Here is a 56,693-nt window from a genome sequence, read left to right as displayed (position 1 = left end):
GTCCAGTGTCACCAGTAGGTCCAGTATCGCCAGTAGGTCCGGTATCACCAATAGGTCCGGTATCGCCAGTAGGCCCAGTAGGCCCGGTATCGCCAGTAGGTCCGGTATCACCAATAGGTCCGGTATCGCCAGTAGGCCCGGTATCACCAATAGGTCCGGTATCACCAGTAGACCCGGTGTCGCCAGTAGGCCCGGTGTCGCCGGTAGGCCCAGTAGGTCCGGTATCGCCAGTAGGTCCGGTGTCACCGGTAGGTCCAGTATCGCCGGTAAGGCCAGTGTCGCCAGTAGGTCCAGTGTCACCAGTAGGTCCAGTATCGCCAGTAGGTCCGGTATCACCAGTAGGGCCAGTAGGGCCGGTGTCACCAGTAGGTCCGGTGTCGCCAGTAGGTCCGGTGTTACCGGTAGGTCCGATATCACCAGTATCGCCAGTAGGTCCGGTGTCACCGGTAGGCCCGGTGTCACCAGTAGGGCCAGTGTCGCCAGTAGGTCCGATATCACCAGTAGGGCCAGTAGGCCCGGTATCGCCAATAGGTCCGGTATCACCAGTAGGTCCGGTATCACCAGTAGGTCCGGTGTCACCGGTAGGTCCAGTATCACCGGTAGGCCCAGTAGGTCCGGTATCGCCGGTAGGCCCGGTATCGCCGGTAGGCCCGGTATCGCCGGTAGGCCCGGTATCACCAGTAGGTCCGGTATCACCAGTAGGTCCAGTATCACCGGTAGGCCCAATAGGCCCAACATCAACAATATCATCTTCAATGATTACAAGAGTTGCTTTTACTGGTACGACAGGCGAATAGAAAACGGTATTTGTACTGGCATTTACAAGTGCCAGTGTTACAGGAGCCGCTGTAACATCAATAATTCCAATTCCGACAACTTCTGTGGTTTTAATCGGTGAATTGCCTTCCAGAAAATCGCCTTGAGAAGAAGATAGGGCAAAAACTATGCCGTTAGTAGAAGCGGAAGATTGAGTCGCAACCCACCAATCGATGTAAAACCGGCCGGGCTCGTTAACGGTTATGATGCCGGTTAAGGCATCGTAGGTAACATTTCCGGCAGAAAATACGGTAGTGTCAAAAAGAACATTGGAGTTAATTGAAACATTTCCAGCCGCAATGCGTTCTATTTGGAGTGCAATATTACTCATTGAAGGAATCATCTCCTTTTCATTACTTTAAAGTATTAATAACAAAATTTTTGTAAAATACCTTTTATAATATAAGTATGCAAAAGTCTAATTCAGTTTCCTGATTCGGGAGTTGGGAAGAAGGGTGACAGATGATTCTGAGACAGGAAATAAAAAGAGGCACAGCGTAGGCTGCACCTTTAAAATGTTTGGTAATGGATAACTTTATGACGATAAATCGGAAAGGGCTTGAGGAACGTGGACCCTGGCAAGGAATACCCGTTCCTTCTGGTCGGCATCGAGAACCATGAATCCGCCTGCAGATTCCACAATTTCTTTTACGGTCATAAGCCCAATACCATGGTTTATGTTTTCTTTTTTTGTTGTTGCCGGCAAGCCATGATGAAAGGTAAGAGTTCCATCAAAGGAGTTTACAATCTGAAGTGTAGACCAACCTTCTTTATTTTCGCATGTGATGTGAATAAAACGTTTGCTTTCGGAAGTATTTAAGCAGGCTTCCACAGCATTGGTGGACAGATTAGAAAAGATCCTTACGGCATCAATCATGGACAAGGCTGTTTTTTGGGGGACCAGGGCTTTGAACGAATAACTAATATGATTTTCTTCACATATGTTTGCCAGATCGTGCAGCATAGCATCCAGAATAACATTATTGGAATATTTTTTATGTACTTTCAATTTTTCCTGCGTATCATTGTACATTCCGTCAAGAAAGTGCAGAGCTTCTTTGTACTCTCCCTTACTTATTAAAGTCCTTAAGGTTGACAGCATGAATTTGTAGTCATGCCGGAAGCTGCGCAGGCTTTCCGTATACTGTTCGTAAGATTTATAGTGCCGTAGTTGCAGTGCATATTGCTTTTCCATCATTTTGCAATGCCATTTATATTCTGAATAGTCATTTACAAGTATGGAGAGATAGATACAATAAATAAGGATTCCAATAGAAAGGAGGCATGCGAGTAAGAAGACAGAATTAAACCATGCGATGTGAGGGAAGAGAAAACGTCCCTCACTGATAATAAGTAAAAGAATCATTGAGAATAATTCATAAGAAACAATCATTTTCAGCTGTTTCTGATTGTTTAAAAAGTTTTTCAGCTTCCGGTCTGGCAGAATGGTTTTTCTAATGATGTGCAAAAAGAGCAGGGAAGCGGGAAAACCTAACACGGAGATCCCATAGTAAGTATTTCCTGAATGAAGAAAAAGTATCTCATTGCTCTCTTGCACCATACAAATAATCGTAGTAATAACACCCCGGAAAGAATAAGCATTTACAGTACAGGTAATGCTTCCGTATAGTGACTGCAGCCAGTTCATACCTGTGTTGAATTTAAAAACTATCATTATGAAAATAAGAACAAAGGGAACAACCGGCCAGCGAATTTCTGCCGTATAATAAAGCAGGTAAATAAATAAAATAAATAAAAGCATGATAAATGTAACGATTTTGGCATTTTTTTTCGCTGGAATAAGTTTTTTATAATAACATAGAAAAACAAAGTAGTATAGTGCGGTTATTGCTATTATGATAAAAATCATAGTCGTTCCTCACAAAAGCCTTCGGTATCATAAAAAGAATGAATGTGGCAGCGGGAGATGTAATCAGAAAAGTTCCGCTTTAAATCCTGCTGATAGGTAATTCCTATGGGTATGACAGACCCTGTTTTTAAAATGAGTTTTTGGCGCTCAAATTTGTAAATATAAGATAGCTGAACCATGTAGGAGCGGTGTACCCGGATAAATCCTTTTTGCCGGAATTGCATATCCAATTGTTCCATGCTGGAATAAAACCTGGCTATCTGATTGATTCCATAATGAACGGTTACAATCCTTTTCCATATTTCAAAGTGTGAGATCTGGCGGATGGGTACCACATATTTCTCGGTGTCAAATTTACATACAAAGACCTCCTCTTCTTTGTGTGACGCAGCCTGAGCTGCCCGCAGAAAAATCCGTTCAAATTTTTCTGCGGTAATCTCATCTTTCAGCATATATTGTATGGCATTTACATCAAAAGCGTCATATACATAGTCTTCACAGCTGGTCAGAAATATGATCTGTGCATTGCAGTTATTCTCCCGCAGCTTTCTTGCAGTTTCCATTCCATCGGTTTTACCCATCAGAATATCCAGATAAATAATATCCATCTCCTCTGGCGCCTCCATTAGATGGAAGAGCAGGGATTCCCCGCTGTAAAAGCAGGATAATTCAATGTCCAACTGGTTTGTTTTGGCGCATTGGGAAATGAGTTTTGAATATGTTTCAACCGTTTTATGAGAATCATCACATATTGCGATTTTTAACATGATCACGACCAACCTTCTAAAATATAATCAAAGTATCAGGAACCCTTTCATATCATGTGTTCCTTTCCGGTAATCAGGAATGTACCTTTGGTATACATAATTATACCGTAGAATTCATCTGGTTTCAATAAAAAGAGATTTGCCGGTTCCCAATTAAATCTGTCGGGCAGCAGCATGTATCGGCAGAAAAAGTTCAATATAATAGACTGGTACTTCAATTGGTTCGTTGGTTTGACCGTTTGCCATTTTTTGAAATGTATAGCCTGGAAGATAACCGCTGTAAGCGGTTCCAATGAGAGCGTATCCTTGTGTTTTTGCCCAGTTTGCAGCATTTTTAATTGCCTGGGTATCCGGGGAAGGCTGATTGGAGGCTATGATAGTGTAAACGCATTGATTATATTGGAAAATTGGGAAATTTTTTATTTCTTCGTAAAATTTTGTGACTGCGGCAGTATGTCCGGCAAGCACAAAGTATTCGTTTATTTTTAAAGGTTCATCACGTTCAATGCTGTATTCCTCATACAAGTAGCAAAGGTCTGAAATCCCTTTTTGGTTCATAAAGGTGTGATCGGGTATTTTATAATGCCGGCGCAAAGGCCGGATGTCATACCGGTTTAAACACAGTTCCACATTTTTAGACAGCTGTTTTAAATGGGTTAAATGGATCAGGGACTGCTGATGCTTTTCAACTTCCAGCTTTTCCTGAATGATTTTTTCCTGGATCATGGTGCTGTAGGCCGGAAGAGAGCTGTGATAAAGAATCCGGTTTATGTCTTCGAGGCTGAAATTCAGTCTGCGGTAAAAGATAATGGTTGAAAGCTTGTGGATATCATCATAGGAATAGGTTCTATATCCGTTTTTTTCTTTTTTTGGCTGGATGATTCCCTTTCTCTCATAAAACCGAAGTGCATCACGGCTTATGCCCAAACGGTCTGAAACTTCTCCAATGCTATAGTATTCCATAATAAAACTCCTTAGTTTCAGTCTCATGCTGCCAAACATAGTTTACCATAAAAGGAGAATTTTCGGTCTTACGGTTTTCTTTCTATACTTACGAAATACTGACAATCTTCCCGGAAAATTGTAAAATACAGGATAAAAAAGAGAAGTGCAAAGCCGTCGGTGAGGGCATATGCACTTCCTCTTTTTACTCCACTGAAATGTGGTAAACCTCCATCCAATGGTTGATTTGGAGGATATAGGCAAGCATCTGAGGACCAGCCATCAGCTGTCCATACCATGGTTTTCCGTAATCGGAAGGACTTGTTAAGAATTGTTCCAGTTTTTTCCTGTCCAGGAACTGTAAAACCGGTGCAGAACCGGCTGCCATTTCCCTTACCCGTTTTATGAGCAGTGCTTCATAATTGGTATCATAGGTCTTGGGATAAGGGGATTTTCTGCGGAACAGGACTTCATCGGGAAGAAGACCTTTTCCGGATTGTCTGAGAAGATTTTTCACAACTCCGTCTCTGGTCTTCATATCCCAGGGAACGTTCCAGACGTATTCAATGATCCGGTGGTCCGCAAAGGGAACTCTGGCCTCCAGACCGGAATACATACTGGTCCGGTCCATGCGGTTTAATAAGGTCTGCATAAACCAGCGGAGATTTAAGTAGGAGATTTCTCTTCTCCTTGCCTCTGTAGGACTGTCTTCCGCAAGCGTAGGAGTTTCTGCAATGGATTTTTCATAGGTTTCTTTCACATATTCATCCATTTGTAAATGGTTCAGAAAATCATCCCTTAAAATTGCTTTGCGGGCATTTAAATCCATGGTCCAGGGGAAGGTATGGGCTTTAAAGCATTCTTCCTTATGGAACCAGGGGTAGCCTCCAAATATTTCATCTGCACATTCCCCGGTCAGCGTTACTTTGTTATGCGGCTTTACCAGAGAACAGAAATGGAGAAGAGATGAATCAATGTCACCCATGGCCGGTAAATCATGGGCAATGACGGAATCATATAAACGGTCGGCCTGAGTGACGTTATCACACTCCAGATAATGATGATCTGAGTCCAGAAATTTCACCATCTGATCGACAAAGGGCCGGTCCTGGGCGGGTTGAAATGAACTGGATTTAAAATATTTGTCATTGTTTACAAAATCAAAGGAAAATGTAGTAAGCCGTTTCCCTTTCTTTTTAAGCTCCTTTGCACAAACAGCGGAAACCAGACTGGAATCCAGACCGCCGGATAAAAATGTACAGATAGGAACATCTGAAACCATCTGCCGTCTGATGGAATCCCGGACCAGGAAAGAAGTTTTTTCAATGGTTTCCTCATAACTGTCTTCATGGGGATGACTCTCCAGCTTCCAGTAACTTTTTAAATGGAAGCCATCTCTGGAACAAAAGAGCAGATGCCCTGGAAGAAGCTCCTTCATTCCTTTTAAAACGCCGCATCCGGAGGTCCTGGCAGGGCCAATGGAAAATACCTGGTTTAAGCCATCCCGGTCAAGTACCGGCCGGATTCCAGGATATGCAAGGATGGCTTTCAGCTCTGATCCAAAGATAATCTCATCCTCCTGAATGGTATAAAAAAGAGGTTTCACGCCCAAACGGTCCCGAAAGAGGCATACTCCATCCCGGTAAGGGTCCTGGATGGCAAATGCAAAGATTCCGTTTAGCTGTTTGACAAAATCGGGTCCATATTCCATATATCCGGTCAGGATGACTTCTGTATCACAGGTAGTAGAAAAGGTATGCCCCTTTTTGATTAAATCGTTTCTAAGCTCTTCCGTATTATAGATTTCTCCATTGTATATAATGACAAAGGTTTTCCCTGCCTCTGTTTTTTTCATTGGCTGGCTGCCGTTTGCCAAATCGATAATGGATAAGCGGGCATGAGACAGGCCGCCGTGTTCAAACAGCCAGATACCGGAATCATCGGGGCCACGGTGCCTTTGAACGGCTGACATTTGTTCCAGCACGTTTTCATAACGGGTTCTGTCTTTTAAGTAATCTCGGTTTGCATTGTAAAAACCAGCAATTCCACACATAGCAATTCCTCCTTAGAGCTGGATGTTTATAAAAGAAAACAGGCAACCACAAAAGTTGCCAGAAAACCAATAATAACAGGAATCAGATTTTTCCTGGCTAATTCCAGAGGATTTACATTACAGATAGCAGCAACCGGCACAAGCCCCCAGGGGATCAAGGTACCTCCGCCGATAAAGATAGTGGTGATCTGGCCCAGGGAAGCCAATACAGGAACGGAAGCGCCTACGGCAGTGCCAAAGGTATTGGCAAGAGAACCGGTAAGAGGAAGACCGGAAAAACCGGAACCGTCCAGGCCGGTCAGGCACCCTGCCGCCATTTGTAAAATTGCTGCCATATATTTGTTAAGAGGAGTGTTATGAGCCAGCCAGACGGCCCAGTCATTCATGATTCCTCCCTGAAAGGAATCTCCCATGATAGAAGTGATACCATCTCCTCCTAAAAAGAAAAATGCTCCGATGATGATGACAGGAGCAAAAATGCGAATGGCAAAAAGAAATCCTTCTGTAATATAAAAGGTAACTCTTTCCAAAGAATGAATGCCAAAGCCCATGACAGCTCCAAAGCACATGAGCAATATGGCGGTGCCAGATATGATGCTGGTGGCATCGGTTCCTTTTAAGTCAAAGGCCAGCATGAGTGCAATGTCTAAAAGGAACACAACAGGGGTAAGGATTGCCATAAAGAGTGCGGTGGCATCGGTTGGCTCCTGTTCGGGCACTTCCTGAATATAGATTTGGGGACAGCAGGCTGTAATGTCCTTTCTGTTTAAGAGATATGCGGAAATAACGGTAACAATTCCCATGACGAGAAACAGGGGCCTGCCTTCTGTTAAGATATCAGAAGTCTCAATAGAGGCTGCTCCTGCAGAAATAGCAGGTGCTCCCTGAATGACAAAGTCGTAGCTGAGTGCAATTCCGTGTCCAAATAAGTTCATGGACATGGCGGCAAGCAAAGGATCCAAACCGGCTCTTACTGCAAAGGGAAAAACAATGGCACCGACTAAGGCGACTGCCGGAGAAGGCCAGAGAAACAGGGAAAAGACCAGCATGGTCAGGCCCAGTATCCACCAGGTGACGGAAGGAGATTTCATGATCTTTGACATAGGAGCCATCATTAAATAATCACTTCCCAGATCTTTTAAACATCTGGACAGAGAAATGACTAAGGCAATGGTGGCAATGATTTCCATAAATTCTCTGGAAGCATACAAAATGGCATTGAATACGGTCATGATACCCCCGGTTACACTGCCAAGACCTGTAACGCCCAAAAGAAAAAGAAATCCAATGCAGACCAGAAGGGTATCTTTCCTCAAAACCATTACGGACAGGATTACGATGACGCCGATAAGATAGAGATAGTGCATAGGTGTCAGCACCAGATAAGGATCAAACATAGAGACCACTCCTGTGAAAATGATATAATCTATTCTATGTCGGAAATTTTTTCCGGTACATATTTCATTTATTAGATTTTTATTTAAGGTTCAGGGATTAGAAAAACAAAAAAAGTGCAAAAAAGTGCTATTACTTGGACAAATAAGAGCACGCTTTTTTCCTCTGAGTATATTATAATCAGGTTAAGAGACTTTAGGAGGAGGTATCAGGATGAATTATCTGATTGGAATTGATGTAGGGACATCAGCCACCAAGACGGTTTTGTTTGAGGAAGGGGGGAGGGTGGTTGCTTCTTCCTCTATGGAATATCCTCTTTACCAGCCTGAAAACGGCTGGGCGGAGCAAAGACCTGAGGACTGGAGAGAGGCGGTGCTTAAGACTCTTTCTCAGGTGGTGAAGGAATCAGGGGTTATAAAAGAGGATATCAGGGGAATTGGTATCTCAGGCCAGATGCATGGGCTTGTCATGCTTGATGAGAACAATGAGGTAATACGCCCGTCCATCATCTGGTGTGATCAGAGAACCGGAGCGGAAGTAGAAGATATGCTTAAGATCATGCCAAGAGAAGCGTGGATCAGAATTACGGCCAATCCCCCTCTTACAGGCTGGACGGCAGCCAAGATCTTATGGGTGAGAAAAAATGAACCGGATCACTATAGAAGATGCAGACACATTCTTCTTCCTAAAGATTATATCCGTTACATACTGACCGGTGTATATGCAACCGAGGTTTCCGATGCCAGCGGAATGCAGCTTCTTGATGTGGCAAAAAGGTGCTGGTCAGAAGAGGTTCTGCATAAACTGGATATTGATCCGAAGCTCCTTGGAAGCGTATTTGAATCCTGTGAAGTGACAGGAACTCTTCTGCCTGAAATTGCAGCTCAGACAGGGCTTTTTGCCGGGACAAAGGTGGTAGGCGGTGCCGGTGATAATGCAGCGGCAGCGGTGGGGACCGGGGTGGTTCGGGATGGAACTGCTTTTACCACCATAGGAACTTCGGGCGTTGTATTTGCCCATAGCAGCCAGATCACCATAGATCCAAAAGGAAGAGTCCATACCTGCTGCTGCGCAGTTCCAGGTGCATGGCATGTGATGGGAGTCACCCAGGGCGCCGGTCTGTCCTTGAAATGGTTCAAGGATAATTTCTGTCAGGATTACATAGAAGAAGCCCAAAGGCAGGGCGTTGACGTATATGATCTGATCAACCGGAAGGTGGCTCGGGTAAAAGCAGGCAGTGATAAACTGCTTTACCTGCCGTATCTTATGGGAGAGCGGACTCCTCACCTGGACCCGGACTGCCGCGGCGTTTTCTTTGGATTGTCTGCCATTCATACAAAGGATCATATGCTGCGTGCGGTAATGGAAGGGGTTTCTTACTCTCTCAGTGACTGCAATGATATTCTGAAAGAGATGGGAATCAAGGTAGGACAGATGATGGCCTGCGGAGGCGGCGGAAAAAGTCCGGTCTGGAGGCAAATGCTTGCGGATATGTATGACTGTGAGGTAAAGACTGTTGAACAGACAGAAGGCCCTGCTCTTGGGGTAGCTATTTTAGCCGGTGTGGGCTGCAGAATTTATGAAAGTGTGGAGGCTGCCTGTGATGTGATGATTACAGAAGATAAGTCTGCGGGGCCGGAGGCCGGACAGGCAGAGCTTTATAAAAAGTATCACTCTTTATACAAAAAACTTTATGAAGATCTAAAGGACAGCTATAAGCAGCTTGCATCTTTGTAAGGGACGAACAGAAACAGGAGGATAAAAAATGCGTTTTTTTATTGATACGGCAAATGTAGAAGAAGTAAAAATGGCTGATGAAATGGGAATTATCTGCGGAGTGACCACCAATCCTTCACTGATTGCAAAAGAGGGACGGGATTTCGTTCAGGTCATCGGTGAGATTGCTTCCATTGTAGACGGACCTATCAGCGGGGAGGTGAAGGCGACTACGGCCGATGCGGAAGGAATGATCGCAGAAGGAAGGGAGATTGCTGCAATTCATCCCAACATGGTGGTAAAGATTCCGATGACAATGGAAGGCTTAAAAGCAGTAAGGGTTTTAAATGCAGAGGGAATTAAGACCAATGTGACTTTGGTGTTTTCGGCAGCCCAGGCTCTCCTTGCAGCAAGGGCAGGCGCTTCATACGTTTCCCCCTTTCTTGGCCGTCTCGATGATATTTCCATGCCTGGAATCGATTTGATCAGGGATATTATGGAAATCTTTGAGGTTCACGGGATCGAGACAGAGATTATTGCAGCCAGCGTAAGAAACCCTATTCATGTCATTGATTGTGCAAAGGCTGGGGCAGATATTGCAACCGTCCCTTATAAAGTATTGGAACAGATGACAAAGCATCCTCTTACAGATCAGGGCATTGAAAAGTTTAGACAGGATTATCTGGCTGTATTTGGAGAATAAAAGGAGAAGTAAGAAAACAGGAGGAGTCATAGTATGTATAATATCCCGGAATTAAAGGTAGGTATCGTAGCGGTCAGCAGGGATTGTTTCCCGGAAACTTTATCCGTCAACAGAAGAAAAGCTTTGGTAGAAGCTTATGGAGCGAAATATAATGCGGAAAATATTTACGAATGTCCGGTCTGTATCGTAGAGAGTGAGATTCACATGGTTCAGGCACTTGAAGATATCAAACAGGCAGGCTGCAATGCCCTTGTGGTATATCTTGGGAATTTTGGACCAGAAATATCAGAAACACTTTTAGCCAGACATTTTGACGGACCGGTGATGTTTCTTGCAGCGGCAGAAGAAAGCGGCGAAGATTTGATTCAGGGACGCGGAGATGCTTACTGCGGAATGTTAAATGCCAGCTATAATTTAAAACTGAGAAATATAAAAGCATACATACCGGAATATCCGGTGGGAACAGCAAAAGAATGTGCGGATATGATTGAAGAATTTCTTCCTGTCGCCAGAGCCTTAATAGGACTTTCAAGCCTTAAAATCATCAGCTTTGGCCCCCGCCCGTTAAACTTTCTGGCATGCAATGCGCCCATTAAGCAGCTTTATAATCTGGGAGTGGAGATCGAAGAGAATTCAGAACTTGATCTGTTTGAAGCATTTAACAAACATGCAGATGATCCAAGGATCCCTGATGTAGTAAAAGATATGGAACGGGAGCTTGGAGAGGGAAACCAGAAACCGGAGATTCTTCCCAAACTGGCTCAGTATGAACTGACACTTTTGGACTGGGTGGAAGCGCACAAAGGATACCGGAAGTATGTGGCAATCGCCGGAAAGTGCTGGCCTGCGTTCCAGACTCAGTTTGGCTGTGTACCATGTTATGTGAATAGTCGTTTGACCGGCAGGGGTATCCCTGTATCTTGCGAAGTGGATATCTATGGAGCTCTCAGCGAATTCATCGGAACTTGTGTCAGCATGGATGCGGTAACGCTTCTTGATATCAACAATACGGTTCCGGATGACATGTTTGAAGAAGATATCAAAGGAAAATTTAATTATACCCATCAGGATACCTTTATGGGATTCCACTGCGGTAACACCTGTTCAAAGAAGCTCTCTGACTGCTCTATGAAGTATCAGATGATCATGGCAAGAACCCTTCCGGAAGAGGTTACCCAGGGAACTTTAGAGGGCGATATAGCACCTGGAGATATTACATTCTTCCGTTTACAGAGTACTGCAGATAATATACTGCGGGCTTATGTGGCTCAGGGAGAGGTGCTGCCGGTAGCTACCCGTTCCTTTGGAGGCATCGGTATTTTTGCAATACCGGAAATGGGGAGGTTCTACCGCCACGTGTTAATTGAAAAGAATTTTCCGCACCACGGAGCTGTAGCATTTGGCCACTATGGAAAGGCTGTTTTTGAAGTATTTAAATATCTCGGTGTGGAAGAAATCGGATTTAATCAGCCAAAGGGAATGCTGTATCAGACTGAAAATCCATTTTCATAAGATTTATTTATAAAATAATAGATAATTGAAGGAAAGGGACTGCCGTACTGTTTGATTGGAATCAGACAGTGCGCAGCCTCTTTTCTTTTTTTTGCTGAAAAAGCAGCAGCCTGGCCGGGGATCATGCCAGGCTGTATGGCAAGTTACCAAAACCATACACGGCTCATAAAATATATATAGGCATGGTCAGTTACATGGATACATGCCAAAAATATAATGAAATGGGAGGATTAACTATGCCTAATAGTGCGCTTCAGATAGAGCTGAATACAGCGACAGCTGTTGCATCAGGTGCCAATGTTCCTTTTGATACCATAGTCTATTCAGCTGGCGGTATATCCTATAATCCGGCCACTGGTGTAATTACTTTTCTGGAAGCTGGCAGATTCGTAATAGATTGGTGGCTTGCAACACAGTCTTCTCAATCAACAAATGGTGCAGCTTTTGCACTGTCCTCTTCACAGGGAGATTTTATCGAGGGAAATTCTCCGATTAAAACCGGCGAAGTATTTGGGATTGGAATTGTAGAAGTAACTACAGCTCCAGCTACCTTGTCTCTCGTCAATATTAGTAATGCAACGGTATTTTTCGCAACTCAGGTTCCGCTAAAAGGAACGTTAGTCATCGTTCAGGATGATTTTGAATCTGGAGGAGGAACCGGTCCAACCGGAGCAACTGGCCCAACGGGCCCTGCGGGAGCAACCGGCCCAACAGGTCCGACGGGAGCAACTGGTCCTGCAGGAGCGACTGGCCCGACGGGAGCAACCGGCCCCGCAGGAGCAACTGGCCCCGCAGGAGCAACTGGCCCTGCAGGAGCAACTGGCCCGACGGGAGCAACAGGTCCCGCAGGAGCAACTGGCCCTGCAGGAGCAACTGGCCCGACGGGAGCAACTGGCCCTGCAGGAGCAACTGGCCCGACGGGAGCAACAGGTCCCGCAGGAGCGACTGGCCCTGCAGGAGCGACTGGCCCGACGGGAGCAACAGGTCCCGCAGGAGCAACTGGCCCTGCAGGAGCGACTGGCCCGACGGGAGCAACTGGCCCGACGGGAGATACCGGCCCAACCGGCCCAACAGGAGATACGGGAGCAACCGGTCCGACAGGAGATGCGGGAGCAACCGGTCCGACAGGAGATAGCGGTCCAACTGGCCCAACAGGAGATAGCGGTCCAACTGGCCCAACAGGAGATACGGGAGCAACCGGTCCTACGGGAGATACAGGAGCGACTGGTCCAACAGGAGATACGGGAGCAACCGGTCCTACGGGAGATACAGGAGCGACTGGTCCAACAGGAGATACCGGCCAAACCGGTCCAACAGGAGATACCGGCCCAACCGGCCCGACGGGAGATACCGGCCCAACCGGCCCGACGGGAGATACCGGCCCAACCGGTCCAACGGGAGATACCGGCCCAACCGGCCCGACGGGAGATACCGGCCCAACCGGCCCAACAGGAGATACCGGCCCAACCGGTCCAACGGGAGATACCGGCCAAACCGGTCCAACAGGAGATACCGGCCCAACCGGCCCGACAGGAGATACCGGTCCAACTGGTCCGACAGGAGATACCGGCCCAACTGGTCCGACAGGAGATACTGGTCCAACCGGTCCGACAGGAGATAGCGGTCCAACCGGCCCGACAGGAGATAGCGGTCCAACCGGCCCGACGGGAGATACCGGCCCAACCGGCCCGACAGGAGATAGCGGTCCAACCGGCCCGACAGGAGATACCGGCCCAACCGGTCCGACAGGAGATACCGGTCCAACCGGTCCGACAGGAGATACCGGCCCAACTGGTCCTACGGGAGATACCGGCCCAACCGGCCCAACGGGAGATACCGGCCCAACTGGTCCTACGGGAGATACCGGTCCAACCGGTCCGACAGGAGATACCGGTCCAACCGGTCCGGCAGGTCTGGAAGCTTTTGGAGGACGTTTTAGTGATACTGTACAGGTCCTGGGAGTTACTTTATTAGGAGAAGTGCAGGTGGAACTTGAAAATACAATGCCGGCAGAAAATGTGACTTATACGATAGCAGACAGTATTACAATTGGTACAACAGGAACTTATGAAGTTAGCTTTATGCTCAGAGGTAATGCTTCTATAGGAGCTGTTACAACAGTTGCGGTTCGATTGAACGGTACAGATATTCCTTCTCTTACAAATACTCAGGCATTAACAATTGCTACGGGAACGGAATTTAATGGTTCTGCAATTATAAGTCTGAATGCAGGAGATGTACTTGATTTGGCAGTTTCAGCATTAGTTGCACTTTCGCTGACACTTGCTTCTGGAACCAATGCCACACTAATTGTTAAGATGCTTGACTAACAGGAACAAAGGAGCTGTTGTAAAGGTAGATTATATATCTACTGGAGCAACAGCTCCGATTTAAGATTTAAATGATATGTATTCATATGCTATGGCAAAATAGAAATATAAATCGTAGATTTTCATCCGGAAATTGTACATTATAAATTCAATCGTATGTGAATTAGCAAAGGCTTGAAAATCTCCGATGTTACCCTGTTGACCATGGACAATGCTAAAAGTGAGCAACTGACTCCACACAAAAGCGACAGACAGATCACAGACAAGAGATGTTGTAAATAAGCCTTATGTTAAAGAATCAAACCTTTAATTATGAACTAAAGTTTTTGCTCTTACAGTATCAATAAAATCTTTTAGATTTTGTGAAATCCATTTATTTTTATGATATATCACCTGTGAAGCAAGTTTATAGTTTGTTGCATAGTTCAGCTTCACCAATTCATTGTTATCCAGTTCTTTTTGCACCGATAATTGTGGGAGAACACATATACCAAGCCCGCTGAGCACGGTCTGCTTAATTACTTGCAGACTGCTGGTTTCGAGGACAATTTTAGGAGTAATTGAAGCATTCAACAAATCCTTTTCAAACATTTTTCTATAACAGCAGTTCTGCCCGGTAAGAATCAGAGGAATATTTAAAAAATCTTCAATTGTTACTTCTGCTTTTTGAGCAAGTGGGTGTTCTGGAATTGAAAAAGCACATATGGTTTCGTCAATCATCAAAGCCGTATTAATTGAAGAATTATATATGGGTAGGTCAAGAGTAAATGAAATATCAATCTCGTTATTGACAAGTAAAGGTATAAAATCAGTTGAGTCCAAAACATTCAAATATAATTCGACGTTGGGATGTTTGGTTTGATAAGCCTTTATAATTTCAGGAAGCCGGTAAATGCAAATGGATTCTGAGGCCCCGATCGTAATACGTCCGTGGTCATTTTTATTCGCAAATTTATGCTTTAAATCATCTGTCAGATAAAGTATTTGGTTGGCGTATGCAATGAATTCTTCACCTTCTGGAGTTAGAGAAATATTTTTACCCAAGCGTTCAAAAAGTTTTACACCTAATTCACTTTCCAGCTGCTGTATTTGAGTAGTAACATTTGATTGTGCATAATGAAGATATTCGGCAGTTTTTGTAAAGTTTTTTAATTTACTTAATACCAGAAAAGTATGTAAACGCTTTAACTCCATATTCGGGAATCCTCCTGCTTAATGTATAGATCTGGAATAGAGATTGTTTTGATCAAAATAATCAATTTTACAGATTTTTCTTTCGATGATATCATTTAATAACAGAAAAATCAAATAATATGGAGGTATTTTATATGGAAACTGTAAACCTGTTAAAGGAAGTCAACAAAATCACTGAGTTATACACCTATAAAAAGATTGGTTTATTAAATGGAAATGTCCTAAGTATCGTTCAAGTGGAAAATCGAACATTGGATTTTCATGTTCATGAAAATTCAGATGAATTATTCTATGTTATTGAAGGTGGTTTTCATTTAGAAACGGAGGAAAAGAAAACAAAAGTAAATACCGGAGAATTAATTATTGTTCCCAAAGGGCTTAAACATCGTCCGGTGGTAAATGAATTGACGAAGTTCTTAATGATTGAATTATCAGGAACCCTCAATAAAGAAAATAGTGGAGATCAATATGAAGAGTAGCTATATTATTTGTTTTATTTCCATCATACAAAATTAAATGTGCTCAATGATCGTTACGAGAGGTAACGCATATATTGGTGCGGCAGAACAGGATCTGAAGATTCGGTTTGGTGGCAGTTTTGAAATTATAAGACTGCTGTTTTTCATTTGTGGCTTGCGGCGCTCTCCTTTGGAGAGTCTGTGGGACACTTTGCTGCAAAGTGAAACGTGTGAGAATCCTTGACTATGGCATGGTATAATAGTTTACAATAATTCGTTGCAAGCATTTTTCTTCTCAAAGAGGGGAGCTGATTCTCAAACCCGTAAATTCCCTATAATTTGAATAAAAATTCAAATCTTGGCTCTTTATTTACAAAAGAATTATATGGTTCTTATTAAGATGTGCTTTACTTTGCAGATATTACGCTGATATAATATAAATTAACAAATAAATGCTGTTTGGAACGGCATGAAAGCGGGGAAGAATCCATGAGATATCCCAAGGTGATTCAAATGAGCCAGTTTCTCTGTACAAGGTCTGATCTTGGACGAGGCTTGTACAGAGTTCGTTTCGTAATTTAAATTTACCTCGTCCGCATTGGATCTTGTACTTATAAGGATGTATACTTATAAGGAGAGAATACAATGAAAAATAAAAATAATTATATTATATTCTGGCTTGGACAATCTGTGTCACAGTTTGGAAGCTCTATGACGGCATTTGCTCTTACGATTTGGGCTTTTGAAAAAAACCAGTCTGCGATGAGTGTCTTATTAATGACCTTTTGTACCTATTTGCCATACATACTTGTCAGTGTTTTTGTGGGCGGATTCGTAGACAGTCATTCAAAAAAAATGATTCTTATTCTATCCGATACGATAGCAGCATTTTTAACGGTTGGTATTTTTATTGAAATGAGCAGAAATCAGCTTTCTTTGGAACTGATCTGTGTTGTGAATATGATTATTGGACTGACAAATGCATTTCAATCACCTGCAGCAGCAGTAGTAACAGGGTCTCTGGTTCCTGAGGGGCAATATCAAAAGGCGAGCGGCCTTCAGTCATTTTCTGGTAATTTAATTCTGGTGGCATCTCCTATGTTATCTGGAATGATCATTGGTTTGGCAGGCCTTCCATTTGTTTTACTTGCTGATTTACTGTCATTTGTGTTTTGTATGGCAACTTTATTCATTGTTAAAATTGAGCGCCATATTAATACGGATTCCGGGAGAAAAGAAGTTAAAAAAGAATCGGGGTGCAGGCAGACAGGCAGTCTCCACAATAGCCTTAGCTACCTAAAGAAAGAAAAAGGTATTCTTTATATTATTATAAGCATGGCAATTATTAACTTTTTTTCAAGGCTCACCTACGAAAATATTTTATCGCCTATGATTTTAGCCAGAAGCGGCAATGATGCAAAAGTACTTTCCGCAGTAAGCGGTGTGCTAGGGCTTGGTGGTATTCTTGGTGGTGTGATAGTTGCAAGCAGGAAAGGAAATGATAATCCTCTTAAGCTGGTTTATGTATCGGCAGGAGTTTCCTTTTTGTTTGGAGATCTGTTAATGGGAATGGGGAGGAATCTTGTAACATGGTTTATCGCTGGACTGGCGGCCAGTGTACCGATTCCTTTTATCATGGCAGGACAGACCATGATTCTGTACCGGACTGTTCCAGAAAAAATTCAGGGAAGCATTTTTGCCTTGCGTAAAGCAATCCAGAACTCCACCATACCTGTTGGAATTCTTTTGGGAGGTTATCTTGCTGATTATGTGTTTGAGCCGTTCATGGCATCCGGCCGGCCGTCAGCAGTGGTTTTAATGAAGCTGGTAGGAAGCGGAAAGGGGAGCGGAATGGCAGTTATGTTTTTATGTACAGGCATTTTGGGAGCATTCTCCTGTCTTATGAGTCATAAAAACCGTTATATAAAGGAGTTGGCAGATAAAATGTCGGAAAACAAGGCAGAGCCAGGCGATCTTTTATAACATAGCAAACCATCTTTTGCTGCTTGATTCTGTAGTATGAAGTTATGATAGACATATTACCATGACGGAGGTGCAAACTATGAATCAATGAATCTGTATGATAATTACAGGCGGTCTGGTCTGTGTGGCTGCAATACAGAATAAGGAGTTCTTGCTCAAACCAGAAGTTACTGTGGAAACAGAGCAGGCACCTTATGATGGATTCCCTGGTGAAGAGACAGTTTCTGTTAAACCAAAGCAAAAGTCTTTCATTAATCCATCGGGAGCGACCTTAGAAGAACGATTGATACCCCCTGATGGCTATGAAAGGCTTGAAAAACCAATGGGAAGTCTCCAGGGGTTCTTGAGAAATTATGCTATAAAACCAGATAAAAGTCCTGTACTTTTATATGATGGGAGCAGGAAGAAGAATCAGGATGTACATGCAGCCGTATTTTCCGTACCATTGGTGGAAGGTGATCTGCAGCAATGCGCAGACAGTGCCATAAGGATATATGGAGAATATCTCTGGTCAGTGGGGGCATATGATGCCATATCCTTCCATCTTACCAATGGTTTTTTAATGGATTACCCTTCATGGAGATCGGGAAAGCGTTTATCCGTAGAAGGAAATCAGGTGCGTTGGGAGGCGCGGGCAGCCTTTGATGATTCCGATGATAATTTTGCCAAGTATTTGAGGCAGGTCATGGTCTATGCAGGAACCATGTCCCTGGAAAATGAAAGCGGTAATGTAGAGCTTAATCAGATACTGGCCGGAGACCTATTCATCCGGGGAGGCAGTCCGGGGCATTGTGTGATGGTAGTAGATGTGGCAGAAGACCAGGCAGGAAATAAGTGTTTTCTTTTGGCACAGGGATACATGCTGGCACAGGAATTTCATGTGCTAAAGAATCCCCTTCACAAAGAAGATCCCTGGTATTACGTTTCGGAAATTAAGGAATCCCTTGTTACGCCGGAGTATGTATTTGAAAAAGATGGCTTGAAACGGTGGAAGGCATTTCTGGAGAAATAGAATGAAAAACAGCCATATTCCTGCTGTCTGAGATGATTCTTAAAAGTTATATTTCAGACAGCGTAAAAATGGCTGTTTTTTATTTTATTATATAATTCCTTTATAGACCATTAGCACCATGATGACGGTTACCAGTATAATTCCAAGGAGAAAAATTGTGCCTGAATTTATTTTTCCTGTCTTTTGTTCATCCTCTGACCGTGAGGCCAAAAGATTAGATTTTCTTAAAGTTGTGACAAGCGGCTTGTAAATAAGAAGGGTCAGTGCTGTATTGATTCCGCATTTTATCAGGTTAAATGGAACAATCGCCGGCAGCAGAAGCTGTACGACAGCTTCTCTCGGGTATCCCATATAAATGGGAGTAATTAAATAATTCCATAACACCATAATAATTGTCATAAGAATGCTGCCTAAAATCATTCCGGCAAAAGCGCTCTTCGTGGAATGGCGCTTTTGATAGAGGCAGGCTGCAGGGCAAACAAATGCCACCGTGGACAGAATATTCATGATCAATCCGATTACCCCTGTACTGCTGATTGTAAACATCTCCACAAAAGAAACAATTACGGAAATCAGAACGGAAGGCAAAGGCCCGAAAAGAAATCCCCCCGTCATAATAATCACATCTTTTGGTTCGTATTCCAAAAATGGTGCAGCAGGAATGAGTGGTATCCGAATGGCAAGAACCGCCACAAAGGCCAGTGCACAAAGCATAGCCATAATGGTAAGTCTGCTGGTTTTTTGGTTCATATTCATAATACATGCCTCCTGAAAAAAGTAACACCTGAAAGTATGTCCTTCAGGTGTTAATAATAGACGGTGTATTATCCTTATTTAACACATCTTCTTTCATCCAGACTATACTGTCGGTATTGGAATCAAACCAATTCTGCGCAATATGCGCTCGCGGACTTTACCGCCGATCGGGAATTACACCCTGCCCTGAAGACAACTATATGCAAATGTTCTGGATGTATTATAACATCACTCTAAAAAAATGCAATATGTTGTTGCAATTTTTTTTGTGGTTTGCTATAATAGCTGCCATGGGGGTATAGCTCAGCTGGGAGCGCGAGATGTCGGGTGTGCGACCCCTCAAAGAAGAAGTAGATTTAAAGAAGTAAAATGCTGGAAACCCAGATAAATAAAGGGTTTTCGACCATATGGGGGTATAGCTCAGCTGGGAGAGCGCTTGAATGGCATTCAAGAGGTCATGGGTTCGAATCCCACTATCTCCACTTAAACAATAAGCCACAGGCAGGAATGCTTGTGGCTTAAATTATAATTTACAGGGACGGGACACTTGGTAAATTAAGGGCAAAAGGGATTTTTCGTTTTTCAAAATGTGCCCTTTTACTCATTAAAATTGAAATGATAATTATGTTTTAGAAACCCGTAAATAGGTTTTCTTATACAGGGTATACAAAAGTGATTTGCTTACTGGAGAGTACCGTATAAAAAACAACTTTCCATATAAATGCTGTGCGGTGAAAAAGGAGAAAGCAAATGATTTATTATCATGTAGATGTGTTTAGCTGTGAAATTCTGTCAGGGAATGGTTTGACCGTTATATTTCATGAAGAAGATATAAGTATGCAATATATGCAGGCAATTGCACAGGAGTTCAAGCAATTTGAGACTATTTTTCTCAGACAGACTGGAGAGAAGCGTTTTCGCGCCAGGATCTTTACTGTGGAAGAGGAATTGGATTTTGCCGGGCATCCGATTTTAGGAGCCATGGCAGTAATTCACGAGAAACTGTATGCGGAAACACAGAACGCAACCGCAGTTTTTGAGTTAAACAATAAAACCTTGCAAGCGGAATCAGTAAAAATGGAAGGCTATTTTCAAGCTACGATGAATCAGGGGGTACCCAGATTTTTGGGAACTGTTGAGGGTGAATTGGTCAATATGTTTTTGCATGCGCTAAATCTTACAACAGACCATCTTCATCCTACTCTTCCAATGGAGGTCGTTTCAACTGGATTACCATATTTGATTGTTCCTCTTGCTGAAGGATTAGAAAAGGCAAAAATCAGTACCAAGGACTTTGAGGAGCAATTAGAGAAAATTCAAGCTAAATTTGTTTATTTGTTTAGTATAGATAGAATGGAAGGTCGTACTTGGGATAACAGAGGATTGATCGAGGATGTAGCAACCGGCAGTGCGGCTGGTCCGACTGGAACTTATCTCTATAAATGGAATATTTGTAATGCTGATGAAGATATATTAATTAATCAAGGCGGTTTCGTAGGAAGACCCAGCAAGATAAAAGTATCTGCGGATCAATCCACAGGACACATTAAGGTGGCCGGAGATGTTAGAATAATTGTGAAAGGACAACTCTTAATTTAAATATGCGCTTCCACCAAAGTCTCACTGGATTCAAGAAATATCTTTTTCACACAATCCACACATGTTGAAACAATGACAATGATGATATATTTTGGTAAAGAGAAGAAATATCAGAGGTGAACCGCAAGATGTTGTGGTTTTTGAGTGAACAATGAGCAAAAAGCAGGGCTGAAAAATGCAGTTTTCGGACCTGTTTTTTTGCTCTTCCACGGCTGACATAGGGTATAATGAGAAAAAAGTCTATTAAATAGGAATTTGGTAAAGATAAAAGACAACGTATAGCTCAACTGGGTGAGGGATTGAATGACATTCAAGAGGTTTTGGGTTCGAATCTCACTATCTCCATTTAAATTATAATTTATAGGGATGGGACATTTGATAATCTGGTGAATGTGCATATAGCAGCTTTTAACTATTGTATTAACGAGGTTTCGGTTTGTGCATAAGCATTTTTTGAGATACGTAAAGAAAAGCATTATGATCCGTATTTGAATATCTGCATTTTAGTACTCAAAAACAGGCCTGTTGCTATAGCAACTTTATGTGATGAAAAGAGGATATCTCATAGAAAATTTTAACTACTTGGAATAGCCTTTTTGGAGCGAATAAAAGGATTGGCAGCTACGATATTAAATGAGCTATCAAATCATGTTATGGAAAAATTTCCAGAACCCAAAGGCATGACTGGTGGGGATCAGCCATTTTTGAAGCCAAAGGTTATTATGTGGCAGATTACATATCGGCATACCGTTATGATATGGAAATATATCTGGCATGGGATGAGAGATTAATGAAGAAGTGTTCGTACTGGGGCAAATCCCGATATTTAGATAATAAAAATCTGTTTTTTCGTTATATATATTTCATCAATCTATAATTGTAATCGTAGGCTATTTTACGATTCCGCATGTAAAGGCAGGATTCGTTCAATATGTGATTATATGCCTGACCTCTTTTGGAATTACCGTCTTCGTATATGAATTAATCAAACGAATAAGAATTGCTAGATTCTTATTTGGGATTAAAAAAAGAATGAAATAAATAAATTTGTGCAGTCTGTCTAGGAATGCAGGAAACAGGTAAAATCCTCTTATAGGATGAAGTAGCTAATGGTTTTAACAAAGGTTAAAAAATCAGGAAGAAATTTTAGTAAATATAAGCTACTTCCAAAGGAATTCAGGTGCTGTAGTGATTCCTATTCTACTTCCGATACATGTTGAAACAGTGATTTTAATAACGTATTGTGGTTATGAAAAGAAAAATAAGAATTAGACTACAAGATGTTGTGGATTTTGAAAAAAATGAAGGTGAAAAGTGTGTTTCACTAAACAATTAGCCACAGGCATGAATGCTTGTGGCTTAAATTATAACTTATAGGGATTGGACACTTAATGAATTAAAAGTAAAAAAGGTGATTTTTTATGGCGAAAAAGTAGATAATCGAATAATAAAGTTCCATTATTTGATTGAATTATTTTACAATTTGTCATAAAATAAATAAAGTAAACAAGTTGAAAATGTAGGTATGTATAAGTTTAAGGAAAAGAAAACTAAGCATGTTATAGCAATAATGAGAAGTTCAAAAAGGTTTTGTCAATTCAGGCTGTCTTACAATGGAAGTAGGCGGTACTTTAATATACAAACCTAATACAGGGGAAGTAAAGCGTGCTTATAATGCAAAGTTGTTCGAGCAGAATATTCTTATTTACAAAATTGGACATTAACTTGTAGAGATGTTAGAACAAGTTCCTGAATTTTACATGATAAGTTTAAAGCTTTTTTCACAGCTCGTTTATATTCAATAGAAATATACTTTTATTATTCACAAGAATAAGATTTTGAAACCACCAATATATGGTGAGTGCAGGAGCGGGAAACTAAAAGAATGATGATAAATAAAAAAACAAAGATGTATTTTGGTAGTGTCACAGCTATATCTATATTAGTGTTATCTTTTCATATGCTTGCTCTAAAATTTATATATAATTATATAGGATTAATGCTGGATGGAAATGGACTAGCAGGCGAAAAGAAAAAAGAAATTGTCGTAAAAGCTGAAAATTTTAAGAATTATTCCCAATATTTTACAAATGCTTTTCTATTAGCCAACTTTTTCTTTTTAATACTTATCGGTATTATATTGCTTACAAGAATAATTAATTTAAAAATGTACCTAAGTTCATATTTACTATTTGAAGTAATTCAGATAATTGGGATTTCGATATTTATACAAATATTTAATAAGTATGAATTAACAGAAGGCTTTGGGAGATGGAGAATACTACATCGTAATGCATTGTTTTGGATTATTTTAATTATTCCAATTATAATTTATTTGTTGAATAGAAAACAAAAGAAATAGAAATTATTTTATCAGGATTAATATGGTATATTAATAAAAACAGTAAATTGAACTTAAACGGTTAAATACAACCTCTTTTTTGTGTCATTCAAGAACCATATTTTTTGTAGGTACGTACTACCTAATTGATTGTATGGTGTTAGATATAGGGCACTGGGCAAAAGTGTTGCGATTCCATGTGTGGAGTATGTGCTCCGCGGAATCGCCTGTTTTTTACAAAAATATATTAGGGAAACGGAGGAATCCGTATGTACATCTACCCCTATAACTTAAAATCAAAGGCCAAGCTCTAACTGTGGCAGAATATACGGAAAATAGCTAGCACCGTTTAAATTTGTTGAAGCCACGAGATAATACCTGTTTTAAAATTGTTTCTATTATCTTTATCATTAAATCTTCTGAGTATAAATCAGTGCCAATGAAAAAATTTCAGTGGTGTTTTTAATTAATATGTCATAAAATTCTTTTTTATATGAATAAAGATTATATTAGATTCAAAGGCATTATATATCATTGAGGTGTCGTTTTTTGTATTATTAAAGTTTCTTCAGAAGCATATAAATAATGACAGCTGATAAATTTAAATTTTGATATATACTTTTAATAGCATATTTAAATTTCGGATAAACATTCCATGTTAAAGAATTAGCTATGGGATAAATTCATGTATGAATTATTACATCAATTATACCTATATCATTGGTTTGAGTTATACCTGATTCAGAAATCATTTGTTTTATATGTAAAAACTGTTTTTAATAAAGGAAATATATAATTGTCATGGCTTTTTGTGATATGAAGATGTTTTGAAATTACAAGTTTTACTGAGAATCAGCTATTACACCTAAATGGAAATATTTTTGAACAAATCCAAAATAGTGAAGTTGGAATAAATCTGCCCGAGGGTTGGGTAAGAGGAACCTATTTATGGATGGTAGATGATGATGAATTTGTTGGTGAGGTTTGCATTCGTCATACATTGACAAATGCATTAGCCAAATTTGGAGGTAACATCGGATATGGCGTGCGTTATTCCCGATGGAATGAGGGAATTGCTACTAAAATGCTATTTTTTGCGCTGGAATATGCCAAACAAAACTTATATTTGAATAAGTCTTTAATAACTTGTAGTGATGATAATTTTGCGTTTGCACGTGTAATTGAAAAAAATGGAGGTACCATTCAGGAGGTAATTGAAAATGTAATTAATGGTAATAAAAGAATGACTAAAAGGTATTGGATTAAGTTATAGTATTTGTTTTTATAATACAATCTCTACCTTTTAAAGGCATAAACATGCACCGTTTGATTTTCTCAAACATGATACTTATAAGCCCAATAGGGGCGGCTTCCGTCAAAACTGTTAGAGCAGGAATAATTCATATATACAAACTATAATGGTCTTACAAATCAAGAAGTTTTTTGAAAAATTTTTAATAGATCTGATATTTAAAAAATCATTATGAAGAAATGATTCATCGCCATGTCCAGACCAAAACTTTAGTATAAAATTTCATTTAAACTTTCTAAATAAACTGCATAAGCATGAGAAAGAAATCAATACATGGAAACTGAAAAGAATCTTCAACCAAACCTGCCCCATTACGGGAAAGAAGAATTTTTTGAACCTAACGATGAGCGTAAGTTTAGCACAAGTCCTTTTAATGACTAAGAAATTCCAGTTTTTAAGAGAACTGAACTCCTTGATATCGACAGGACAAGCATCTACTAGAAAGGTACTCTGGTATCCGATGAAAGACTGGCTTGCAAAGAGAATATTGATTATCTTCATACGGACAATTATTAGTTCACTATAATAATCTTGGATTTTGTTTTTAAAATTGAACCGCTATATAGTTTGAAAATAAAAAAGGCGAAAAACCGCATATATAAATGGTTTTTAGCATATGGTGGCATAGCAATGCTGGGAGAACATTTGAATGGCATTTAACAGGTCATGAGTACAAATTCGACTATCTCCATTTATACAATAAGCCACAGGCATGATTGCTTGTGGCTTAAATCATAACTTATAAGAATAAAACGCTTAATAAATCGAAGTGGCATTGGTGAATCCATAAAAAAAAGCGATTCATTATGGCGAGAAAATAAATAATCGAACAATAAATTATCATTATTTAATTGAATTATTTTACAATTTATCATAAAATAAAATACAAAGGTTAAAAATGTAGGTATGCATAAAGTTAAGGAAAAAACTACGCACATTATAGCAATAATTTGAATAAAAGAGCCCAGCCATCGAACAGCATACATATGATTAATGTCAGTGACCCAAAACAACCTACTTTGATTCCGAATTTTACCTATCCCAACATTAACATAGCTGATCTCAGTGCAGCTGCCCCATTTGGTCCTCATATCCTTCATGAATCCATAGACCAAAAACCAAGGCTGGAGCAGAGGGCATTTCCTGAGTACTGCTGTTATTCCATGCTGGACTGGAAATTTATAATGTATCCAATCCATATAATATCAAGGAAATCGCTTACGTTATTCCGCCAATCCTCCAAAAGCAGAAAAATCATTTTCCCAGGTTTTTCGTGACCTTGTATGGCAGTAACAGAGAATATACTGGTAGATGACAGAGGTCCTATCATCATTAATGGCCCAAGTGATTGATTTCATATATAAAAAATTAATATAAATTCATATTCATATAAAAAAGGAGATTATGATGAAGGTATTAGGTATTTCTTTTGGAACGAAGAACGGAACCAATGATTCTGTATGTATGGAAGCATTAATTGGGGCAAAGGAGGCAGGTGCAGATGTGGAGTTTATCCGAATGTCCTCACTGGATATTAAGCATTGTACCGGGTGTTGTTCCTGTGTAAAGACACTTTTGGCCGGAAAAGGAAATATGTGTGTAATAAAGGATGACTTCGACTGGCTTTTGGACAAAATGCTTGATGCGGATGGAATAATTATATCTGATCCGATCTTTGAGGAAGGGGCTTCTGGCCTGTTTCATACCATTATGGATCGTTTTGGTCCAAGAATGGACCGTGGAAACAACATCATTGGTTCCAGAGTAGCAGAAGAAACTGATGGAAAGGCAATAGATCCACGGATTCTGAAAGATAAAGTGATTTCCTACATGGGAGTAGGAGGCTCTGACTGGGGAACCAGAGTTCAATGCGAACATGCCATGCTGGCACTGACTCCAATGTGGAAAATTATCGATAACACCTGGTATCCATGGGCCAAAGAGCTCATTATGGATGATAAACGGTTGGCTGAAGTACATAAAGTTGGAGTAAATTTGGCAAATGCTGCAAAAGATGTGGAGCATGCTGCCTATCAGGGAGAAGAGGGAGTATGTCCCCATTGTCACAATAAGCTCTTTTATCTGGATCATGAGTCTACAAAAGCCATCTGTGGTTTATGCGGGATGGTGGGAGATATAGTGATAGAAGAGGGGAGGACAAAGTTTGTTTTCCCGGTGGAACAGCTGGAACATGCTCATGATACCATTCCAGGAAAATTTATCCATGGTTATGACATTCAGCGTATGGAAGGTGCATTTGCAAAAGTGCGTCAGTCAGAAGAATTCAAGGCTCGTAAAAAACGCTATTCGGATTCCATCGCTTCATCCTTTTTATGCGAACGCGTCTAAACATGGGGGAGTAGAATTCAATCCTATGAGATGTTTATATGTGGATGGTATTAATAAAGAATACAGGCACAGACGGCATCACTGGTTATATTATCATTATATTCCAGAAAGCATGGCACAGTTTGAAACGTATTGAACCAAATTTACTATCGGCAGCTCACGATGTATGAGAAGGCTAATATAAGGCCAATTCCAGTGAAACCGGAAAGACCGGAGCAAGACTTACCAAAGACGTGGAATTCAATGAAAGCCAAAATAGTTTACGAATTAAAAAAGGACTCTGATAAATGATTTCATACCTAACAAGATTTCACACCCGGAAAGGATAAAAATGATTAATTGTAATATACGTTCGCATTATTTATGCGTTTTAGATATGGAGCGCGCCATTGCTTTTTATGAGGATTTTTTGAACGGCCGGTGACAACACGGGACAGCATATACAGTGTCTTTGAAATAAACGGATTCAGGCTAGGTCTGTTTGCTTTTGAAAAAAAAACAGGAATCTCACAGCTTTGGAAATAACTGCCTGCCGAGTATTGAAGTTGAGAACTCAGAAACACTACACCGGAAACTATGCGGGTTGAAAATTGTTTTTCCTGTTACTTTAATTGGACAAAACTTAGTATGTGAATTTGAGGATAGTGAAGGAAATCATATTGAGTTGACGGCTCCAGCTAAAAAAGATGAATCTTAACTTGATTTGCTGACTCCAAATGAAAGAAAAGAAGGCGAGGTGAAGTTTATAAAAGCATCAGAGATACAAAAACAAAGAACAGCAGAAATTGAGAACAAAGCGGATTTGCTGCTGGAGGAGGTTCAGACTGCAACCCTGACCTCAATAAACGAGAACGGCTACCCCAGGACCTGTGCCATGACAAAAGCAGGCAGCAGTGGCTTTCGGGAGATATATTTTATTACCTCCAAACGTTCCATGCTTCATGGAAAAGCGACTCACTTTGAAAATAATCCGAAAGCCTCTGTATGCTATTTCAAAGGGGGAGATAGTGTCACTTTGGTTGGTGAGGTCGAATTCGTCGGGAATGAAATATTAAAAGAAAAGCTATGGTCAGAATCTGACCGGCGTTTTTTTAGTAAAGGCATCGCGGATCCAAAATTTAGATTGTTGAAATTCACCACATTAGAGGCCACCTTTTGGATCGGGGGAAAATTCAGAACCTGCAGGTATAAAAAAACAGTTTCGCCTTAGTACAGAAACAGGCACTCACCCGCAGATCTTAACAGGCTGTAGAGAAGAGGAGGTTCTCATAGAAATGAAATATTTAACAAAAAACATTCAAAGCGAATCCACACTTACGAAGCTGATTCAACATGCATTTCCGGAAAGAAAAATGGAAAATCTGCATGAACTGACAGAAGGGTATTTTAATATTGCTTACGAAGTTTCTTTTGAGGATGGAACAAAAAGCATTCTGAAAATAGCTCCCGACCCTAAAGTAACGGTCATGACCTATGAAAAGAATATCATGGAATCGGAAGTGCGCTCCATGCAGTTGGTGGCACAGAAAACCAGGGTTCCGCTGCCGGAAGTGGAGTTTTATGATCCCTCCTGCACACTTTGCAGTTCTCCCTATTTTTTTATGAAGAAGATAGACGGAAAAAGCTTATCTTCTCAAAAGTCTTTGCTGGCTTCTGAGCAAATAAGTCATATTTATTATCTGGCAGGCTCCCTAAATCAGGAGATTAACCGGATAACCAGTGACCGTTTTGGATATCCTGGCCAAAAGGAGCTGCAAGGGGAATGCTGGTTCGATGTATTTGCAGCAATGATCAAATCCGTACTGATGGATGCTGAGAAAGAAAAGATTGACCTTGTCATTTCCCCCAGTGGGCTGTTGGAACAACTTAAAAAGGATAGAGGCATATTCCAGAGTGTTATAACACCTCAATTGGTGCATTGGGACATATGGGATGGCAATATTTTTGTTGAAGATGGGAACATCACAGGCTTGATTGACTGGGAGCGTTGCCTGTGGGGGGATCCGCTTATGGAAGTGGGATTCCGGTCCTATGCCCAGTCTGCTGATTTTCTAAGAGGATACGGAATTAAGGGATTTTCGGAAACAGAAAGGCGGAGAATCCTTTGGTATGATATTTATTTGCTTATGATTATGGCACAGGAGCATATTTACCGGAGATACGAAACAGCAGATTCCTATTACCGGGCAACGGCATTATTGAGTGATAAATATGCAGAACTAGTGAAAATGTCAACTCGTTAATAATTGCGTCCAGGAGGAAACTAATGAATCCGATAGAAAGAGTAAAGTATTTTTATGAGCATATAACTTCCAATCATTTAATTAATGAGGTTCCCGATTATGTGTCTGAAGAGTGTGTCATTCGAATTGGAGAAACAATCATACCGGTTGGGGCAGAGGGGATGCAGCAGCACATGATTGAAGTAAGAAAGACTTATCCGGATTTAAAGATGATCATTACACGCCAATATTCGGACAGGGACTATGTTATTTCAGAATTTATCATGGAAGGAACGCATAAAGGAGAATGGCTGGGGATGAAGCCTTCCGGAAAAAAGTTACGTATTACCGGGGTGAATATTGATCAGGTAAGAGACGGAAAAATCCTGGAACACGGGGGAGCTGCAAATACGTTTGAAGCCTTGTTTGAAGCAAAGATCATTTGCCCGGCTTTATAAGATAAAGAAGCTGGACCTCCTCTCTTTTTCCGATAGAATAAAGAGAGGATAACCAGCTCCATAGCAAATATAATGTATGAAGGAGTAAGATATGGGCTGGATAGAACGATTGAACAATGCAATAAATTATATAGAGGAGCATCTTACGGATGAAATTGATTATGATGAAATATCCAGAATCACATTATGTTCATCTTATCACTTTCAAAGAATGTTTGCATATATGGCAGATGTTCCGTTATCGGAATATATTAGACGAAGAAAGATGTCAAAAGCTGCAGCAGATCTGCAGGATGGAAGTAATAAAGTGATAGATGTATCTTTGAAATACGGTTACGATTCACCTACGGCATTTAACCGGGCTTTTCAGCGGATCCATGGTATTGCACCTTCCGAAGTGAGAGGTGGCCTCCATAATTTGAAAGCATATCCGCCCATCAGCTTCCAAATAACAATAAAAGGAGATTGTGTTATGGATTATCGAGTGGAGAAGAAAGAGGCATTTCGGATTCTTGGGGTGTCGGTCCCATTAGAAAAAGAAATTGAAAAGAACTTTGAAGTGGTTCCGGCCTTGTGGGGAAAGGCGTTTCAAAATGGTACAATAGAAAAGCTGGCTGGCATGATGGAGGGAGAGGTAACCGGGCTGTTAGGTGTCAGTTCATGTAATGAAGAATCGGATTGGAAATATTATATAGCAGTGGCAAACAATCATTTGGAAGACCCGGAACTGGAAGAGTTTATAGTGCCGGAAGCGACCTGGGCTGTCTTTTCGGGAAACGGAACAAATATATCGATTCAGGAATTAGAGAGAAGAATTGTGACAGAATGGCTCCCAACATCGGGATATGAGTATGGAAATGCTCCGGATATTGAAGTTTATAAAAGCCCTGACCCGGAAAATGCAGTTTATGAAGTTTGGATACCTGTAGTAAAAAAGAATTAAGGAGCTAACATCGGTATAATGGAAAGTATAAAAATCACTTGACACTCTGGCAGCTGGAGGGTTTACTATATATATAACTATTTGACGGAGGAAGAAAAAAGTGATAGGAACACTTGTAAATACTGGAGCTATTCTTGCAGGCAGTATAATCGGCGGATTGATAAAAAAAGGGCTGAAAGAAGAGTATCAAAAAGTTCTTTATGATGCAATGGGGCTTGCAGCAACAGGCTTAGGATTACATGCTGTTATAACAAATATGTCTAATAGTAATTATCCCGTTCTATTTATTATAAGTCTTGCCATTGGCGGTATATTGGGTACGGCAATAAATTTAGACAGCAAATTCACTGAATTTGTGGGAAAATACTCCAAAACAAATTTGGGTCAGGGATTGTCAACTGCCATTATGCTTTTCTGCTTCGGAACGCTGTCTGTTCTTGGACCGATTGAAAGCGCACTGAATCATAACCATACGTATTTGTTTACAAATGCGGCATTGGATTTTGTCACTTCTCTTGTACTGGGTTCCACTTATGGAGTTGGGATTGCCTTATCCGCATTGGTATTGTTTCTTTGGCAGGGTGGAATTTTTCTTCTTGCATATCAACTGGGGCCGTTTGTTACACCAGAGCTGATGACGGAGATGTCAATCGTTGGAGGATTTCTTATTTTTGCTTCAGGATTATCTATATTAAAGATCAAATCTATTCACACCTTCAATTTATTACCGGCTTTGCTGGTCCCGGCGGTTTGGTTTTTACTTGTTCGCTTATTCTGAAAAAGGAATATCTGACATATAGCAGGTCTACTATATTATTTATAATACGAATTATTAGTTGTGTCATACGTCACTCAGGACGAGAGCCTTCAAACGGTTATTTCATTCATGAAATCTGACCCTGGACTTGCAGTCCTCCGATTGGACGATAACCTGTAAGCAGAAGCAGCTTACAGGAATGCAAACGGAGGATTGCGGTGAGTGATGTAAAAGTCAGGCAATAGACGGAACTTTTTAGAAAAAGGCAAGGATCAGTTTTTTTATCTGTTTTAAATAAATGAATTTTCCAATAATTCTAATTTAAATCCATAAAAGCAGTAGCTTTTTCTTGACAAAGCATAGTATTTATACTATAATAACTGACATCAAAAGATGATTGGAGGTGGAAGAAAATGTCTGAAGACTCTAGCGAAGCGGAGCCTGGGATTTTGAAGTTTTATATTTTTCTCTATAAGAGGGAATAATCTGCGTATAGTACGTTACCTGTCATACGGTGAGGTGCTTTTTTGTTATACTCAGATATATTCAATCATAAGGAGAAAAAAATGGAACGAAGTAAAGAGCATTATCAAGTTAGTGTTGAAGAATTACAGCAAGATTATCCGGATCAAAATTTTGAAGAAGGATTGAGTGAAGCAGAAGCGAAGAAACGTCTTGCCCAATATGGCCCGAACAGGATAGAGAGTGAAAAAACGCCAAAGTGGAAAATCTTTGTAAGACAGTTTAACAATATGATTATCTATATACTTATCGGCGCTGCTGTCTTAACCTTATTGATGGGTCACTATTCCGATGCGGTAATTATTGCAATGGTTGTTATTGTCAATGCATTGATTGGATATTATCAGGAGGCCAATGCTTCCGATGCACTGGACAAAATTAAAGCGATGCTTTCAACCAGAGCCACTGTTTACCGTGATGGAGAGCGGACGGATATGACTGCGGATGAGTTGGTTCCGGGAGATGTTGTTTTCCTGGAGGCCGGAGATATCGTACCGGCTGATTTGCGTATCGTTGATGCGGATAACTTAAAGATTCAGGAATCTGCATTGACTGGTGAAGCTGACTCGGTAGAAAAGATATGTGATACGATTGAAAATGAAAATGTAGCACTTGCGGAACAGTTTAATATGGGGTTTGCCTCAACCTTTGTGACAAATGGCAGCGGATTAGGCGTTGTTGTTCAAACCGGAGCAAATACTGAAATCGGTAAAATATCCACGGAAGTAAATAACGTGGAAGAACGAAAAACACCACTCATGCGTGAAATTGATCATCTTGGCAGAGGTGTCTCTATTGTTGTAATAATTGCAGCCGTTGTATTGTTTGCTTTGGGAATCTTTTTTGGGACCTATTCGATTTCTGTCCTTTCCCTGGCAGTCGTTACGATGGTTGTGGGTTCCATTCCGGAAGGTTTGCCGGCTACCACGTCTGTTATTCTGGCCATGGGTGTCAGTGATATGGCGAAACGAAAGCATACGATTGTAAAATCTCTGCCGGCGGTGGAAACCCTGGGTTCTGTTGATGTAATCGCTACAGATAAAACAGGTACCCTTACAAAAAATGAAATGACGGTTAAAAATATTTATATTGACAGTCATGCCTATAAGGTAACGGGAAATGGTTATGAACCAAAAGGGGAAATAACAGAAAATGACCAGCCGGTGGAATTAGATCCGAAGCTGAAGCTGTTTTTAGAAGCAGGATATGGGGCAAACGATACATATCTTGTTGAGGAAGATGGTCATTGGATCATCAATGGTGAGCCTACCGACGGTTCCTTCTTGACCCTTTACCATAAAGTGTTTCCTTATGATGAGGAATCTCATTATGAAGAGATTGATATGTTGCCGTTTGACTCGGATTACCGCTACATGGCCAAGATGGTGGAGGATGCCGAGGGCAATCGTTTTGTGTTCATCAAGGGTTCTCCGGATAAGCTGTTTCCGATGGCACAAACAGAAAACAAGGATTTTGATATAGAGTTATGGAGCGATAAAGTACGCAGCCTTTCTGAACAGGGCAAGCGTGTTGTTGCAGTCGGATATAAAAAGGTTTCTTCTGATACGGAAGAAATCACCCATGAGCTTTTGCACGAGGGTGTAGAGTTTTTAGGACTGGCAGGAATTGTTGACCCGCCGCGGGAAGAAGTCATTGGTTCACTTCGGGAGATGCGCAGAGCAGGTGTGGAAGTTAAAATGATTACCGGTGACCATCCGATCACAGCCAAAACAATCGCTGAAAAGCTGGGACTCGCAGAGGAAGTAAAGGTTATTATAGGTCCTGAGTGGGATAAGTTGTCCGAAACGGAAAAACAGGACGTTGCTTTGAATTATCAGGTCTTTGCCCGTACCACCCCCAAGAATAAGCTGGAGATCGTAAAAGCCCTGCAGGCAAGAAATAAGGTAACAGCAATGACGGGAGACGGCGTGAATGATGCCCCGGCACTGAAGCGGGCAGATATCGGTATTGCCATGGGCTTAAAGGGAACGGATGTAGCCAAGGATTCTGCAGACATGATTTTGACAAATGATAATTTTGCCACGATGTCTACCGCTATTGCAGAAGGACGCCGCATCTATGATAATATTAAGAAAAGTATTCTCTTTTTGCTGCCCACGTCATTTGCAGAAGGTCTGATTGTTGCTTTCACCTTGCTGATGCAGCGCGGTATGCCATTACAGGCGACCCAGCTTTTATGGATCAACATGGTATCCGCGATTACCATTCAGTTCGCCTTTATCTTTGAGCCGGCGGAGCATGGAATCATGGAACGGGCGCCAAGAAAGACCGGAAGTAATTTAATGAACCGCCATGATGTGATTCAGATGGCTTATGTTTCTGTTCTTATGGCTGTTGTCAGTATTTTGGCTCACGACTGGCTGATCAGTATGGGAGCGGACCAGAAAACAGCAAGTACAATGATGGTCAATATCATTGTTATCAGTAAGATTTTTTATTTATTTAATATAAGAACCTCAGAGATGGCTTTCTCAAAAGCCTTTTTCACCAATCCAAAAGCATTTTTGATTATCGGAATTATGATATTACTGCAGCTTGGACTTACTTATATTCCGTTTATGCAGGCAATGTTCCATACAGAGCCGCTGACAATCCTGGAATGGAGTATATCCATTGCAACTGGCTTTATTGTATTGGTAATTGCTGAGATAGATAAATTTATCCGCTTATTAAAGAGAAAATAAAAGGATAGATGAAAGAAATTACTTTTACAGATCACCAATAAGAGTTTCTGCAATAGATAGAATTGTCTGTATGTGTTCAGGCGATTCTGTCTATTGCGGATAATCCTCATTGGTGATTTTTTTCGTTTTTTATAGAAATATTCAGACTTTGAACGTAAGTCTGATTCTGCATTGAAGAGTTTAATGTTACATTGTGATACTGTGCCAGAAGCTGCTTCACAATCTGTAGTCCATTTCCGTGGCCGGTGCCCTTACTCGTTCTTCCAGCATAAATTCCATGTGATTGTGTTTGTTCTGTAATGGTATTTTTTATAATGTAGGAGCAGCCGGTTTCATTTCCTGCAATCTTTATTTCAATTGTGCCATCTTGAACCTGAATCACTTCCTCAATGGCATTGTCCAATAGAATGCCAAGAATCCGGGTAAGATCAATGATGTCAATGCCAACTTGAAATTTTTCCGGGATGATTTTTACTTGCAGGCTGACCGTGATCTTCTGACTCAATGCCTGAGAGATCTTTAAATTTAAAAATGCCCGCAAGGATTCAATTGGAATTTGATACAGTGTGGAAAGCAGTTCACTTTGTTTGATTGATTCCAGAGAATAGGGATAAATCTTTTTCCAGAAAAAGTTTTTCATTTCAGGGTCATTGCTGCGTTCTACGAAATTCCCCATGGTATAAAATATGTTTTTGATGTCATGACGCATATTCTGCATGGCAATAAGACTTCCGGCAAGCCCCTTATAATAGGAAGCAATTCCTTCATTTTCCCATTCATGGAAGGTGGCATTATCTTTATAAAGAGCAACACGAAAAAGAAGGATAATAAAAGGCATCTGAGCCCAAAGAAATATAAGGCATAAGCATGGAATTAATAACATAATAAGGGCGTTCTGTAATTGAAGAATCGTAAACGGCAGAAAGATAAAGGTAAAGAGCACCAGTATAAGGAGAGATAGTCCAAAAAAGTACCGTTCGATTTTTTCGTATTTTCTACCGAGGCTGTTTAGCTGTAACAGCCGGGAGTGGAACTTTGCCTTGATAAGGAATGCAATTGAAAGAAAAAGCAGGCTCATCAGTGTTATGGCACATAAAATACCCAATGCAGAACTTCCTATCAGCTTTGTAAGAGCCGGAAACAGGAAAAGAATGGCTAAGGAATAGGAATACATGGAAAGAGAAAGCAAAACAAAAAGAAAATAGCATACGAAATGAAAGCCTCTTAATCTGCGGAGGCCTGTTTTGGCAGTCGTATAAATGACACAGAACAATATCCAGAAAAACCACAGGTTTCCCAGCAAAGCGGAGGTGGAATTAAAGAGCCTGTTGGGAAAAAGCATGGCGGAAAATAAAAAAGCATAGTCCAAAGCCTGTAGAGGAATCAGCTTTACGATACGGACCTGTGCCGTAAGGAGAAAGGCTAAGGACAATGAAAATAAAAATTCCGATTTGATGCTTACTGACCATACATAGATTATCTGAAAAACAGGCAGAAGCAGAGCGGTTATGTTTGCTATGCGGTTTGAGGTGATTCGTTTTAAACATAAGACTGCGGCGAGAAAGCAGAAAAAATGAAGATAAAACAGCCCAAATTCCAGAAGGCTTGCGGGTAATAATTTTGCCATCGTAATATAAGGGCCTGTACCGAATATATCGATCATAATATTTTCTCCTTTAAAAAACAGGCGGCTATAATGTCTTTTCTTTTCCCCATAGCACAGGAGATAGCGGCACCGTTTGATAATTTCAGCACTCCATTTTTTAGAGATACTACATGATTCTTATTTACAAGTACGGAACGATGGCAGCGGATAAAATCTTTTCCCAGCAGGTTCTGTGCATGTTCAATGGTATCCCGGACTGTGACTTCCGAGCCGTCAAAGGTATGATAGCAGATCGAATGAGCCACTGTTTTTACAGAGTCCACAAAAGCGATTTCCGGGATAGAAAGACGTATTGTTTCATCAATGCCAATAGGCAGTTCCAGCGAAGGGATCACACGGTAATCCTGGGTACCGGGAGCTGCCATTTTCAGGTATTTTATATATTCCTCAATCATCTTATTCGGTTCAGGATTTTTCTCAATAAAACCGAACGCACGTATCCCACTTCTTAATATATCCATTCCCTTGTCCGTATGACTCGTTACAAAAACAATTTTCCCATCAGGATCTATTTGGTAAATTCTCCGTACCAGATCAATTCCGTTTAATTCAGTTTTACCAAAATCGAAATCCAGAAAATAAAGATAAGGACCGGATGTATTCTTTATGAAATTTAATAATTCTCCTCCGGCAGAGGCCAGACAGACGATTCTGGCCTCTGTCCTGCTTGCCTGTATTGCCTTTTCCAGCATGCCGGATGCAAGCTTGAGTGTAAATTGGTCATCATCACAGATCGCAATATTTAACATAGCCTCACCTTCTTTCTTCAATCGGTAATAGTATAACAAATCCCCTTCCGTATGAAAAGAATTTGTCCTGAATATATGAAAAATGTCCTGAAATATATATCAGGATTGCGGTTTGGGACAGGAAGTGAGTTCTCAAGCCTGTTTTCACCGGTCAGATGATTTATATGCTATGGTATAGTTGTTTTCTGAGGCAGATATTCATTTGCTTTAATAAACGGACAACTTGAAAGAGGAGGATATTTTTATTTATGATGAATCACGAACTTGAGAATCCTGTTATTTCCCCAAAACGGGATAACAAACGGCTAATTGCACTGGATGCTGCACGCGGATTGGCAGTAATCGGAATGTTTATACAGCATTTTGCTTTGAATCAGGGAAATAGTTTTGTGTCTGGGAATACAATGATTTTATTTATGCTCTGTTCCGGGATTTCCTATTCCATTATGGCTCAGCGCATGACAGAACGTAAGACAGAGCCTGCTGTATTACGGGCACGGATATTGGCAAGGGCCGTATTTATTGATTTTGTTGGATATGTTCTTATTATGCTGAATGGCCCGTTTGGCGTGGTCTTACCAGCTTACGCCATGTTATTTATATTGGCTTTGCCACTCATTCATCGTTCCACACGTACACTTTTTACCTTATCCTGTATTTTGTTCTTGGCAGGGCCTCCGCTTATGATTACCGGCCTGAGCCTGTTTTCCGGTGCCGCCCTGTTAAGTGATATTGCAGGCGGTCCCTTGTCTGCACTTGGCTGGGCTCCCATCTTTGTTTTGGGAATGGTAGTTGGACGCCTGGATCTTCACAGGACACAAACTGCTCTGCGGTTTATTGCTGTCGGGTTTGCTGTATTGATCCCATCTAAACTGTTTGCGTATTTTGTACTTCCGGGGATTTCCCAATCGTTTGAAGCGTGGCTCATACAGGTATCAAATGTTGCGGCTACCCAGGTCGATCCGTATGCAATCTGGCCACTGAATACGCAGATGCCTCCATGGCAGATGCTTTTTGAAGACGCTCCTCAGGGTGGGTCTGCATTTGAATTGATCATTGGCATGGGGCTTTCAATGATTATACTGGGGATATTGTGTCTGATTGAAAAGAAAAGCACGGGGATACTTAAGCCTTTCAGTGCTGTCGGACGTGTTGCGTTGACATTGTATGCGCTTCAGTTTGCAATCGTTTGGGGACTGCAGATTGCAGGAATTAATATTATGGGTATTAATATTGGAGCAATTCCTTTTGGTGATGTCTTTGTCGCAGCAGCAACTCTGATTGCCGGCTGTTTGCTTAATTATCTTCCCAATGGCCCTCTTGAAACATGGATACGCCGCTTTGAACGGCTGTTTGCATAAAAGGAGAACTACCTTATGAGCAGAAAAAAACAATCATATCGTTATATAGGAGGTATTGTGGCGGCAACTACTGTGATTACACAGTTTCAGCCGGTCATTGCCAGTGCAGATATAAGTACTTCTGATTTTAACATGCGTGATAATGTTGTCAGCCTTACAGGAATTATGGAAGTTTCAAATAATATGGGACAGGTAACAAGAGGGGATTTTGCAAGGATGCTTGTAAATGCTTCCGGCTTCCGGGAAAATCTTCCGGCTTCCAGTTCTTCCGTATTTGCAGATGTTCCGGTGGATAATCCCAACGCCGTTTTCATCAAAATTGCAGTTTCCCAGGGCTTTATGACGGGGTTTCTTGGGGGCGTGTTCAGACCGGATGAGAAAGTTACTTACAGAGAGGGAGTAAAGGCTGTGCTTGCCCTTCTTGGATATGGAGATGGGGATTTTACCGGAGATATGACGTCTTCCAGAATGTCAAGATTCCAGTTTCTGGAACTGAATGAAAATTTAAACCGGGGGGCAGATGAGGTGCTGAATCAGAGCGATTGTGTGAATCTGTTTTATAATCTCCTAAAGACAAAGAAAAAGGACACTTCTGAAATCTATGGAAAAATGTTGGATTGTGAGCTGAATTCTGATGGAGAGATCAACCCGATCTCTATTTTAAAGGATGAAAGAAAGGGACCGATTCTGGTTCGGAAAGGGTTTAGTGTCAGCCAATCAGTGCCATTTAGCTCCGAGAAAGCAAATGTGTTCCTGAATGGAACCGCAAGTACTCTGGCTGCAGTAAAAGCTTCTCAAAAGGCAACTGGATTTGTTGTACTTTATTATAATGTCAAATCAAAAACTATCTGGGCTTATACTACAGACGGTTGGGATAATGATACATTGACAGGAGAAAATGCATATGTTCTGCTTATGGGTGAAGTAAAGAATATCTATTATAAATCAACCGATGTCATTACCCCTACCTCCATACGGCTGGAAGTTGATACCGGCAATTCTGACAGCGAAATCAGTGACAGCGAAGCAATGGATGACAACGGATATCTGTCCGTCAACCTGGACTCCTCTAAGCTCCAGTATTTATTTTCCATATATGGAAAAGTAACTGTCGGGGACAAGGTTGTAATCGTATGCAGTAAAAACGGGACGGCGTATACGGCAGTGGATGCCATTGATTATTAAATATGAGGCTTAAATCTATGATTAAGAACAAGAAAAAGGTATTTGTGACTGCCTTGGTAATTGCAGCTGCGGGTGGAGGATTTTTTCTATGGATGCAGATGAAAAAAGAAACAATGGCGGAAAACCAGAATGTTGTAAATACCGTGAAAGTTACAAAAGGCAATATAACTTCTGAATTAAAGGCTTCCGGTACGTTGGAAGCCAAGAATACCTATAAGATCACCTCAATGGTGGAGGGAGAGATTTTATCCGCTGATTTTTCAGAAGGAGATCAGGTGGAAAAGGGACAGGTCCTCTATGAAATTGATAAATCGGGCATGGATTCAGAACTGTCAGGGGCAGAAAACACCTTAAACCGGGCTGCAGGTTCTCTTGAGCAGACAAAGAAACTGTATGAAGATTCCAGACGGAAGTACAGCGGAAATACTTATAAGGCACAAAGTGCAGGCTATGTAAAGGAGCTGTATATCCAGGCGGGTTCTAAAGTGGATTCGGGTACAAAAATTGCGGATTTATACAGTGACCGCATCATGAAACTGAAAATTCCCTTTTTGTCAGGGGATGCCGCAACCATTGGAAAAGGAATGCCAGCTGTAATTACTCTTGCAGATACGGGAGAACAGATAAATGGAACGGTGGATTTTGTATCAAGTCAGGAAGTCGCACTTACCGGAGGGCGTCTGGTTCGCAATGTAACCATATCGGTACAAAATCCAGGCGGTTTAACTGCCGATACAAAGGCTTCTGCTTCCGTTGGAAGCGTGCCGGGCGTGGAAGAGGGGGCTTTTCAGCCGGATATTAATAATTCTGTGGAAGCGGACCTGCCTGTTTCGGTGGAAGTAGATACAGTGCTGGTAAATGAAGGAGATTATGTAGAAAAAGGAACTCCGCTGTTTCGTATGACAGACAATACTGCGGATAACTTAAATAAGAATCTTACGGATTCCCTGAATCAGGCAGAGGAAAATGCAGAAGCAGCAAGGAATAAATTAGACTCAGTCAGAAAAAATGATGAAAACTATACCATAAAAGCTCCGATTTCCGGAACTGTTGTTTCAAAAAAATTCAAGGCAGGGGACATTATCAGTAAAAATTCAGGTGCAGATTCAGAACTGGCTGTCATTTACGACCTTTCAGAACTGACCTTTAAGCTGCCGGTGGATGAACTTGATATCCATAAGGTTAAAGCCGGGCAGGAGGTAGCTGTATCTACAGAAGCATTTCCGGGAAAGGTGTATAAGGCAGCGGTTACCAATGTAAGCTTAGAAAGTACGGCGGCCAATGGAGTCAGTACATATCCGGTTATTATTACCTTGAAAAGCAAGGAAAACCTTATTCCGGGAATGAATGTTGAAGGGGTTATAACTTTGGCAAAATCGGAGAATGTGCTTGTAATTCCGGCAGGTGCACTGATGCGGGGCGATCAGGTATATGTAAAAGATGATAAGCAGAAAGAGAGCCAGGGAGATGTGCCGGCTGGATTTCGCCCGGTAAAGGTGGAAACAGGTCTGATCAGTGCAACGGAAGTAGAAATTAAAAGCGGCTTATCGGAAGGCGATGAAGTGTATGCAGCGCAGCCGGATACAAGCTCTTTCGGGGACAGTTCCATGGATTCCATGGGAGGTGATGCAGATGCTGAAACCATGGAATAAAAACAAGGTCTGCAAGACCCAAAGTAGAAATTATTCAAGCAGATATCTAATTGAACTGGAGCATATTTTTAAGATTTACAATCTTGGGGGGGAAGAAGTGTATGCCAGCAATGATGTGAGCCTTTGCATCGGAAAAGGGGAATTTGTTGCCATTGTGGGAAAATCCGGAAGCGGAAAATCCACGCTGATGAACATCATAGGGGCTCTGGATGTTCCATCCAAAGGCGAATACTATCTGGGAGGAGAGTCTGTACGGGAAATGAGTGACAAACAGCTTGCGCGCATCCGCAATGAGATGATCGGGTTTATTTTTCAGCAGTATAATTTACTTCCCAGGCTGAACCTTGCGGAAAATGTGGAGCTTCCTTTGCTTTATGCAGGCATGGCAGCAGGAGAGAGGCGGGAACGTACCTTTGATGCCCTGAAAAAGGTTGGACTGGCAGACAAATGGAGGAATCTTCCGGGACAGCTCTCCGGGGGACAGCAGCAAAGAGTATCAATTGCCCGTGCCCTGTCAGGAAATCCGTCGTTGATACTGGCAGATGAACCCACCGGCGCACTTGATTCAAAAACCAGCAGAGAAGTTCTGGATTTCTTAAAGCAGATCAATGAAGAAGGGAATACCATTGTTATGATAACTCACGATAATTCGATAGCACTGGAAGCAAAGCGGGTAGTACGTGTAGCAGATGGAAAAATAAAATTTGACGGAGAGGCAAACGATTATGCTGCAATCCTTTAAACTTGCAATGAAAAGTATATGGGGAAATAAAATGCGCTCTTTTCTAACCATGCTTGGCATCATCATCGGTGTTGCAGCCGTTATCATACTGGTCAGCCTGGTAAATGGATACATGTCGGAGGTTATGGAAAGTTACTCAGATATGGGAGCAAACCAGATTCAGGTAAACGTTACAAATTTAACAACACGAAAGGTCAGCAGTGCAGATGTTTACCAATTTTATGAACAGCATGGAGCGTTGTTCGATCACGTAAGTCCTAGTGTGACTATATCGGAAAAAGTAAGAAATGGTACGGCATCGCTGAAATATACTACGGTTCAGGGCTGCAGTGAACAGTATATGGCGATCAAAGGTTTTAAACTGCAAAAGGGACGCTCAATCATGTATTCAGACGTTATATCAAGGCAAAACATCTGTGTGATCGGAGCTTATGTGGCTCAAACTCTATATGGGAGTGCAGAGCGTGCGGTAGGACAGAAGATTAAGATCGGTGAAAACACCTATGAGATTGCAGGAGTTTTTGAGGTAAGGAATGAGGATTATATGTATAGCGGCGGAGAAGATGATTTTGTATGGATGCCTTATACAGTTGCAGTAAAAGCCGCAAAAAATGCAAATATAGGAGATTATGTATTTACCGTAAAGGAAGTATCAAAAGCAGATGAAGGGGTTATGCTCCTGGAAAATTTTTTGCGGGAAACGATTAAGGATAAAGAATTATACCGTGTAACTACAATGAGCGCAATGCTTGATGCGATGAATAAGCAGATGGCTTCCATTAGCAATATGCTGGGGGGAATCGCAGGAATCTCTCTTCTGGTGGCAGGTGTAGGTGTTATGAATATTATGCTGGTTTCGGTAACGGAACGCACCAGAGAGATTGGAATCCGGAAGTCTTTAGGGGCCAATAAGGGAGCGATCATGCAGCAGTTTATTATCGAGGCTGCGGTTACCAGTTCTTTTGGAGGCATCATCGGAATATTGGCAGGCTGCGGTGCGACCTCTTTTGTAGGAAAAGCCGTAGGCATACGTGCTGTTCCTTCGCTGAGTGCTGTTTTGGTATCTTTTGGGGTGTCTGTTGGAATTGGTTTGTTTTTTGGATTCATGCCTGCCAACAGAGCCGCTGGTTTGAACCCGATTGATGCTTTAAGAAGTGATTAAATGCGTTTTTGTCCAAAAGGTGTTCTTTTATTATCAGACAAGGCTCTGAAAAACCTGGAGCAGGTCCAACTGTCCATACCCCCATACCGGATTTGGATAGTTGGAATAGCTGTTTCGCTTGCCGCCCCGTATCAGCAGTCCATTGATATCTCTTCCGGTAATCGTTGTATAATTGCCTCGAAGGACCGCCCATTCCATAAGCATGGCAGCGGCTCCTGCTGTATGGGCGGCGGCGGCTCCGGTACCGGTTGCAGTTCCGTAGGTATCTGTCCCTTGGATCGTTGGACAGGGAAGTCTAAATCCCGGAGCGGCGATATCGGGTTTCACCGTTCCGGTGGTGGTAAAGCCGCGGCTGGATTCTGCCAGAATACTGTTATTGAACGGATCGTATGCAGTGACTGTTACAGGATTACGGGCAGTGGCAGGAGAGGTAATGGTGTTATCCGGGTCTGATTTTAGAAAATAAGTTTCATTTGAAATGATATCACCGGCAGGAAGCCAGGCATTAAATGCACCAATAAAAGAATCCATGTTGATGACCTTAATGATCCATATACCGCTAAGAGCTTCCTGAAATCTTATTAAAATCAGCTGTTCTCCTGTTTCCTGCTCCACAATTATGTTATTGATATAGATTTTTGACGGCTCCATAATAAAATTATGTTCTCTGCATTCGCTGAACCTTGGCGTGATGGACATTACTTTTTCCCCTTTAGGAGAAATGATTTCCACCATCAGCCGGTTGGTGGCATTTTGCCATATTTCCATGGAAAAATTTTTATCCATTTCCCCAATCCTAAGCTCTATTTTCTTTTCATTTTCTTCTAAAGTAAAATTCCCATGATAGTGTCTTTGACTGTTTCCTTCATTTCCTGCTGCAATACATATTCCCGCTCTTGGTACGGTTGCTAAATTGTTCAAAGTGATTTCCAAAGCGTTGTGCCCGTCATGGTTTCCCTGGCTGGAACCCATACCGATGCATATGATATAGGGGCGCCTTAGCTGGTTGGCGACAGACTTAATATACTCAATTCCTAAAAGAATGTTGGTTTCCTGATAGCAATTAACATTTTGTGAGATGCCAAAAATGTCACGGTTGTATTTTTTGGCTAAGGAAAGTTTTACAGCGATGATATCTGCCTTTGGAGCGACACCGCTGAAATTTTTTGAATCAATGATAGTACCGGCCGCAATTCCTGCAAGCATGGTGCCATGCCCGGTGGAGTCGGTGGTAGGAACTATGGATAAGGGGTCTGTGTTCCAAAGGGCCATGTTAATGGCGGCTTTATCGTATTCGGTTCCAAAGGTAAAACCCATTGGAGGATTGCCATCAGTAATGGTTTGGTCCCAGATGGAAACGATTCTGGTGGAACCATCCAGGTTTAAAAATGCCTCATGCTCGTATTTGATCCCTGTATCCACAAATCCAATAAGAACGCCTTGCCCGAACAGGGAAAGGCCGGGGTTATTTCTTACAGGATTGATGGAGCTTCGTTCCAAGCTGACCGTTGAATTAGGGACGTAAATACTTGGAAAGGTGTGGTAAGGATAAACGCTTAGGCTGCACATGTTAAAATCATTGTTTTCTATATGTATGATTGAAAATCTGTCATTAATTCGTGTGATACCTTCTCCTTCTTCCAGCGGAATATCCAAAACATTCTCTACCAGCAAATCAAAATAGTTTTCATCTAATATTTTATGGATAATATCGCCTCCTATCGCCAAAGATATCCAGGTTCCTTAAAAAACGGAACAAAAATAATGTCGGTTTATTATATTCAGTACGGTAGTGAAATATTTTGTCTTTTCCATCTTGCCTTGTCTTATGTTTTAGGCTATACTGATTCTGCTTTACATTATTATGAAAAGGAAACGTGAATCGTATGTCTATAGAGTTAAAAAGCAAAACCGCCATTCCACGCTATCAGCAGATTGCTGTGGAGGTGGCCGCACGGATCGCCAATGGAGAATATGAAGAAGGGGAGAAGATATATGCCCGTTCGTCTCTTGCTGGCCAGTACGGAGTTTCCCCGGAAACTGCGCGGCGGGCGATCTGCATTCTCAGTGACCTTGGAATCGTTACTTCCGAAAAGGGCAATGGGATCATAATCAAATCCCGGAAAAAGGCGGCGGAATATATTCAGCAGAATGGGAAACGCCAGACCATTGACACCATCAAGGAGAATCTGCTGAAAAGCGTAAGCCGCCAGAGAAAGGAAATGGATTATTTAAATGAGTGTATGAAGGACCTCATAGAGGCTTCCGTACATTTTAGATCCATGAATCCGTTCATGCCTTTTGAAATAAGGATTACCAGGGAGTGTGTCTATCTGAACAAGACCGTTACCGAAATACAATTCTGGCAGCGCACAGGTGCCACTGTTATTGGAGTCAGCAGAAACGATACGCTGATAAAATCACCTGGCCCCTACGTTGCGCTTTCGGAAAATGATATCATATATTTTGTGACTCAGGATGATACTTTAGACAGGGTAAAAGAATTTTTATATCCTTCTGAATGAGCTGCCGGATAAGGCCTGAAGCCGTAGTGCTTCGGGCTTATTTTTATCCCTGATTTGACAAAGTAACAACTTTTGTATATAATTAAGTTGTTACTTTGTTGAGAAGGAGGGAAAAAAATGATACGATTTGAACGAATTTCAAAACGTTATAAGACAAAACAAGTTCTAAATGAAGTTACATTTACGGTAAATAGTGGCAGCCTGGTGGCTGTTATCGGTGAGAGTGGATGCGGAAAGACAACTCTCTTAAAAATGATCAACCGCTTGATTAAGCCCACATCGGGTATGATTTACATTGATGACAAAAGCATCAACAGCATAGATGAGGTGGCTCTTAGAAGGAGCATTGGCTATGTGATCCAGCAGACCGGTCTGTTTCCCCACATGACAGTAAAGGAAAATATTGAGCTGATTCCAAAGCTTGAGAAAAGATCGAAGGAAGACATTTCAAAAAATACAGAGAAGATGATGCAGATGGTGGGACTGGACTGCAAGGAATTTTTGAACCGTTATCCCACGGAGCTTAGCGGAGGGCAGCAGCAGAGAGTCGGTGTAGCCAGGGCCTTTGCAACTGATCCGGATATTATCCTGATGGATGAGCCTTTTTCAGCCTTGGATCCTATGACCAGGTCTGACCTTCAGGACCAGCTGGTACAGCTTCAGTCCAAACTGAAAAAAACCATTGTTTTCGTGACTCATGATATGGATGAGGCTATAAAAATTGCAGATATGATCTGTATAATGAAAGATGGCGATATCCTTCAATACGATACTCCTGAAAATATTTTAAATAACCCGAAAGACGAGTTTGTATCGAGTTTTGTAGGGAAAAACCGAATCTGGTCTTCCCCGGAATTTATAAAGGTGTCCGACATTATGATCGAGAATCCGGTCACTGCATTCAGAGACTTATCTGTTTTAAAATGCATTGATAAGATGCGCCAGAATAAGGTTGACAGCCTTTTGATCGTGGAACGGGAGAGCCGGCGTTTATCCGGAATCGTAAAGGCCGGAAAGTTAAGGGGAGTGGAAGACCGGGCAAGATTGGCGGAAGAATATATGTCTGAAGATTTTCCTTTCCTGTTACCGGATCAATGCATTCTGGATGCATTGAAAATCGTGACGGAAAACCATGTTTCTACGGTTCCTGTGGTTGATGAGCAGAAGCGTCTGGTGGGCTTGATCACACGAAGCAGTCTGGTAACGACTTTGAGCCAGCAATATTTTGATTATGAAGGGGGAGAGGCACAATGAGTTTTTTAGAATATTTAGGAAGCAGTTATCCTCAGATCCTTTCTTTAGTGATCGAACATCTGAAGCTGACCGCCATTTCGGTAGGTCTGGCTATCCTGATTGGAGTGCCTCTTGGTATCTTCATCTCCTATACATCAAAAGCCGGAAAGCCGGTGTTATCCCTTGCCAACATAATCCAGGCAATCCCCAGTATGGCTCTTTTGGGGTTCATGATTCCTTTGTTTGGAATCGGCACGGTTCCATCGATCGTTGCAGTGGTTCTTTATTCTCTGCTTCCCATCATAAAAAATACTTATACGGGAATTGAAAATATCAATCCTCAGACGCTGGAGGCTGCCAAAGGGATCGGCTTAACGCCCTTTCAGGTGCTGACAAAGGTTCAGATACCTCTGGCTCTTCCTGTCATCATGGCAGGGGTACGTATCGCTTCTGTAACAGCAGTTGGACTTATGACCATGGCAGCATTTATCGGTGCCGGAGGTCTTGGTTATCTTGTCTTTTCCGGCATTAAGACCGTGAATAATAACCAGATCCTTGCCGGAGCCATACCTGCCTGTATATTGGCCCTGACCGTTGATTTTCTCCTCGGCCTGGTTGAAAAGCTGGTGACCCCGGTAAGTCTGCAAAAAGGAGATACAGCCTTAAAGAAAAAAAGGCGGACAATGCAAAAGGCCGTACTCAGCGCGGCAGCGTTTCTTTTAGCGGGAGTTTTTATCGTTACGTCCTTGGGAGGACAGATGCAGAGCTCCAGAACCATCTCCATAGGTTCCAAAGACTTTACAGAGCAGGAGATCCTGGGAAACATGATGGCGGATCTCATCGAGGACCGGACGGATATTTCCGTAAACAGAAGGCTGAACCTTGGGGGGACCCAGGTCTGCTTCGGTGCGCTTAAAGGCGGAGACATTGACCTGTATATTGAATACAGTGGAACTGCTTATACGGATATGCTGAAACACCCGCCTGTCAGTGATATGGAAAAGGTCTATCAGACTGTTAAGAAGGAATTGAAAGAGCAGTACGGCATTGAGGTATTAAAGCAGATGAATTTTAATAATACTTATACGCTGGCGGTTACTCAGGAGACAGCAAAGCAGTATGGTTTGGAAAGCATCAGCGATCTGGCTAAAAGAGCAGACAGCATGACTTCTGGAACCACATTTGAATTCAGCAACAGGGAAGACGGACTTTCCGGTCTTCAGAAGGCTTATGGGTTTCAGATAGGAAATAGCCTTACATTAGACAATTCTCCCCGTTATCTTGCTTTGCAAAACGGAGAGGTGGATGTTATTGATTCCTTTTCAACAGATGGACTTTTAAAAAAATTCAACTTAAAAACACTCATTGATGACAGGAAATTTTTCCCGCCTTATTATGCAGTACCGATCATCCGAGAGGAAGCACTGGAGGAATTCCCTGAAATTCCTGCTCTTTTGGAGGAATTGGGACCGTTGCTGACGGATGAGGTCATGATGGAACTGAATTACCAGGTGGATGAGCTGCAGCAGACTCCTGCAGAAGTTGCTCGTAAATTTTTGGTAGAGAACGGATTGATATCATGATCTTTGGAATTGTGGTGTTTGCAATTGTTTCCTTGATTTTTTCTTCTCCGGCACTTTTGAAGCTGACTGCCGGAGAAATGGAATTATCTTTAAGGGAAGAAAAGGCCGGAATTCTCTTCGGTCATTACATGGGTGCTGTTGCCGTGCTGATGCTTGTCCTGTGGTTTTTGAAACCGCTGGGGCTTTTCTGCCTGTACGCGGCGGCAGGAGGGCTGTATACGGTTATCACCCTTTCCTTTTTATATAAAGCAGTCCGGATTTTAAATCAAGAGGTTATTAATCCGCAGCCATGAGCGTGTGCGGTTTATCTGATGAAAAAAATCAGACTTGCAAGGGAAATAGGATGCAACTGAAAGCTATTGTAAATATATTATTATAAATGACAGAATCATTAAAGGATATGATTGACAATATTAACTTCTTTGTATATACTATTACCAGTAGGCAAAGGGGCCAGAGAGGAGATTCTGGTGCCTTTGTTTTTTTATCAGCCAGGCAATTAAGACTCCTCTCTGCACAATGAGGTGTACTCCATGTAACGGTGGAGTATGCCTGCTTTTTTATTTAGAGGAGGAAATGAGATGAATGTAAACGATATTTTGACACAGGCGAATTCTAATATGTTCAGCATCTGGTTTTTGATCGGTGCGGCTCTTGTATTCTTTATGCAGGCCGGATTTGCCATGGTTGAAACCGGTTTTACCAGGGCAAAGAATGCCGGTAACATCATTATGAAGAACCTTATGGATTTCTGCATCGGGACTGTGGTATTTTTATTCCTGGGATTTGGTTTAATGATGGCAGAAGATACTGTCATGGGACTGGTGGGGATTCCCAATCTTGATTTATTTACTAATTTTGCAGAGTTTAACTGGTCCAGCTTTGTTTTTAATCTGGTGTTCTGTGCGACGGCGGCAACCATTGTGTCCGGTTCCATGGCGGAACGCACCAAGTTCAATGCCTATTTAATTTACAGTGCTGTGATCAGTGCCGTAATTTATCCCATTGAAGCCGGATGGATCTGGAATGGAGGCGGGTGGCTCTTTAACCTTGGATATGTTGATTTTGCCGGCTCCAGTGCCATTCATATGGTGGGAGGTCTTTCCGCCTTTATCGGAGCAGCAATCCTTGGACCGCGTATTGGAAAATACACAAAAGATAAGAATGGAAAAACTTTGGTGAATGCCATACCAGGTCATTCCATTACCTTAGGAGCACTTGGGGTCTTTATTTTGTGGTTTGGCTGGTACGGGTTTAACGGGGCAGCCTGTACCTCTGTGGAACAGCTGGCTCAGGTATTCGGTACAACAACCATTTCTGCCGGATTTGCTACCGTAACAACTATGCTGTTTACCTGGTTTAAAAATGGGAAGCCGGATGTTTCCATGACGCTCAATGGTTCCCTGGCCGGGCTGGTGGCGATTACAGCACCCTGTGCCAATGTAGATGCAACTGGTGCCGTGATTATCGGAATTGTCGGCGGTTTTCTGGTAGTTTTTGCTGTTGAATTTATAGACATGAAGCTTCATGTAGATGATCCTGTAGGTGCGGTAGCAGTTCATGGAGTAAATGGTATATGGGGGACTTTAGCGGTAGGGCTGTTTGGCATATATGACACCGGATCAGTCACAAAGGGACTCTTCTATGGAGGCGGACTCCGTCAGCTTGGAATACAGCTGCTTGGAGTTGCTTGTATCCTTTTATGGACTGCAGTGACAATTACCATTACATTTATTATCATTAAGAAAACCATTGGCCTTCGGGTTTCTTCCGAAGAAGAAATGGAAGGGCTGGATATTAAGGAACATGGCCTGGCCAGTTCCTATGCAGACTTTATGCCTGCAGGAAATATGTATTACAGTGCAGGAAGCAGTTTAATTTCTTCCGCTGTGCCAGCGGCGGCTGAACGCCCGGCGAATCCAGCTCCACCAGCGGCTCCGGCTTCTGAAAGAAAGGAAGCGATGCCGGCTTCTGAGAATAAGATATCTAAAGTTACCATCATCACCCGCCAGGATAAGCTGGAGGAATTGAAAAATGAGATGAATAAAATTGATGTGACCGGAATGACAGTCACCCAGGTCATGGGATATGGGCTGCAAAAAGGACAGATACAGGTCTACCGCGGGGTTCCCGTAGAAACCAATCTGCTTCCAAAGGTCCAGGTAGATATAGTAGTATCAAAAGTACCTGTTTCTGAGGTTTTAAATGCAGCAAGGAGAGCGCTGTATACAGGTAATATCGGAGATGGGAAAATATTTGTATATTCTGTGACAGATGTAGTTAAAGTGAGAACCGGAGAAACAGGATTTGATGCATTACAAGGGGAAGACTGATTGCGGAAAACCGAAATCAAGGGAATAAGAAAAGCAGCGGAGGTAAATGTTACTCCCGCTGCTTTTAACGTTCAGAAATAATCTTAAATGCGCCTGTTCCTTACAGCATTTTAAGTACGATAAGGTTATCTGTCTCCTTGATTTCCGTTTGGGGGCCTAAAACAGCCATGACCTTGCTGTCTCGTATAATCGCCAGAATATTAATTCCCTCGGTTTGCCGGAGCGCCAGTTTTTGGAGCGTCTTTCCGATCCAGCTGTGTTTGGGATGCATCTCTATGATTTCATATTCCTCTGAGCGATGAATGTATTCCATGGGATCATTTGTAATAAACTGATAGGCAATCCGTTCTCCCATTTCCATTTCCGGAAGGACAACCCGGTCCACACCGATATTCTCCATAATCTTTTTTTGACGTATGCCATTTGCCTTTGCCAGAACAAATGGAATCTTCATTTCTTTTGCAATCATGCAGGTGATAATCGCTGCTTCAAAATCAGAACTGAAAGCAACCACAACCGCATCAAAATTCCCCAGCCCCATTTTTGACAGGGAAGTTGGGTCAGTTACATCCGCTTCAATGGCATAGGTGCAGTATTCGGTAGCTTCCTGTACCAGAGCCGGATTGATATCGCAGCAAAGTACCTGTATTCCATTTTCATGAAGCGTAGCAGCAATACTGCGTCCGAATTTACCAAGACCTAAAACTGCAATCTGTGCATTTTTATCAAATTTTATTTTATTCATATCGCAATGCTCCTTTAGCCGATTAATATGTCTTCTTTGGGGTATTTAATATTATTATTGGCTTTTTCCCCTCTTTTAGATAATGAAATCAAGATGGATATAGGCCCAATCCTTCCGATAAACATGCATAAAAGCAACAGTAGTTTTCCATGTGAACTAAGGAATGGGGTGATTCCGGTCGTAAGCCCAACGGTTCCGAGAGCAGATGCCACCTCATAAAAAAGATCCACCGTCATATGGGGATAGGCATTATTATATTCTGTGAATGTTAAAATAGCAGTACCGGTACCAAGCAGTGCCGTCATAATGATAATAATAGTCAGGGATTTTTGCAATAACTGCAAAGGTATATTTTTGTGAAATACATCTATGGTGTACCGGCCCTTTATTACAGACCATACACTGCATATTACAACTGCCAGCGTGACTGTTTTGATTCCTCCGGCAGTACCTCCGGGAGAACCGCCGATTATCATATAAAGGCCGGAAATAAATTTCGATGTTCCGCTAAGGGCTGCCTGGTCAATGGTTGCGTACCCGGCAGTTCTAAGGGTTACAGATTGAAAGAGCGCCTGAAACATCTTTTCTCCAAATCCTTCGTTTTCCCAAAGCTGCGGGTTATTATATTCAGCAGCTAGAAAATAAATGGTTCCGCTGAGCAGAAGAAGACTTGTTGTGATCAGAACCAGTTTTGTGTGGAGTGTAAATTTCCATCTTCGTTTGGTATATGAAGAAAAGTGATTTTTTATATTATGAATCAAGTCAGCCCAAACAGAAAATCCGATGCCGCCAATAATAATAAGAAGCATAACAGGAAGGCAGATGAAAACATTTAAGCCATAAGGAATCAGGCTCTTCTCTCCAATAATATCGAATCCTGCATTGCAAAAGGCGGAGACAGAGTGGAAAATACCATAGAACAAAGCGGTAAGGACTCCGTTTCCTTCCATGTAAAAGCCAATAAAAAGAATGAATGCACCGACTCCTTCGCAGATGAGAGTTCCTCTTATTACAAATATAACCATGCGCACCATACCGTGAAAGTCGGTATGATTAAAAGCAGTCTGGAGAGTCAGCCGGTCTTTTAAGGTGATTCTTTTCCCAAGATGAATGCCCAGATAGGTGATAATAGCAACAAGACCCAGACCGCCGATCTGTATAAGCAGTAGGATGATTATTTTACCAAAAACACTCCATGCAGTGGCTGTTGTTACCGTAACAAGGCCTGTAACACAAACCGCTGAAGTAGCTGTGAACAGACAGTCCAGGAATGAAACAGATGAGGCAGAATCTGCCTGGGAAAAAGGAAGCTTTAATAAAACAGTTCCTATTAATATGATTGTCAAAAAGCTGAGAATAACGATTTGGGACGGTGTCATTGTGGAACGAAGTTTCTTTAATAAAATCAAAATGCTGGTATTTAATTCATGGATATTCAAAAAAAGTTCCTCCTACAGAAAAGACATTATATAATCAATGGAGCTGAAAATGCTGTTGATTACATAATGCCCGCCAGTAATAATTTACTTCCTGATCAATGTGATTATAGCATGGGAAACGGCCAAATACAATATGACCGTCTCAAAATCATTACCGCATATCATTGGAATTTATGACTTTAAAGTATTAAAAAACGGAATGTTAATATTGACATGAATAAATTTATATGTTATAAACTATCTAATTAGAGATTTGGTTGTTATCGGTTGGACAGGAAACTGTTACAAGTCGTCAGGGTACCCGGGGGGAGGTACTCAGGCTTCTTGTACCAGTTTTTTTTGTTTTATAGGAAAGTTCTACGAACCCCCGTTTAAAAACACATAACTGAATTCCAAATAACTAATAATTTAATAACGTTAGGAGTGATTTCATGTCTATTCGTACTATAGCAGCAATTAAGAATGCGGAAGAGTCGGCCATTACCATGGTGAAAGAAGCGCAAAAAGAAGCGGACAGGCAAGTCGATCAAGTCAAAAAACAAAAAGAGGAACAACAGCAAAAGAAAATGGATGAGACTCTGCTTCTGGAGCAGGAAATCCTGTTAAGGGCAAGAGAAAAAGCAAAGATCCGATGTTTGGAATTGGAACAGGAAAATCAGTATAATCTGGAAAAGTATGAAAATCCTTCTAAGAATAATGTTGAGAAGGCAGTGAATCTTGTTGTTAAACGGGTGTTAATGTATGGCAATTGAAAAAATGAAAAAGGTCTCAATCACCGTAATACGTGATCAGAGCGAAATACTGATAAAAGAGATTCAAAAGTCAGGTACCATTCATTTCAGAAATTTAGAACTGCAGGAGCTTCCGGCAGACTATTTCTTCTTATCAAAACCAGCGCCGGTAGAGGATTATGAATTATTAGAAGAAAAGCCGGTGATTGAAACAACGTTAAAAGCGTTAAAGGCTTATATACCTAAAAAATCCATAACCAGCAAACGTCCGCGGCTGACCTATGAGGAATGCTGTTACTATCTTAGTAAGCCTGAGTTAAAGGACACTCACAGAAAAGTAAAGCGGATATTGGAAGAAAAAGAGGCTTTGTCTCAGGAGATAAAAAGAATCAAATCAGAGAATGCACAGTTGGAGCAATATACCTTTGTGGATTTCAAAACAATAGATCTTAATTGTTTGTCAAAGGTAAAGGCTTTTCTTATTGCGGTCAAAACCGCAAAGAAGGAAGTAAGACTGGAACTGGAACAGACATTCCCTGAGTTGTATCTTGAACCGTTAGGTGAAGTAAAGCAGGATACGGTCTGTTTGGCAGCAGTGGACCCGGAGTTATACCAGGAGCTTAAGGATTATTTAAATCAACAGTCCATTCCTATATTAGATGTTGTGTTTGAAAAAACGCCCGGGGAGTTGATAGAAATTAATACAGACCGGTTAAAGGCAGCAGAACTGGAAATAGGTCAGTGCAATGACGCTTTAAAGGATTTGGGGCATAGGTACGAGGAACTCTTGATTGAACTTGATGCAGTAAATACCGTTTTGAGCCGGAATCAGGTAATAAATAATTTCTTAAACAGCAGCCATGTTTTATACATGGAAGGCTGGGTACCGGAAAAAGACATTCCGGAATTAAACAGGCTGCTTGATCAGCTGCTTCCTCAGGCATACTATATGGAGACGGAAGCAGTTACTCCTGACGATGGGGAAATTCCGGTAAAGCTGAATAATAAAGGAATATTTTCCTGTTTTGAAAGTATTACGGAGATGTTCAGCCTTCCGGCTTATAATGAATTAGATCCCACCAGCATACTGACCGTTTTTTATCTGATATTTTTCGGGATGATGGTAGGGGATGTGGGGTACGGATTGATACTGACTCTCGGTTGCTTTTTTGCATTGCGATGGATAGATTTTAAAGAAAAGATGAGAAAGTCCGTCAAAATGTTTTTCTATATCGGGATATCTGTCATAGTATGCGGCCTCTTATATGGAAGTATGTTCGGTATCACCATTTTTGCTCCTGTTCCTGTGGCTGGAGGAGGACATAAACCGATTCTGGATACCCAGACAGATATTGTATTCATGCTGATTTTATCTCTTGTGATTGGTGTGATTCATATATTCAGCGGTCTGGTCATGAAAGGGATGAACAGTTATATACAAAAGGATTATGCAGGAGTCTTCTGCGATTCGGTTCTCTGGATACTTACTTTGGCAAGCGGTATATTGTTGCTTTTAACTGGTACCGGAACCTTGCCGTTTGGTAGTTCCAGACCTTTTGGCATCATCTTTGGAATCTGCATTGCAGGTCTTGCAGCAACTCAGGGAAGAAGCAGTAAAACCATCGGAGGAAAAATCGGGGGAGGGCTTTATGGTGTATACGGCCTTACCAGTTATGTGGGAGATATTGTTTCATACACCAGAATTGTAGCACTTGGACTTTCGGGAGCATATATTGCTTTCTCTTTTAATCTGATGTCAGGATTGATTCCGGGAGTTATTGGAAAATTAGTGTTTGGTACGCTGATTGCAGTATTCGGCCAGACATTAAATTTTGGTCTGTCTTTACTTGGCGCCTATGTCCATAGCTGCAGACTGCAATACGTGGAATTCTTTGGTAAGTTTTATAAAGGCGGTGGAAAAGCATACAGGCCTTTTCGGATAGAAAATGACTATATAACAATTAAGAAAACAAATCAGGAGGATGAATCATGACAATTTCAAATTATTTCTTAGAAAACGGTGGTTTTATTTTTGCGGCGGCAGGTGCTGCTTTGGCAGTAGGGCTTGCTGGTGTTGGATCAGCAAAGGGCTGCGGGGTAGCGGGACAGGCAGCGGCAGGAATCATTACAGAAGAACCTGAAAAGTTTGGACAGGCGCTGATCCTGCAGCTGTTGCCTGGTACCCAGGGATTGTATGGCTTTATTATTGGCTTTCTTGTACTGCTGCAGATCGGTAATAATCCCAGTTTGGCACAGGGGCTTTATCTGTTGTTTGCCGGCTTGCCGGTAGGGCTTGCCGGCTTGCTTTCCGGTATTGCACAGGGAAAAGTAGCTGCTTCCGGTATGCAGATTCTTGCAAGAAATCCGGAACATAATACAAAGGGAATCATTCTGGCAGCTATCGTTGAGACCTATGCGATTCTTGGTTTCGTAGCATCGATTATCATGTTGTTTGTTACCTACCCGAGATAATTGGCATGCAGCTGAAAGGATGTGAGAAATTGGGTAGTTTAGAAGCGTTGACGAAAAAAATCATTGAAGATGGAAGCACCCAGGCACAAAGAATCATTGATGAAGCCTTAGAGAAAAGTAAAAAAGAACTGGAAGAAGCCATCCGTGAGACAGAACGTATCTGTGCAAACAGAATCAAAGAAGCAGAAGGAAAAGCGAATGAATTATATCAATTGATTTGTGCAGAAAAAGAAATCGAATTAAGAGATAAAAATCTGTTTATAAAACAGAAGATGATCGACCAGGTTTTTAAGGAAGCATTTAAGCAATTGCAAAATTTAAAGATAGAAGATTATAAAGAGTTGCTAATCCGGATGCTTGGAAACAGGGACTTAAGCAATAATATCTTGATCCTGCCGGA

44 protein-coding genes, 1 tRNA gene, 1 pseudogene and 1 riboswitch (1 of these 47 cut by a window edge) are annotated in these 56,693 nt (G+C 41.6%); of the genes and pseudogenes, 33 read left to right on the top strand and 13 right to left on the bottom strand.

The features are described from left to right. The 6 genes and pseudogenes from ACLTWA_RS04820 to ACLTWA_RS04795 form a co-directional block, all read right to left on the bottom strand. Window positions 1–738: pseudogene (locus ACLTWA_RS04820) on the bottom strand (hypothetical protein); the annotation flags it as partial. A gap of 613 nt (window positions 739–1,351) precedes the next feature. After that, window positions 1,352–2,686, bottom strand: a complete 1,335-nt coding sequence (locus ACLTWA_RS04815) for a sensor histidine kinase (protein ID WP_412326431.1) — start codon at window positions 2,684–2,686, stop codon at window positions 1,352–1,354. Continuing rightward, on the bottom strand, window positions 2,683–3,453 hold the full coding sequence (locus ACLTWA_RS04810) for a LytR/AlgR family response regulator transcription factor (RefSeq protein ID WP_412327179.1): 771 nt from the start codon (window positions 3,451–3,453) through the stop codon (window positions 2,683–2,685). The genes ACLTWA_RS04815 and ACLTWA_RS04810 overlap by 4 nt, the downstream gene beginning before the upstream one ends. A gap of 153 nt (window positions 3,454–3,606) precedes the next feature. Further along, complete coding sequence (locus ACLTWA_RS04805; protein ID WP_412326430.1) at window positions 3,607–4,416, bottom strand: MerR family transcriptional regulator; 810 nt, start codon at window positions 4,414–4,416, stop codon at window positions 3,607–3,609. Between the two features lie 184 nt (window positions 4,417–4,600). After that, window positions 4,601–6,448 (bottom strand): asparagine synthase (glutamine-hydrolyzing), encoded by a 1,848-nt coding sequence (asnB, locus tag ACLTWA_RS04800; protein ID WP_412326429.1) that lies wholly within the window; start codon window positions 6,446–6,448, stop codon window positions 4,601–4,603. Window positions 6,449–6,474: 26 nt separating this feature from the next. Beyond that, entirely contained in the window at window positions 6,475–7,845 is a 1,371-nt protein-coding gene (locus ACLTWA_RS04795) for a citrate transporter (RefSeq protein ID WP_412326428.1), read from the bottom strand. 211 nt (window positions 7,846–8,056) lie between these two features. Here ACLTWA_RS04795 and xylB point away from each other — a divergent pair, with 211 nt between their 5' ends. The 4 genes from xylB to ACLTWA_RS04775 all read left to right on the top strand — a co-directional run bounded on the left by xylB (window position 8,057) and on the right by ACLTWA_RS04775 (window position 14,104). Continuing rightward, complete coding sequence (gene xylB, locus ACLTWA_RS04790; RefSeq protein ID WP_412326427.1) at window positions 8,057–9,580, top strand: xylulokinase; 1,524 nt, start codon at window positions 8,057–8,059, stop codon at window positions 9,578–9,580. 28 nt (window positions 9,581–9,608) lie between these two features. Continuing rightward, window positions 9,609–10,262, top strand: a complete 654-nt coding sequence (gene fsa / locus ACLTWA_RS04785) for a fructose-6-phosphate aldolase (protein WP_412326426.1) — start codon at window positions 9,609–9,611, stop codon at window positions 10,260–10,262. A 33-nt stretch (window positions 10,263–10,295) separates the two neighbouring features. Beyond that, complete coding sequence (locus ACLTWA_RS04780; RefSeq protein WP_412326425.1) at window positions 10,296–11,774, top strand: L-fucose/L-arabinose isomerase family protein; 1,479 nt, start codon at window positions 10,296–10,298, stop codon at window positions 11,772–11,774. 236 nt (window positions 11,775–12,010) lie between these two features. Beyond that, complete coding sequence (locus ACLTWA_RS04775) at window positions 12,011–14,104, top strand: BclA C-terminal domain-containing protein (RefSeq protein ID WP_412326424.1); 2,094 nt, start codon at window positions 12,011–12,013, stop codon at window positions 14,102–14,104. A 306-nt stretch (window positions 14,105–14,410) separates the two neighbouring features. On the opposite strand, the gene ACLTWA_RS04770 is transcribed toward ACLTWA_RS04775, so the two are convergent. Beyond that, complete coding sequence (locus ACLTWA_RS04770; RefSeq protein ID WP_412326422.1) at window positions 14,411–15,298, bottom strand: LysR family transcriptional regulator; 888 nt, start codon at window positions 15,296–15,298, stop codon at window positions 14,411–14,413. Between the two features lie 134 nt (window positions 15,299–15,432). Between ACLTWA_RS04770 and ACLTWA_RS04765 the strand changes: the two genes are divergently transcribed. The 3 genes from ACLTWA_RS04765 (at window position 15,433) to ACLTWA_RS04755 (ending at window position 18,751) form a co-directional block, all read left to right on the top strand. Next, a complete protein-coding gene (locus ACLTWA_RS04765; protein ID WP_412326421.1) occupies window positions 15,433–15,777 on the top strand; it encodes a cupin domain-containing protein in 345 nt (114 codons plus the stop codon). A gap of 624 nt (window positions 15,778–16,401) precedes the next feature. Beyond that, window positions 16,402–17,739: an MFS transporter gene (locus ACLTWA_RS04760; RefSeq protein ID WP_412326420.1), complete on the top strand. Its 1,338-nt coding sequence runs from the start codon at window positions 16,402–16,404 to the stop codon at window positions 17,737–17,739. A gap of 124 nt (window positions 17,740–17,863) precedes the next feature. After that, the gene (locus ACLTWA_RS04755) at window positions 17,864–18,751 is read left to right on the top strand and encodes a DUF4846 domain-containing protein (RefSeq protein WP_412326419.1); all 888 of its coding nucleotides are present in this window, start codon (window positions 17,864–17,866) and stop codon (window positions 18,749–18,751) included. Between the two features lie 87 nt (window positions 18,752–18,838). On the opposite strand, the gene ACLTWA_RS04750 is transcribed toward ACLTWA_RS04755, so the two are convergent. Continuing rightward, window positions 18,839–19,507: an ECF transporter S component gene (locus tag ACLTWA_RS04750; RefSeq protein ID WP_412326418.1), complete on the bottom strand. Its 669-nt coding sequence runs from the start codon at window positions 19,505–19,507 to the stop codon at window positions 18,839–18,841. 81 nt (window positions 19,508–19,588) lie between these two features. Further along, window positions 19,589–19,705, bottom strand: a riboswitch (FMN riboswitch). Between the two features lie 211 nt (window positions 19,706–19,916). On the opposite strand from ACLTWA_RS04750, the gene ACLTWA_RS04745 reads away from it, so the two are divergent. The 12 genes from ACLTWA_RS04745 to ACLTWA_RS04690 all read left to right on the top strand — a co-directional run bounded on the left by ACLTWA_RS04745 (window position 19,917) and on the right by ACLTWA_RS04690 (window position 34,715). Further along, window positions 19,917–19,989: transfer RNA gene (locus ACLTWA_RS04745), tRNA-Ala, on the top strand. Between the two features lie 268 nt (window positions 19,990–20,257). After that, window positions 20,258–21,106 (top strand): PhzF family phenazine biosynthesis protein, encoded by an 849-nt coding sequence (locus ACLTWA_RS04740; RefSeq protein WP_412326417.1) that lies wholly within the window; start codon window positions 20,258–20,260, stop codon window positions 21,104–21,106. A 1,885-nt stretch (window positions 21,107–22,991) separates the two neighbouring features. After that, entirely contained in the window at window positions 22,992–23,468 is a 477-nt protein-coding gene (locus ACLTWA_RS04735) for a hypothetical protein (protein WP_412326416.1), read from the top strand. An 811-nt stretch (window positions 23,469–24,279) separates the two neighbouring features. Beyond that, a complete protein-coding gene (locus tag ACLTWA_RS04730; protein WP_412327178.1) occupies window positions 24,280–24,720 on the top strand; it encodes a GNAT family N-acetyltransferase in 441 nt (146 codons plus the stop codon). A gap of 1,443 nt (window positions 24,721–26,163) precedes the next feature. Next, window positions 26,164–27,108, top strand: a complete 945-nt coding sequence (locus ACLTWA_RS04725) for an NAD(P)H-dependent oxidoreductase (protein WP_412326415.1) — start codon at window positions 26,164–26,166, stop codon at window positions 27,106–27,108. Continuing rightward, on the top strand, window positions 26,990–27,244 hold the full coding sequence (locus ACLTWA_RS04720) for a hypothetical protein (RefSeq protein ID WP_412327177.1): 255 nt from the start codon (window positions 26,990–26,992) through the stop codon (window positions 27,242–27,244). Before ACLTWA_RS04725 ends, ACLTWA_RS04720 begins: the two co-directional genes overlap by 119 nt. 600 nt (window positions 27,245–27,844) lie before the next feature. After that, a complete protein-coding gene (locus ACLTWA_RS04715; RefSeq protein WP_412326414.1) occupies window positions 27,845–28,318 on the top strand; it encodes a pyridoxamine 5'-phosphate oxidase family protein in 474 nt (157 codons plus the stop codon). 64 nt (window positions 28,319–28,382) lie between these two features. Beyond that, window positions 28,383–29,351, top strand: a complete 969-nt coding sequence (locus ACLTWA_RS04710) for a phosphotransferase family protein (protein ID WP_412326412.1) — start codon at window positions 28,383–28,385, stop codon at window positions 29,349–29,351. Window positions 29,352–29,374: 23 nt separating this feature from the next. Then, entirely contained in the window at window positions 29,375–29,788 is a 414-nt protein-coding gene (locus ACLTWA_RS04705; RefSeq protein WP_412326411.1) for an ester cyclase, read from the top strand. 91 nt (window positions 29,789–29,879) lie between these two features. Beyond that, the gene (locus tag ACLTWA_RS04700) at window positions 29,880–30,731 is read left to right on the top strand and encodes an AraC family transcriptional regulator (protein ID WP_412326410.1); all 852 of its coding nucleotides are present in this window, start codon (window positions 29,880–29,882) and stop codon (window positions 30,729–30,731) included. A 100-nt stretch (window positions 30,732–30,831) separates the two neighbouring features. Beyond that, the gene (locus tag ACLTWA_RS04695; protein ID WP_412326409.1) at window positions 30,832–31,509 is read left to right on the top strand and encodes a DUF554 domain-containing protein; all 678 of its coding nucleotides are present in this window, start codon (window positions 30,832–30,834) and stop codon (window positions 31,507–31,509) included. Between the two features lie 545 nt (window positions 31,510–32,054). Then, a complete protein-coding gene (locus tag ACLTWA_RS04690; RefSeq protein ID WP_412326408.1) occupies window positions 32,055–34,715 on the top strand; it encodes an HAD-IC family P-type ATPase in 2,661 nt (886 codons plus the stop codon). A 106-nt stretch (window positions 34,716–34,821) separates the two neighbouring features. Here the strand turns inward: ACLTWA_RS04690 and ACLTWA_RS04685 are convergent, their stop codons facing one another. Then, window positions 34,822–36,378, bottom strand: a complete 1,557-nt coding sequence (locus ACLTWA_RS04685; RefSeq protein ID WP_412326407.1) for a GHKL domain-containing protein — start codon at window positions 36,376–36,378, stop codon at window positions 34,822–34,824. After that, complete coding sequence (locus ACLTWA_RS04680; protein WP_412326406.1) at window positions 36,375–37,130, bottom strand: LytR/AlgR family response regulator transcription factor; 756 nt, start codon at window positions 37,128–37,130, stop codon at window positions 36,375–36,377. The genes ACLTWA_RS04685 and ACLTWA_RS04680 overlap by 4 nt, the downstream gene beginning before the upstream one ends. A gap of 248 nt (window positions 37,131–37,378) precedes the next feature. Here ACLTWA_RS04680 and ACLTWA_RS04675 point away from each other — a divergent pair, with 248 nt between their 5' ends. Genes ACLTWA_RS04675 through ACLTWA_RS04655 form a run of 5 tightly spaced genes read left to right on the top strand, consistent with a single transcriptional unit; the run spans window position 37,379 to window position 43,232 of the window. Continuing rightward, window positions 37,379–38,491 carry a DUF418 domain-containing protein gene (locus ACLTWA_RS04675; RefSeq protein ID WP_412326405.1) on the top strand — a complete coding sequence of 371 codons (1,113 nt, stop codon included), beginning with the start codon at window positions 37,379–37,381 and terminating at the stop codon, window positions 38,489–38,491. Between the two features lie 15 nt (window positions 38,492–38,506). After that, window positions 38,507–39,676: an S-layer homology domain-containing protein gene (locus ACLTWA_RS04670; protein WP_412326404.1), complete on the top strand. Its 1,170-nt coding sequence runs from the start codon at window positions 38,507–38,509 to the stop codon at window positions 39,674–39,676. Between the two features lie 17 nt (window positions 39,677–39,693). Beyond that, window positions 39,694–41,328 carry an efflux RND transporter periplasmic adaptor subunit gene (locus ACLTWA_RS04665; protein WP_412326403.1) on the top strand — a complete coding sequence of 545 codons (1,635 nt, stop codon included), beginning with the start codon at window positions 39,694–39,696 and terminating at the stop codon, window positions 41,326–41,328. Then, window positions 41,309–42,070 carry an ABC transporter ATP-binding protein gene (locus tag ACLTWA_RS04660; protein WP_412326402.1) on the top strand — a complete coding sequence of 254 codons (762 nt, stop codon included), beginning with the start codon at window positions 41,309–41,311 and terminating at the stop codon, window positions 42,068–42,070. Before ACLTWA_RS04665 ends, ACLTWA_RS04660 begins: the two co-directional genes overlap by 20 nt. Beyond that, window positions 42,054–43,232, top strand: a complete 1,179-nt coding sequence (locus ACLTWA_RS04655) for an ABC transporter permease (RefSeq protein ID WP_412326401.1) — start codon at window positions 42,054–42,056, stop codon at window positions 43,230–43,232. The genes ACLTWA_RS04660 and ACLTWA_RS04655 overlap by 17 nt, the downstream gene beginning before the upstream one ends. Before the next feature lie 33 nt (window positions 43,233–43,265). On the opposite strand, the gene ACLTWA_RS04650 is transcribed toward ACLTWA_RS04655, so the two are convergent. Then, on the bottom strand, window positions 43,266–44,960 hold the full coding sequence (locus ACLTWA_RS04650) for a S8 family peptidase (protein WP_412326400.1): 1,695 nt from the start codon (window positions 44,958–44,960) through the stop codon (window positions 43,266–43,268). Between the two features lie 158 nt (window positions 44,961–45,118). Between ACLTWA_RS04650 and ACLTWA_RS04645 the strand changes: the two genes are divergently transcribed. The 5 genes from ACLTWA_RS04645 to ACLTWA_RS04625 all read left to right on the top strand — a co-directional run bounded on the left by ACLTWA_RS04645 (window position 45,119) and on the right by ACLTWA_RS04625 (window position 50,906). Further along, window positions 45,119–45,757 carry a TrkA C-terminal domain-containing protein gene (locus tag ACLTWA_RS04645; protein WP_412326399.1) on the top strand — a complete coding sequence of 213 codons (639 nt, stop codon included), beginning with the start codon at window positions 45,119–45,121 and terminating at the stop codon, window positions 45,755–45,757. Between the two features lie 117 nt (window positions 45,758–45,874). Continuing rightward, the gene (locus ACLTWA_RS04640; protein WP_412326398.1) at window positions 45,875–47,011 is read left to right on the top strand and encodes an ABC transporter ATP-binding protein; all 1,137 of its coding nucleotides are present in this window, start codon (window positions 45,875–45,877) and stop codon (window positions 47,009–47,011) included. Further along, complete coding sequence (locus tag ACLTWA_RS04635) at window positions 47,008–48,573, top strand: glycine betaine ABC transporter substrate-binding protein (protein WP_412326397.1); 1,566 nt, start codon at window positions 47,008–47,010, stop codon at window positions 48,571–48,573. Before ACLTWA_RS04640 ends, ACLTWA_RS04635 begins: the two co-directional genes overlap by 4 nt. After that, window positions 48,570–48,866: a hypothetical protein gene (locus ACLTWA_RS04630; protein ID WP_412326396.1), complete on the top strand. Its 297-nt coding sequence runs from the start codon at window positions 48,570–48,572 to the stop codon at window positions 48,864–48,866. Before ACLTWA_RS04635 ends, ACLTWA_RS04630 begins: the two co-directional genes overlap by 4 nt. Window positions 48,867–49,154: 288 nt before the next feature. Beyond that, window positions 49,155–50,906 carry an ammonium transporter gene (locus ACLTWA_RS04625; protein ID WP_412326395.1) on the top strand — a complete coding sequence of 584 codons (1,752 nt, stop codon included), beginning with the start codon at window positions 49,155–49,157 and terminating at the stop codon, window positions 50,904–50,906. A 100-nt stretch (window positions 50,907–51,006) separates the two neighbouring features. On the opposite strand, the gene ACLTWA_RS04620 is transcribed toward ACLTWA_RS04625, so the two are convergent. After that, complete coding sequence (locus ACLTWA_RS04620) at window positions 51,007–51,651, bottom strand: potassium channel family protein (RefSeq protein WP_412326394.1); 645 nt, start codon at window positions 51,649–51,651, stop codon at window positions 51,007–51,009. A 14-nt stretch (window positions 51,652–51,665) separates the two neighbouring features. After that, window positions 51,666–53,090 carry a TrkH family potassium uptake protein gene (locus ACLTWA_RS04615; RefSeq protein ID WP_412326393.1) on the bottom strand — a complete coding sequence of 475 codons (1,425 nt, stop codon included), beginning with the start codon at window positions 53,088–53,090 and terminating at the stop codon, window positions 51,666–51,668. 431 nt (window positions 53,091–53,521) lie between these two features. Here ACLTWA_RS04615 and ACLTWA_RS04610 point away from each other — a divergent pair, with 431 nt between their 5' ends. The 4 genes in view from ACLTWA_RS04610 to ACLTWA_RS04595 are tightly spaced (at most 29 nt apart) and all read left to right on the top strand, a layout consistent with a single transcriptional unit that may run on beyond the window. After that, a complete protein-coding gene (locus ACLTWA_RS04610) occupies window positions 53,522–53,842 on the top strand; it encodes a hypothetical protein (RefSeq protein WP_412326391.1) in 321 nt (106 codons plus the stop codon). Then, the gene (locus ACLTWA_RS04605) at window positions 53,832–55,814 is read left to right on the top strand and encodes a V-type ATP synthase subunit I (RefSeq protein ID WP_412326389.1); all 1,983 of its coding nucleotides are present in this window, start codon (window positions 53,832–53,834) and stop codon (window positions 55,812–55,814) included. The genes ACLTWA_RS04610 and ACLTWA_RS04605 overlap by 11 nt, the downstream gene beginning before the upstream one ends. After that, window positions 55,811–56,293, top strand: coding sequence for a V-type ATP synthase subunit K (locus ACLTWA_RS04600; protein WP_412326388.1), 483 nt, complete (start codon window positions 55,811–55,813; stop codon window positions 56,291–56,293). The genes ACLTWA_RS04605 and ACLTWA_RS04600 overlap by 4 nt, the downstream gene beginning before the upstream one ends. Before the next feature lie 29 nt (window positions 56,294–56,322). Next, on the top strand, window positions 56,323–56,693 hold the 5' portion of the coding sequence (locus ACLTWA_RS04595; protein ID WP_412326387.1) for a V-type ATP synthase subunit E. The gene runs 193 nt beyond the window's last position; only the first 371 of its 564 coding nucleotides appear in the window; the start codon lies at window positions 56,323–56,325; the stop codon falls past the right edge of the window.

Origin of the sequence: Lacrimispora sp. (genome assembly GCF_046972725.1) — a bacterium.
Classification (GTDB): domain Bacteria; phylum Bacillota; class Clostridia; order Lachnospirales; family Lachnospiraceae; genus Lacrimispora.
The sequence above is the reverse complement of the archived record's forward strand: the minus strand, read 5'-3'. Positions and strand labels throughout refer to the sequence as shown.

Excerpts from the sequence above, each read along its gene's own strand:
- ACLTWA_RS04690 (WP_412326408.1), top strand. The coding sequence starts at position 32,055 with ATGGAACGAAGTAAAGAGCATTATCAAGTTAGTGTTGAAGAATTACAG.
- asnB (WP_412326429.1), bottom strand. The coding sequence starts at position 6,448 with ATGTGTGGAATTGCTGGTTTTTACAATGCAAACCGAGATTACTTAAAA.
- ACLTWA_RS04805 (WP_412326430.1), bottom strand. The coding sequence starts at position 4,416 with ATGGAATACTATAGCATTGGAGAAGTTTCAGACCGTTTGGGCATAAGC.
- ACLTWA_RS04720 (WP_412327177.1), top strand. The coding sequence starts at position 26,990 with ATGACATTCAGCGTATGGAAGGTGCATTTGCAAAAGTGCGTCAGTCAG.
- ACLTWA_RS04640 (WP_412326398.1), top strand. The coding sequence starts at position 45,875 with ATGATACGATTTGAACGAATTTCAAAACGTTATAAGACAAAACAAGTT.
- ACLTWA_RS04675 (WP_412326405.1), top strand. The coding sequence starts at position 37,379 with ATGATGAATCACGAACTTGAGAATCCTGTTATTTCCCCAAAACGGGAT.
- ACLTWA_RS04680 (WP_412326406.1), bottom strand. The coding sequence starts at position 37,130 with ATGTTAAATATTGCGATCTGTGATGATGACCAATTTACACTCAAGCTT.
- ACLTWA_RS04630 (WP_412326396.1), top strand. The coding sequence starts at position 48,570 with ATGATCTTTGGAATTGTGGTGTTTGCAATTGTTTCCTTGATTTTTTCT.
- ACLTWA_RS04810 (WP_412327179.1), bottom strand. The coding sequence starts at position 3,453 with ATGTTAAAAATCGCAATATGTGATGATTCTCATAAAACGGTTGAAACA.
- ACLTWA_RS04765 (WP_412326421.1), top strand. The coding sequence starts at position 15,433 with ATGGAAACTGTAAACCTGTTAAAGGAAGTCAACAAAATCACTGAGTTA.
- ACLTWA_RS04685 (WP_412326407.1), bottom strand. The coding sequence starts at position 36,378 with ATGATCGATATATTCGGTACAGGCCCTTATATTACGATGGCAAAATTA.
- ACLTWA_RS04635 (WP_412326397.1), top strand. The coding sequence starts at position 47,008 with ATGAGTTTTTTAGAATATTTAGGAAGCAGTTATCCTCAGATCCTTTCT.
- ACLTWA_RS04620 (WP_412326394.1), bottom strand. The coding sequence starts at position 51,651 with ATGAATAAAATAAAATTTGATAAAAATGCACAGATTGCAGTTTTAGGT.
- ACLTWA_RS04600 (WP_412326388.1), top strand. The coding sequence starts at position 55,811 with ATGACAATTTCAAATTATTTCTTAGAAAACGGTGGTTTTATTTTTGCG.
- ACLTWA_RS04625 (WP_412326395.1), top strand. The coding sequence starts at position 49,155 with ATGAATGTAAACGATATTTTGACACAGGCGAATTCTAATATGTTCAGC.
- ACLTWA_RS04760 (WP_412326420.1), top strand. The coding sequence starts at position 16,402 with ATGAAAAATAAAAATAATTATATTATATTCTGGCTTGGACAATCTGTG.
- ACLTWA_RS04660 (WP_412326402.1), top strand. The coding sequence starts at position 41,309 with ATGCTGAAACCATGGAATAAAAACAAGGTCTGCAAGACCCAAAGTAGA.
- ACLTWA_RS04700 (WP_412326410.1), top strand. The coding sequence starts at position 29,880 with ATGGGCTGGATAGAACGATTGAACAATGCAATAAATTATATAGAGGAG.
- ACLTWA_RS04710 (WP_412326412.1), top strand. The coding sequence starts at position 28,383 with ATGAAATATTTAACAAAAAACATTCAAAGCGAATCCACACTTACGAAG.
- ACLTWA_RS04775 (WP_412326424.1), top strand. The coding sequence starts at position 12,011 with ATGCCTAATAGTGCGCTTCAGATAGAGCTGAATACAGCGACAGCTGTT.
- ACLTWA_RS04705 (WP_412326411.1), top strand. The coding sequence starts at position 29,375 with ATGAATCCGATAGAAAGAGTAAAGTATTTTTATGAGCATATAACTTCC.
- xylB (WP_412326427.1), top strand. The coding sequence starts at position 8,057 with ATGAATTATCTGATTGGAATTGATGTAGGGACATCAGCCACCAAGACG.
- ACLTWA_RS04780 (WP_412326425.1), top strand. The coding sequence starts at position 10,296 with ATGTATAATATCCCGGAATTAAAGGTAGGTATCGTAGCGGTCAGCAGG.
- ACLTWA_RS04750 (WP_412326418.1), bottom strand. The coding sequence starts at position 19,507 with ATGAATATGAACCAAAAAACCAGCAGACTTACCATTATGGCTATGCTT.
- ACLTWA_RS04795 (WP_412326428.1), bottom strand. The coding sequence starts at position 7,845 with ATGTTTGATCCTTATCTGGTGCTGACACCTATGCACTATCTCTATCTT.
- fsa (WP_412326426.1), top strand. The coding sequence starts at position 9,609 with ATGCGTTTTTTTATTGATACGGCAAATGTAGAAGAAGTAAAAATGGCT.
- ACLTWA_RS04815 (WP_412326431.1), bottom strand. The coding sequence starts at position 2,686 with ATGATTTTTATCATAATAGCAATAACCGCACTATACTACTTTGTTTTT.
- ACLTWA_RS04645 (WP_412326399.1), top strand. The coding sequence starts at position 45,119 with ATGTCTATAGAGTTAAAAAGCAAAACCGCCATTCCACGCTATCAGCAG.
- ACLTWA_RS04665 (WP_412326403.1), top strand. The coding sequence starts at position 39,694 with ATGATTAAGAACAAGAAAAAGGTATTTGTGACTGCCTTGGTAATTGCA.
- ACLTWA_RS04725 (WP_412326415.1), top strand. The coding sequence starts at position 26,164 with ATGATGAAGGTATTAGGTATTTCTTTTGGAACGAAGAACGGAACCAAT.
- ACLTWA_RS04670 (WP_412326404.1), top strand. The coding sequence starts at position 38,507 with ATGAGCAGAAAAAAACAATCATATCGTTATATAGGAGGTATTGTGGCG.
- ACLTWA_RS04735 (WP_412326416.1), top strand. The coding sequence starts at position 22,992 with ATGATGATAAATAAAAAAACAAAGATGTATTTTGGTAGTGTCACAGCT.
- ACLTWA_RS04740 (WP_412326417.1), top strand. The coding sequence starts at position 20,258 with ATGATTTATTATCATGTAGATGTGTTTAGCTGTGAAATTCTGTCAGGG.
- ACLTWA_RS04605 (WP_412326389.1), top strand. The coding sequence starts at position 53,832 with ATGGCAATTGAAAAAATGAAAAAGGTCTCAATCACCGTAATACGTGAT.
- ACLTWA_RS04610 (WP_412326391.1), top strand. The coding sequence starts at position 53,522 with ATGTCTATTCGTACTATAGCAGCAATTAAGAATGCGGAAGAGTCGGCC.
- ACLTWA_RS04655 (WP_412326401.1), top strand. The coding sequence starts at position 42,054 with ATGCTGCAATCCTTTAAACTTGCAATGAAAAGTATATGGGGAAATAAA.
- ACLTWA_RS04770 (WP_412326422.1), bottom strand. The coding sequence starts at position 15,298 with ATGGAGTTAAAGCGTTTACATACTTTTCTGGTATTAAGTAAATTAAAA.